The 53,603-nt window shown below is 71.0% G+C and carries 47 protein-coding genes and 1 tRNA gene; 17 read left to right on the top strand and 31 right to left on the bottom strand.

The window, feature by feature from the left end:
- The 8 genes from ACWD68_RS21685 to rsmI form a co-directional block, all read right to left on the bottom strand.
- On the bottom strand, positions 1 to 1,633 hold a 1,633-nt coding region (locus ACWD68_RS21685), incomplete at its 3' end, for an outer membrane protein assembly factor BamB family protein (RefSeq protein ID WP_451808055.1).
- Between the two features lie 414 nt (positions 1,634 to 2,047).
- Complete coding sequence (locus ACWD68_RS21680; RefSeq protein WP_451808054.1) at positions 2,048 to 3,853, bottom strand: ABC-F family ATP-binding cassette domain-containing protein; 1,806 nt, start codon at positions 3,851 to 3,853, stop codon at positions 2,048 to 2,050.
- A gap of 92 nt (positions 3,854 to 3,945) precedes the next feature.
- Positions 3,946 to 4,848 carry a 4-(cytidine 5'-diphospho)-2-C-methyl-D-erythritol kinase gene (locus tag ACWD68_RS21675; protein ID WP_451808053.1) on the bottom strand — a complete coding sequence of 301 codons (903 nt, stop codon included), beginning with the start codon at positions 4,846 to 4,848 and terminating at the stop codon, positions 3,946 to 3,948.
- Complete coding sequence (gene rsmA / locus ACWD68_RS21670; protein ID WP_451808052.1) at positions 4,845 to 5,792, bottom strand: 16S rRNA (adenine(1518)-N(6)/adenine(1519)-N(6))-dimethyltransferase RsmA; 948 nt, start codon at positions 5,790 to 5,792, stop codon at positions 4,845 to 4,847. Before rsmA ends, ACWD68_RS21675 begins: the two co-directional genes overlap by 4 nt.
- 26 nt (positions 5,793 to 5,818) lie before the next feature.
- Positions 5,819 to 7,486 carry a ubiquitin-like domain-containing protein gene (locus tag ACWD68_RS21665; protein WP_451808060.1) on the bottom strand — a complete coding sequence of 556 codons (1,668 nt, stop codon included), beginning with the start codon at positions 7,484 to 7,486 and terminating at the stop codon, positions 5,819 to 5,821.
- Positions 7,487 to 7,811: 325 nt separating this feature from the next.
- Positions 7,812 to 8,702 (bottom strand): TatD family hydrolase, encoded by an 891-nt coding sequence (locus ACWD68_RS21660; RefSeq protein WP_451808051.1) that lies wholly within the window; start codon positions 8,700 to 8,702, stop codon positions 7,812 to 7,814.
- 216 nt (positions 8,703 to 8,918) lie between these two features.
- A complete protein-coding gene (locus ACWD68_RS21655) occupies positions 8,919 to 9,392 on the bottom strand; it encodes a hypothetical protein (RefSeq protein WP_451808050.1) in 474 nt (157 codons plus the stop codon).
- Positions 9,393 to 9,621: 229 nt separating this feature from the next.
- On the bottom strand, positions 9,622 to 10,479 hold the full coding sequence (rsmI, locus tag ACWD68_RS21650) for a 16S rRNA (cytidine(1402)-2'-O)-methyltransferase (RefSeq protein ID WP_451808049.1): 858 nt from the start codon (positions 10,477 to 10,479) through the stop codon (positions 9,622 to 9,624).
- Between the two features lie 95 nt (positions 10,480 to 10,574).
- Between rsmI and ACWD68_RS21645 the strand changes: the two genes are divergently transcribed.
- Positions 10,575 to 12,317 (top strand): dolichyl-phosphate-mannose--protein mannosyltransferase, encoded by a 1,743-nt coding sequence (locus ACWD68_RS21645; RefSeq protein ID WP_451808048.1) that lies wholly within the window; start codon positions 10,575 to 10,577, stop codon positions 12,315 to 12,317.
- Positions 12,318 to 12,395: 78 nt separating this feature from the next.
- Here ACWD68_RS21645 and ACWD68_RS21640 read toward each other — a convergent pair whose 3' ends face one another.
- Complete coding sequence (locus tag ACWD68_RS21640) at positions 12,396 to 12,905, bottom strand: DUF1269 domain-containing protein (RefSeq protein ID WP_451808047.1); 510 nt, start codon at positions 12,903 to 12,905, stop codon at positions 12,396 to 12,398.
- A gap of 355 nt (positions 12,906 to 13,260) precedes the next feature.
- Between ACWD68_RS21640 and ACWD68_RS21635 the strand changes: the two genes are divergently transcribed.
- The 4 genes from ACWD68_RS21635 to ACWD68_RS21620 all read left to right on the top strand — a co-directional run bounded on the left by ACWD68_RS21635 (position 13,261) and on the right by ACWD68_RS21620 (position 18,114).
- Positions 13,261 to 14,892, top strand: coding sequence for a penicillin-binding transpeptidase domain-containing protein (locus tag ACWD68_RS21635; RefSeq protein ID WP_451808046.1), 1,632 nt, complete (start codon positions 13,261 to 13,263; stop codon positions 14,890 to 14,892).
- Positions 14,893 to 14,998: 106 nt separating this feature from the next.
- Positions 14,999 to 16,669 carry a penicillin-binding transpeptidase domain-containing protein gene (locus ACWD68_RS21630; protein ID WP_451808045.1) on the top strand — a complete coding sequence of 557 codons (1,671 nt, stop codon included), beginning with the start codon at positions 14,999 to 15,001 and terminating at the stop codon, positions 16,667 to 16,669.
- A gap of 72 nt (positions 16,670 to 16,741) precedes the next feature.
- Complete coding sequence (locus ACWD68_RS21625; RefSeq protein ID WP_451808044.1) at positions 16,742 to 17,272, top strand: YbaK/EbsC family protein; 531 nt, start codon at positions 16,742 to 16,744, stop codon at positions 17,270 to 17,272.
- Positions 17,269 to 18,114: an EamA family transporter gene (locus ACWD68_RS21620; protein ID WP_451808043.1), complete on the top strand. Its 846-nt coding sequence runs from the start codon at positions 17,269 to 17,271 to the stop codon at positions 18,112 to 18,114. The genes ACWD68_RS21625 and ACWD68_RS21620 overlap by 4 nt, the downstream gene beginning before the upstream one ends.
- Positions 18,115 to 18,326: 212 nt before the next feature.
- Here ACWD68_RS21620 and ACWD68_RS21615 read toward each other — a convergent pair whose 3' ends face one another.
- The 6 genes from ACWD68_RS21615 to ACWD68_RS21590 form a co-directional block, all read right to left on the bottom strand.
- Entirely contained in the window at positions 18,327 to 19,487 is a 1,161-nt protein-coding gene (locus ACWD68_RS21615) for a serine hydrolase domain-containing protein (RefSeq protein ID WP_451808042.1), read from the bottom strand.
- Positions 19,488 to 19,554: 67 nt separating this feature from the next.
- On the bottom strand, positions 19,555 to 19,959 hold the full coding sequence (locus tag ACWD68_RS21610; RefSeq protein WP_451808059.1) for an organic hydroperoxide resistance protein: 405 nt from the start codon (positions 19,957 to 19,959) through the stop codon (positions 19,555 to 19,557).
- 189 nt (positions 19,960 to 20,148) lie between these two features.
- Complete coding sequence (locus ACWD68_RS21605) at positions 20,149 to 20,622, bottom strand: MarR family winged helix-turn-helix transcriptional regulator (RefSeq protein ID WP_451808041.1); 474 nt, start codon at positions 20,620 to 20,622, stop codon at positions 20,149 to 20,151.
- Complete coding sequence (locus tag ACWD68_RS21600; RefSeq protein WP_451808058.1) at positions 20,619 to 21,377, bottom strand: energy-coupling factor ABC transporter ATP-binding protein; 759 nt, start codon at positions 21,375 to 21,377, stop codon at positions 20,619 to 20,621. Before ACWD68_RS21600 ends, ACWD68_RS21605 begins: the two co-directional genes overlap by 4 nt.
- Before the next feature lie 95 nt (positions 21,378 to 21,472).
- Positions 21,473 to 22,234, bottom strand: a complete 762-nt coding sequence (gene cbiQ, locus ACWD68_RS21595) for a cobalt ECF transporter T component CbiQ (protein WP_451808040.1) — start codon at positions 22,232 to 22,234, stop codon at positions 21,473 to 21,475.
- A 1-nt stretch (position 22,235) separates the two neighbouring features.
- The gene (locus ACWD68_RS21590; protein WP_451808039.1) at positions 22,236 to 23,285 is read right to left on the bottom strand and encodes an energy-coupling factor ABC transporter permease; all 1,050 of its coding nucleotides are present in this window, start codon (positions 23,283 to 23,285) and stop codon (positions 22,236 to 22,238) included.
- 320 nt (positions 23,286 to 23,605) lie between these two features.
- Here ACWD68_RS21590 and ACWD68_RS21585 point away from each other — a divergent pair, with 320 nt between their 5' ends.
- Positions 23,606 to 23,962: an SsgA family sporulation/cell division regulator gene (locus ACWD68_RS21585; RefSeq protein WP_451808038.1), complete on the top strand. Its 357-nt coding sequence runs from the start codon at positions 23,606 to 23,608 to the stop codon at positions 23,960 to 23,962.
- A gap of 79 nt (positions 23,963 to 24,041) precedes the next feature.
- Here ACWD68_RS21585 and ACWD68_RS21580 read toward each other — a convergent pair whose 3' ends face one another.
- A complete protein-coding gene (locus ACWD68_RS21580; protein ID WP_451808037.1) occupies positions 24,042 to 26,258 on the bottom strand; it encodes an MMPL family transporter in 2,217 nt (738 codons plus the stop codon).
- Positions 26,259 to 26,405: 147 nt separating this feature from the next.
- Positions 26,406 to 26,996 (bottom strand): TetR/AcrR family transcriptional regulator, encoded by a 591-nt coding sequence (locus ACWD68_RS21575; RefSeq protein WP_451808036.1) that lies wholly within the window; start codon positions 26,994 to 26,996, stop codon positions 26,406 to 26,408.
- A 344-nt stretch (positions 26,997 to 27,340) separates the two neighbouring features.
- On the opposite strand from ACWD68_RS21575, the gene ACWD68_RS21570 reads away from it, so the two are divergent.
- On the top strand, positions 27,341 to 30,784 hold the full coding sequence (locus ACWD68_RS21570) for a S41 family peptidase (protein ID WP_451808035.1): 3,444 nt from the start codon (positions 27,341 to 27,343) through the stop codon (positions 30,782 to 30,784).
- 184 nt (positions 30,785 to 30,968) lie between these two features.
- Here ACWD68_RS21570 and ACWD68_RS21565 read toward each other — a convergent pair whose 3' ends face one another.
- From ACWD68_RS21565 to ACWD68_RS21550, 4 genes are all read right to left on the bottom strand, one after another.
- The gene (locus tag ACWD68_RS21565) at positions 30,969 to 31,160 is read right to left on the bottom strand and encodes a hypothetical protein (protein WP_351547695.1); all 192 of its coding nucleotides are present in this window, start codon (positions 31,158 to 31,160) and stop codon (positions 30,969 to 30,971) included.
- A 153-nt stretch (positions 31,161 to 31,313) separates the two neighbouring features.
- The gene (locus tag ACWD68_RS21560; protein WP_451808034.1) at positions 31,314 to 32,198 is read right to left on the bottom strand and encodes an SDR family oxidoreductase; all 885 of its coding nucleotides are present in this window, start codon (positions 32,196 to 32,198) and stop codon (positions 31,314 to 31,316) included.
- Complete coding sequence (locus ACWD68_RS21555) at positions 32,195 to 33,157, bottom strand: alpha/beta fold hydrolase (RefSeq protein WP_451808033.1); 963 nt, start codon at positions 33,155 to 33,157, stop codon at positions 32,195 to 32,197. Before ACWD68_RS21555 ends, ACWD68_RS21560 begins: the two co-directional genes overlap by 4 nt.
- Complete coding sequence (locus ACWD68_RS21550; RefSeq protein ID WP_451808032.1) at positions 33,154 to 34,698, bottom strand: flavin-containing monooxygenase; 1,545 nt, start codon at positions 34,696 to 34,698, stop codon at positions 33,154 to 33,156. The genes ACWD68_RS21555 and ACWD68_RS21550 overlap by 4 nt, the downstream gene beginning before the upstream one ends.
- A gap of 318 nt (positions 34,699 to 35,016) precedes the next feature.
- Between ACWD68_RS21550 and ACWD68_RS21545 the strand changes: the two genes are divergently transcribed.
- Positions 35,017 to 35,697 carry a MerR family transcriptional regulator gene (locus ACWD68_RS21545; RefSeq protein ID WP_451808057.1) on the top strand — a complete coding sequence of 227 codons (681 nt, stop codon included), beginning with the start codon at positions 35,017 to 35,019 and terminating at the stop codon, positions 35,695 to 35,697.
- 92 nt (positions 35,698 to 35,789) lie between these two features.
- On the opposite strand, the gene ACWD68_RS21540 is transcribed toward ACWD68_RS21545, so the two are convergent.
- Positions 35,790 to 36,593, bottom strand: a complete 804-nt coding sequence (locus ACWD68_RS21540) for an exodeoxyribonuclease III (protein ID WP_451808031.1) — start codon at positions 36,591 to 36,593, stop codon at positions 35,790 to 35,792.
- A gap of 91 nt (positions 36,594 to 36,684) precedes the next feature.
- Between ACWD68_RS21540 and ACWD68_RS21535 the strand changes: the two genes are divergently transcribed.
- Positions 36,685 to 37,161: a GNAT family N-acetyltransferase gene (locus tag ACWD68_RS21535; RefSeq protein WP_451808030.1), complete on the top strand. Its 477-nt coding sequence runs from the start codon at positions 36,685 to 36,687 to the stop codon at positions 37,159 to 37,161.
- 449 nt (positions 37,162 to 37,610) lie between these two features.
- On the opposite strand, the gene ACWD68_RS21530 is transcribed toward ACWD68_RS21535, so the two are convergent.
- From ACWD68_RS21530 to galU, 7 genes are all read right to left on the bottom strand, one after another.
- Positions 37,611 to 37,684 (bottom strand) — tRNA-Ala (locus tag ACWD68_RS21530).
- A gap of 97 nt (positions 37,685 to 37,781) precedes the next feature.
- Positions 37,782 to 39,065 (bottom strand): divisome protein SepX/GlpR, encoded by a 1,284-nt coding sequence (sepX, locus tag ACWD68_RS21525; RefSeq protein WP_451808029.1) that lies wholly within the window; start codon positions 39,063 to 39,065, stop codon positions 37,782 to 37,784.
- Between the two features lie 173 nt (positions 39,066 to 39,238).
- Positions 39,239 to 39,901 carry a GNAT family N-acetyltransferase gene (locus tag ACWD68_RS21520; RefSeq protein ID WP_451808056.1) on the bottom strand — a complete coding sequence of 221 codons (663 nt, stop codon included), beginning with the start codon at positions 39,899 to 39,901 and terminating at the stop codon, positions 39,239 to 39,241.
- Between the two features lie 23 nt (positions 39,902 to 39,924).
- Positions 39,925 to 40,458 (bottom strand): MogA/MoaB family molybdenum cofactor biosynthesis protein, encoded by a 534-nt coding sequence (locus ACWD68_RS21515; RefSeq protein ID WP_451808028.1) that lies wholly within the window; start codon positions 40,456 to 40,458, stop codon positions 39,925 to 39,927.
- Entirely contained in the window at positions 40,455 to 40,967 is a 513-nt protein-coding gene (gene moaC, locus ACWD68_RS21510; protein WP_451808027.1) for a cyclic pyranopterin monophosphate synthase MoaC, read from the bottom strand. Before moaC ends, ACWD68_RS21515 begins: the two co-directional genes overlap by 4 nt.
- A gap of 163 nt (positions 40,968 to 41,130) precedes the next feature.
- The gene (gene glp, locus ACWD68_RS21505) at positions 41,131 to 42,453 is read right to left on the bottom strand and encodes a molybdotransferase-like divisome protein Glp (RefSeq protein WP_451808026.1); all 1,323 of its coding nucleotides are present in this window, start codon (positions 42,451 to 42,453) and stop codon (positions 41,131 to 41,133) included.
- Positions 42,454 to 42,458: 5 nt separating this feature from the next.
- Positions 42,459 to 43,361 carry a UTP--glucose-1-phosphate uridylyltransferase GalU gene (gene galU, locus ACWD68_RS21500; protein ID WP_451808025.1) on the bottom strand — a complete coding sequence of 301 codons (903 nt, stop codon included), beginning with the start codon at positions 43,359 to 43,361 and terminating at the stop codon, positions 42,459 to 42,461.
- A gap of 133 nt (positions 43,362 to 43,494) precedes the next feature.
- Between galU and ACWD68_RS21495 the strand changes: the two genes are divergently transcribed.
- Positions 43,495 to 44,070 (top strand): 5-formyltetrahydrofolate cyclo-ligase, encoded by a 576-nt coding sequence (locus ACWD68_RS21495; protein ID WP_451808024.1) that lies wholly within the window; start codon positions 43,495 to 43,497, stop codon positions 44,068 to 44,070.
- A 97-nt stretch (positions 44,071 to 44,167) separates the two neighbouring features.
- Here ACWD68_RS21495 and ACWD68_RS21490 read toward each other — a convergent pair whose 3' ends face one another.
- A complete protein-coding gene (locus ACWD68_RS21490) occupies positions 44,168 to 46,927 on the bottom strand; it encodes a penicillin acylase family protein (RefSeq protein WP_451808023.1) in 2,760 nt (919 codons plus the stop codon).
- A 290-nt stretch (positions 46,928 to 47,217) separates the two neighbouring features.
- Between ACWD68_RS21490 and ACWD68_RS21485 the strand changes: the two genes are divergently transcribed.
- From ACWD68_RS21485 to mscL, 7 genes are all read left to right on the top strand, one after another.
- Positions 47,218 to 48,717: a potassium/proton antiporter gene (locus ACWD68_RS21485; RefSeq protein ID WP_451808022.1), complete on the top strand. Its 1,500-nt coding sequence runs from the start codon at positions 47,218 to 47,220 to the stop codon at positions 48,715 to 48,717.
- 250 nt (positions 48,718 to 48,967) lie between these two features.
- The gene (locus ACWD68_RS21480; protein WP_451808021.1) at positions 48,968 to 50,230 is read left to right on the top strand and encodes an MFS transporter; all 1,263 of its coding nucleotides are present in this window, start codon (positions 48,968 to 48,970) and stop codon (positions 50,228 to 50,230) included.
- Positions 50,231 to 50,298: 68 nt separating this feature from the next.
- A complete protein-coding gene (locus tag ACWD68_RS21475; protein WP_451808020.1) occupies positions 50,299 to 50,634 on the top strand; it encodes an FmdB family zinc ribbon protein in 336 nt (111 codons plus the stop codon).
- Between the two features lie 129 nt (positions 50,635 to 50,763).
- Complete coding sequence (locus ACWD68_RS21470; protein WP_451808019.1) at positions 50,764 to 51,642, top strand: S-methyl-5'-thioadenosine phosphorylase; 879 nt, start codon at positions 50,764 to 50,766, stop codon at positions 51,640 to 51,642.
- A complete protein-coding gene (locus tag ACWD68_RS21465; protein WP_451808018.1) occupies positions 51,639 to 51,827 on the top strand; it encodes a hypothetical protein in 189 nt (62 codons plus the stop codon). Before ACWD68_RS21470 ends, ACWD68_RS21465 begins: the two co-directional genes overlap by 4 nt.
- 106 nt (positions 51,828 to 51,933) lie before the next feature.
- Positions 51,934 to 52,479, top strand: coding sequence for a hypothetical protein (locus ACWD68_RS21460; RefSeq protein WP_451808017.1), 546 nt, complete (start codon positions 51,934 to 51,936; stop codon positions 52,477 to 52,479).
- Positions 52,480 to 52,593: 114 nt separating this feature from the next.
- Positions 52,594 to 53,064, top strand: coding sequence for a large conductance mechanosensitive channel protein MscL (gene mscL, locus ACWD68_RS21455; protein WP_451808016.1), 471 nt, complete (start codon positions 52,594 to 52,596; stop codon positions 53,062 to 53,064).
- A gap of 82 nt (positions 53,065 to 53,146) precedes the next feature.
- Here mscL and ACWD68_RS21450 read toward each other — a convergent pair whose 3' ends face one another.
- Positions 53,147 to 53,329 (bottom strand): hypothetical protein, encoded by a 183-nt coding sequence (locus tag ACWD68_RS21450; RefSeq protein WP_451808015.1) that lies wholly within the window; start codon positions 53,327 to 53,329, stop codon positions 53,147 to 53,149.
- Positions 53,330 to 53,603: the final 274 nt, after the last annotated feature.

The raw sequence follows: 53,603 nt of genomic DNA, 5'->3' as shown, positions 1-53,603 counted from the left end.
TCTTCAGCGGCATCATCGCGGCGTCCACGGGGGACTTGACGCGCCACTTCTCCTTGCCCGTCGCCAGGTCGAACGCGACGATCTCGTTGGCTCCGGTCTTCTCGTCGGTCGGCAGGTAGAGCGTGTCGGTGTCGGCCACCGCGCCGAAGCAGCCGGTCAGGTCGCGGCTGAGGATCGCGAAGCCGCACTCGGGCGCGAAGCCGTCGTCGCTCTTGAGCTGCGAGCGCAGGTCGCCGTTGTCCTTCAGCGTGGTGACGTTGACCGTCTTCTTCTTCTCGTTGGTCATGTAGATCACGACCGGGTCCACGGAGTAGGCGCGCTCGACGCGCCACCCCTTGGGGATCTTCGTCGTCCACTTGGCCTTGCCGGTGGCCGGGTCCAGTTCCTGCACCTCGTCGTGCTCGGTGTCGCCGCCGACTCCGCAGGACGAGACGGCCACCAGCTTGGAGCCGCCCGCGAATCCCGCCGGGTAGCAACTGGCGCCGTACTTCTCCTTGTCCCACAGCTTCTTGCCGCTGGAGACGTCGTACCCCGTTCCCGACATCGAGCGGCCGACAGTCAACGTGTCACCACTGATGGACAGGTCGATCGAGATCGCGCTGTCGAACAGGGCGCCGTCCTCGACCTTCGCGGTCCAGCCCTTGGCGCCGGTGTTCAGGTCGATCTGCTGGAGCTGGTTGCATTTGGCGCTGCTGCTGGAGCCGCTCATGTACGCGATGACGACCTTGTCGTCGGCCGTCTTCTGCGGGGTGACCGCGCAGATCTTCTGCGGGAACGTCAGCGCGTCCCACGCGGGCTTGCCGTCCCCGACGTCGAAGGCGAAGAGCTGCTTGTACGCCGCCTTCACCGCTGCCTTGTCGGTGACCCACAGGCCGGGGGCGTCGGCGCCGGAACCGGGCGCGTCGGGCGCCGACTTGTACCAGAGCACCTTCGCCTCGCCCGCCTTGCGGCCCGCGTTCAGGTTCTCCTCGTCCTCACCGCCGTCACCGCTGCCGTCACCGGGGTTGACCGGATCGTCCGACGCGGACGCCTTCGGGCTCTCGCTCGGGCTCTCCTTCGCGACGGGCTTCTTCCCGTCGTCACCCCCGCTGGTGACGGCCCATACGGTGCCGCCGACGACGATCAGTCCGGCCACCGCCGCGGCGATGACGAGCGCGGGCCGGCCCTTGAACGGGTTCTTCGAGCCCCCGCCCGGACCGCCGGGCGGCGGGGTGCCGGGCGCGCCCGGGTACGGCGCCTGGGACGGATACCCGTACCCCGGCTGCTGCTGCCCGTATCCGTACGGCCCTGGCTGGCCGTAGGGGCCCGGCTGCTGCGGCTGACCGTACGGACCCGGCTGGGCGTAGGGGCCGGGCTGCTGGGGGTATCCGTAGCCGGGCTGCGGGGCCCCGGCGGGCGGAGTGGGCTGGGGCGGGCCCGCGGGCGGAGGGGGCGTGCCCTGCGGCGCGGGAGGCGTGTTGGGGGGCGTGCCCTGGGAACGCGGGTCCTGTGACGCGCCCTGCGGTGCGCCTTGAGGCGCGCCGAAACCACCCTGCGACCGCGGGTCCTGCGGCTCGTTCGCACCGCCCGTCGGCGGCTGGTCCTGCGGTGCTCCGAAACCGCCCTGCGGCGGCTGATTCGGCGGCTGACTCATCAGCGCTTCCCCCTCTTCACTGATGTGGCGCCCCACCGGGGGCGCTGGATGCGCGCCGCTCCGGGTGGTTCTCAGACTGTTCTCAGACGGCTCTTTCTATCACTTGAGGGGGCGCGGGCAGGGGGCCGGTGCGCGCCCTGTTCCCAAGGGAGGACCGGGCTGTGATGCCGTCGTTACGCGCCTTCACGCGCCCTTCACGCCGGGCGCGCACGGTGCTTTCATCGCCGCGACGGGTGCCGTGACGAGGGGCGCGTCCTGAAACACCGGAGCGTCGAGCGGGGAGCGCACGCCCTCCTGACGGGCCGTGCGCACCCCCTGGGCGCGCCCGGTGAGCGCCCTCACGAACTCCCGCTCGGGGTAACCGCGTTCCGGCGAGGACACCCCGCCGGGGAGGGGTGTGTGCGCCCCTCCCCGTCAGGCGTCCTCCGCCAGCTCCAGCCAGCTCATTTCCAGTTCCTCGCGCTCCCCGGCCAACTCGCGCAACTCGGAGTCGAGTTGGGCGACCTTTCCGAAGTCGGTCGCGTTGTCGGCGATCTGCGCGTGCAGCTTGGTCTCCTTCTCGGAGATCTTGTCCAGCCGGCGCTCGATCTTCTGGAGTTCCTTCTTGGCGGCGCGGGCGTCGGCGGAGGAAGCGGCCTTGACCGGGGCGGGGGCGGCGGCGAGCACGGCGGCCGCGGCCACCTCCTCCATCTTCCGGCGCCGCTCCAGGTACTCGTCGATCCCGCGCGGGAGCATCCGCAGGGTGCCGTCGCCGAGGAGTGCGAACACGTTGTCCGTGGTGCGCTCGATGAAGAACCGGTCGTGGGAGATCACGATCATGGAGCCGGGCCAGCCGTCGAGGAGGTCCTCGAGCTGGGTGAGGGTCTCGATGTCGAGGTCGTTGGTGGGCTCGTCGAGGAAGAGGACGTTGGGCTCGTCCATCAGCAGGCGCAGCAGCTGGAGCCGCCGGCGCTCACCACCGCTGAGGTCCCCGACCGGCGTCCACTGCTTCTCCTTGTTGAAGCCGAACGTCTCGCACAGCTGCCCCGCGGTCAACTCGCGCCCCTTGCCGAGGTCGACGCGGTCGCGGACCGCCTGGACGGCCTGCAGGACCCGCCAGGTGGGGTCGAGTTCGGCGACCTCCTGGGAGAGGTAGGCGAGCTTGACGGTCTTGCCGGTGACGATCCGGCCGGCGACGGGCTGCTGTTCACCCTCGCTGCGGGCGGCCTCGGCCATGGCCTTCAGCAGGGAGGTCTTGCCCGCGCCGTTCACACCGACGAGACCGACGCGGTCGCCGGGGCCGAGCTGCCAGGTCAGGTGCTTGAGCAGCACCTTGGGCCCGGCCTGCACGGTCACGTCCTCCAGTTCGAAGACGGTCCTGCCGAGCCGCGTACCGGCGAACTTCATGAGCTCGCTCTTGTCGCGGGGCGGCGGCACGTCGGCGATCAGCTCGTTGGCGGCCTCGACGCGGAAGCGCGGCTTGGAGGTCCGGGCGGGTGCTCCGCGCCGCAGCCACGCCAGCTCCTTGCGGACCAGGTTCTGCCGCTTGACCTCTTCGGTCGCGGCGATGCGCTCGCGCTCGGCCCGGGCGAACACGTAGTCGGAGTAGCCGCCCTCGTACTCGTACACCGCGCCCTTCTGCACGTCCCACATCTGGGTGCAGACCTGGTCGAGGAACCACCGGTCGTGCGTCACGCAGACCAGCGCGGAGCGGCGCTCGCGCAGGTGCTTGGCGAGCCAGGCGATGCCTTCGACGTCCAGATGGTTGGTGGGCTCGTCGAGGATGATCAGGTCCTGCTCCTCGATGAGGAGCTTCGCGAGGGCGATACGGCGCCGCTCGCCACCGGAGAGCGGGCCGATCACGGTGTCGAGTCCCTGCGGGAACCCGGGCAGGTCGAGACCGCCGAAGAGACCCGTCAGTACGTCCCTGATCTTGGCGTTGCCCGCCCACTCGTGGTCGGCCATGTCACGGATGACCTCGTGGCGGACGGTGGCCGTGGGGTCGAGCGAGTCGTGCTGGGTCAGCACGCCGACATGCAGGCCGCCGGAGTGCGTGACGCGGCCGGTGTCCGGCTCTTCCAGCTTGGCGAGCATGCGGATCAGGGTGGTCTTGCCGTCGCCGTTCCGGCCGACCACGCCGATCCGGTCCCCCTCGCTGACGCCGAGGGAGACTCCGTCGAGCAGTGCACGGGTGCCGTACACCTTGCTGACGGACTCGACATTGACCAGGTTGACGGCCATTTCTCTCCTGAACAAGGGGGACGATCGACCCTCAAGGGTAGTCCGCGCGGTGGGTGTCCCCGGCCGCGAGTTCTTCGCCCCTCCGCTCCGGGTCAGGCGAGCACGGTCGCGCCCGGCGCCGGGGACTCCGTGACGCGGACCGCCCGGCACGTACCCGAAGCCAGCAGCCCCTCCGCGATCGTCGCCGCGGACCCCGCGTCCGCGGCGAGGAACGCCGTGGTCGGGCCCGAGCCGGAGACGAGCGCGGCGAGGGCGCCGGCCGCGCGGCCCGCCGCGAGGGCGCCGGCGAGGGCCGGGAAGAGGGAGAGGGCCGCGGGCTGGAGGTCGTTGGAGACGGTGCGCGCGAGGGCCCCCGCGTCCCCCTTCGCCAGCGCGTCCAGCAGGTCCTGCGAGGCGACCGGCTCCGGGACGCGTACGCCCTCGTTCATCCGGTCGAACTCCCGGAAGACCGCCGGGGTCGACAGCCCGCGCTCGGCCATCGCGAAGACCCAGTGGAAGGTCCCGCCGACCTCCAGGGCACGCAACCGCTCACCGCGCCCGGTGCCGAGCGCCGACCCGCCCACCAGGGAGAACGGCACATCGCTGCCCAATTCGGCGCAGATCTCGAGGAGCTCGTCGCGCGAGGCGTTCGTGCCCCACAGCGCGTCGCAGGCGAGCAGCGCGCCCGCGCCGTCCGCGCTGCCGCCGGCCATGCCGCCGGCGACGGGGATGTCCTTGGCGATGTGGAGGTGGACGGCGGGGTCGATGCCGTACCGGCGGGCCAGTTCGAGGGCCGCGCGGGCCGCGAGGTTCGTCCGGTCGAGAGGCACCTGGCCGGCGTCCGGGCCCGCGCAGCTGACGCGCAGCTCGTCGGCCGCGGTGACCGTGACCTCGTCGTACAGGCCGACCGCGAGGAACACGTTGGCCAGGTCGTGGAAGCCGTCGGGGCGTGCGCCACCGACGGCGAGCTGGACGTTGACCTTGGCAGGGACGCGTACCGTCACCGTCTCCGTCACGGCTGGGTCGACTCCTCGTGCTCGGCGTTCTCGGCGTGCTCGGGGCGGTACCGGCGGGCGTTCCTGGTGTCCGCGCCCCTCGCCTCGCCGCGGTTCTCCGCGATCCGGGCGAACTCCTCGACCGTCAGGGACTCGCCGCGTGCCTGCGGGGAGACACCGGCGGCGACGAGCGCGGCCTCGGCGGCGGGAGCCGAACCGGCCCATCCGGCGAGGGCGGCGCGCAGGGTCTTGCGGCGCTGTGCGAAGGCCGCGTCCACCGCCGCGAACACGTCGTTCTTCGCCGCGGTCGTGGAGATCGGCTCGGCACGCCGGGTGAGCGCCACGAGCCCGCTGTCGACGTTGGGGGCCGGCCAGAAGACGTTGCGTCCGATGGATCCGGCCCGCTTCACCTCGGCGTACCAGTTCGCCTTCACGGACGGCACGCCGTACACCTTCGAACCGGGCGCCGCGGCGAGCCGGTCGGCGACCTCCGCCTGGACCATCACGAGGGTGCGCTCGATGGTCGGGAAGGTGTCGAGCATGTGCAGCAGGACGGGCACGGCGACGTTGTACGGGAGATTCGCGACCAGCGCGGTCGGGGGCGGGCCCGGCAGCTCCTGGACGTGCATCGCGTCCGAGTGCACGAGCGCGAACCGGTCGGCCCGGTCCGGCATGCGCGCCGCCACCGTCGCGGGGAGCGCGCTCGCGAGGACGTCGTCGATCTCGACGGCGACGACCCGGTCCGCCGTCTCCAGCAGGGCCAGGGTCAGCGAGCCGAGGCCGGGCCCCACCTCCACGACCACGTCGTCGGGCCGCACCTGGGCGGTCCGCACGATGCGGCGCACCGTGTTCGCGTCGATCACAAAGTTCTGGCCGCGCTGCTTGGTGGGCCGTACGCCGAGGGCTGCCGCGAGTTCGCGGATGTCGGCGGGGCCCAGGAGGGCGTCGGGGGTGGGGCTGGTCACGAGGCAAGGGTACGGGGGGACGCGGGTCAGCCGTGCAGCCGTGGTCCGCAGTGCGGCCAGGGACTCGCTCCGCGCCGCATATACAGCTTCTTCGCCCGGAGGGTCTGTTCCGCGGCCGGGGCGTCCTGGGGGCGCCCGCTGCCGCCCAGGGCGTGCCAGGTGTGGGTGTCGAACTGGTAGAGGCCGCCGTACGTGCCGGACGGGTCCACCGCGCCGGGACGGCCGCCCGACTCGCACGCGGCGAGGCCGGACCAGTCCAGGTGGTCGGCGCCGTCGACGGACACGGGACGGGGCTTCGTACCGACCCTGACCAGCTGGGCCTGCGGCTGCCGCGCCACCTCGGCCCGGACGCGGCGCGGCCTCTGCTTGACGCCGTTGACGGTCCGCAGGGTGTACGTGACGCGCAACGCTCCGAAGCGACCGGGGCGTTCGACGACCTCGATGCCCTTGAACAGCGAGGAGTCGTCAGTCCGCCGCACCTCGAACGGGATCGGCTCCTCGCGGACCTCTCTGGTCCCGGTGACGCGCAGGACGGTGACCGTCTGCCCGTCGCGCGGGAAGCTCCCGGCCGGCACGGAGGTCGTGTCCTGCCCGTGCAGGGTGATCCCGGCCTCCTCGATGGCCTCCCCGACGCTCGCGGCGTTCGTGCGGAGCGTCCGCGCCCGGCCGTCGGCCATGATCGTGACCGTGCGCTCGGTCCGCACGTCGAGCGCCAGGCCCTGGCGTCCGATCGGCTGGGAGCGCGAGGTGGACACGTAGGCGCCCTCGGCGCGCACCCCCAGCTGTCCGAGCGCTCCCTCGACGGTGTGCGCGGTCGTCCACACCCTGCGCCGGTCTCCGTCGAGCGTGAGGTGAACCGGGCGCCCGTAGCGCACCGCGACCTCGTCCCCGCTGGCGAGGGGCGTGCCGGGGGTGGGCGCGACGACGTCGTGCGGCCCCACCTTCACGCCTTCGTCGGCGAGCAGTTCCGTCACGTCGTCCGCGAAGGTGTGCAGCGTGCGCGGCCTGCCGTCGACGCTGAGCTCGATCGCCTTGTCATTGGCGACGAAGGCGGAGGTGCCACCGGCCAGGAAGGCCACGACCAGAGCCTGCGGGAGCAGCCGGCGCAGGACGTCCGGGCGCTCGGTGGTGCGTTTGCGGCGGGCCGCGCGACGCGCCTCGGCCCGTCCGCCGGTCGCGCGCACACCGTCACGCCCGTCCGTGCCGACGGTGCTCCCGGCATCCCCGTACGCCGCACGCGCCCCTGGCACACCTCCCGCACCGCCCCCGCCGCCCGGGCCACCAGGACCTCGTACGCCGCCCACACCGCCCGCGGAAGCCGTGACGACCACGCTGTCTGCCAACTGGCGCGGGAGGCGGGGCTCGGTCGGCGCATCGGGCGAGCCGGGCACACGGCGCACTCCGTACGCACCGCGCGCACCGAGTGCTCCAGGTACACCGGGTACTCCTGGCGCGGGGGGCGCGTCAGGCACGGCGGGCTCGGGCGGGCGCTCCTCGTACGCCGGGCGGTAGGGGTCCGGGTGGTCCTGGCCGTACGGCTCGTAGCGCGCGTGGTCCGCGTGTCCGGAGTACGCCCGGTAGCCGGAGTACGCCTCGTAGCCGGAGTACGCCTGGTAGCCCGAGTGCTCCTCGTAGCCGGAACGCTCCTCGTACGCCGCCGCCGTCAGACCTGCCGCACCGGTCGCACCCGGCATACGGACCACGCCGTGCCCATCGAGCCCGTCGAGCCCGTCGGGCACAGCCGGCGCGTCCGGTGCGGCGGGCGCACCGGACACGGGGGCGACGCCGGTGAGACCGACGACGACCGTGGTGGCTTCGGAGCCACCGGTCGGTCCATACGTCTCGTACTGCTCGTACCGCGAGCTGCTCACGACGACACGCTCCAGGGGTCCGGATCGGGCGACCAGAACCTAGCGGAGCGGTCGTCACTCTCCCAAGCAACGCGGCTACGCTGTGTCGCGACACTCCCCTGCGAGAGACGCTCGTTCGACCAGGGAGAACCCCGGGGACCGCTATGGGTCAGTAATCGAAGGCACGCGCGGTGTTGGCGGACAGCGAGGTCGCCAGCGTGTCTTCGTCGATGCCGCGCACCGCGGCCATGGCGCGCACCGTGACCGGAATGAGATACGGCGCGTTGGGCCGTCCGCGGTACGGCGCGGGGGTCAGGAAGGGCGCGTCGGTCTCGACGAGGACGAGTTCGAGCGGGGCCACGGCCAGCGCGTCGCGCAGGGGCTGGGCGTTCTTGAAGGTCATGTTGCCGGCGAAGGACATGAAGTAGCCGGCGCGGGCGCAGATCTCGGCCATGTCGGCGTCGCCGGAGTAGCAGTGGAAGACGGTCCGCTCGGGGGCGCCCTCCTCCTTGAGCACGCGCAGGACGTCGGTGTGGGCGTCGCGGTCGTGGATGACCAGGGCCTTGCCGTGCCGCTTGGCGATCTCGATGTGGGCGCGGAACGAGCGCTCCTGCGCCTCCTTGCCCTCGGGGCCGGTGCGGAAGTAGTCCAGACCGGTCTCGCCGACGCCCTTGACCTGCGGGAGGGCGGCGAGACGGTCGATCTCCGCGAGTGCCTCGTCCAGCGCGGCGTCACCACCCGGCTGCCGGGCCCCCTGCCGGGACCAGCCGTCGGGGTCGCCGTGGACGATACGGGGCGCTTCGTTGGGGTGCAGGGCGACGGTGGCGTGGACTGCGTCGTACGCGGCCGCCGTCTCGGCCGCCCAGCGGGAGCCGTTCACGTCGCAGCCGACCTGGACGACCGTCGTCACACCGACCGACGCGGCCTTGGCGAGGCCCTCCTCGACCGTGCCGGACTGCATGTCGAGGTGGGTGTGCGAGTCGGCGACGGGAACACGCAGGGGCTCGGGGAGCGGGGGCGCGGCGTTCTTGTCGGGGGCGGCGGAAGCGGAGGAAGGCATGCCCCGATCCTACGAAGGGGGCATGCCCGGCCTCACCTCGCGGGGAACCGGGAGGCCGTCCCGCCGACCGACGGACGATCGCGTCACGCCGGTCCACCGGTCCCGCGAGGCGAACCGGCCCGCCTCACGAACCGGCCGGCTTCACGAACCGGCCGGCTTCACGAACCGGCCGGCTTCACGAACCGGCCGGCTTCACGAACCGGCCCGCCTTGCGGATCAGCCCGCCTTGCGGTGCTGGAACGGGTGCAGGAGGTCCGAGAGATGCCAGTGGTGCGGCTCCTCGGGGGTGTCGGAGGACTCGGCCGGGGCGGCCTCCCCGGGGAGGGCGCCGGGCTGCCGAGGCGCTACCGGGCGAGGTCGCCGGTGCGTCATGGAGTGCATGGAGTCGAGAACGGAGGACACCTGACCGGCACGCATGATGCGCACCACGTGGCTGTCGCAGTTCAGGCAGGTGGGCCGGCTGAGCGGCGACGGCACGACATGCCCGTTCGCCACGTACATCACGAACTCGCCACCTTCCGCGTCACGGTGGTGCTCGATGTCGTACGACTGTTCCCAGCCGTGCCCGCAGCGCATGCAGGCGAAGGAATACGATTCGTGAACTACGGCCGTCGCCGCGCTGCGATGCCCGGTCCGTTCGGTGACCTGACCAGCGGCGATACCGCCGGTCTGTCCTGTGATCTCACTCATGCCAGCTCCTCTTGTCCGCTGGACAAGCGCCCTCGTCGACGGAACTCCCCCCTGAATTCCATCGATTCGCCGAAGGCGAGGGACGGGTGCGTCCCTTCCTCCAGTGGACGCTTCTCCCGGCGCGAACGCATCAGGCCTGTCGAGTGTTGGAGCCGTCTTGGCCTTTCCTTGTCGGAAGGACCCTCCTACCCGGCCTGAGCTTTGCTTTTCACGATAGTCCTTTGCCCTTCTATGGGGCGCTTCGTGCGGCGTTCTTTGCCGCGACGACCGCATCGAAGACGTCCCGCTTGGGAATTCCGGCCTCCGCGGCGACGGCGGCGATCGCCTCCTTGCGCCGCTCCCCCGCCTCCTCGCGCACCCGCACCCTGCGCACCAGCTCGTCGGCGTCCAGTTCCTCGGCGCCCTTGTCGGGGGCGCCCTCGACGACGACGGTGATCTCACCGCGGACACCCTCGGCGGCCCAGGCGGCCAGCTCGCCCAGCGGGCCGCGCTTGACCTCCTCGTACGTCTTGGTCAGCTCGCGGCAGACGGCGGCGCGGCGCTGGGTGCCGAAGACCTCGGCCATGGCGGCGAGGGTGTCGTCGAGCCGGTGGGGCGCTTCGAAATAGACCAGCGTCCGGCGCTCCTCGGCGACCTCCCGCAGCCGGGACAGCCGCTCGCCCGCCTTCCGGGGCAGGAAGCCCTCGAAGCAGAAGCGGTCGACGGGCAGGCCGGACAGCGCGAGCGCGGTGAGCACGGCGGACGGGCCCGGTACGGCGGTGACCTTGATGTCCTTCTCGACCGCGGCCGCGACCAGCCGGTAGCCGGGGTCCGACACGGACGGCATCCCGGCGTCGGTGACCAGCAGCACCCGCGCCCCGCCGGCCAGCGCCTCGACGAGTTCGGGGGTCCGGGCGGCCTCGTTCCCCTCGAAGTACGACACGACGCGTCCCGTCGGCTGGACACCCAGGGACTGGGTGAGCCTGCGGAGCCTGCGGGTGTCCTCGGCGGCGATCACATCGGCCCCGGTCAGTTCCGCGGCGAGCCGTGGCGGAGCGTCGGAGACGTCGCCGATGGGGGTGCCTGCCAACACAAGGATTCCTGTCACGGTTCCATCCTCGCAGGGGCGCGGCCCGGCAAGCTCATCCGACCGGAAGGGCCCAGGCACGGGACTCCCACAGACCTGTTCCCTACGATGGCGCGGTGACCAGTACCGCGTCCTCCACGGACACCCGGCAGGGCCAGGCCGCCGATGAGCAGCGGCCGTCGTGGCAGCAGCGGCTGCGCCGATTCGGCTACACGGCGCCGCCCAGAAGTGATGTGCGCGACCGGCTCGTACCGCCGTACCCCGAACCCGGCCCCCGGATCTGGGCCGCTCTCGGGCTGCGCCGGGAGGTCGCCGACCGGTTCAACCGCTGGTCGGGCTGGGGCGGCCCGCTCCTGGTGACCCTGCTCGCCGGGCTGATGCGGTTCTGGAACCTGGGCAGCCCGAAGGCGGTGATATTCGACGAGACGTACTACGCGAAGGACGCCTGGGCGCTCATCCACCGCGGATACGAGGTGAACTGGGCGAAGGACGCCAACGACCTGATCCTCCATGGCAACGGCAATGTGCGGATCCCGACCGACGCCGCCTATGTCGTGCATCCGCCGGTCGGCAAGTACGTCATCGGGCTCGGCGAATGGATGTTCGGGTTCAACCCCTTCGGCTGGCGGTTCATGACGGCGCTGCTCGGCACGCTGTCGGTGCTGCTGCTGTGCCGGATCGGACGGCGGTTGTTCCGTTCGACGTTCCTCGGCTGTCTCGCGGGCACGCTGATGGCGGTGGACGGTCTGCACTTCGTGATGAGCCGCACCTCGCTGCTCGACGGTGTGCTCATGTTCTTCGTGCTGGCGGCCTTCGGCGCCCTGGTCGTCGACCGCGACAAGGCGCGGGCCAGGCTGGCGGCGGCGCTGCCCGCCGACGCGGACGGCGTCGTCCATCCCGATCCGCAGGTCGCCGAGACCACCCGCCTGGGATGGCGGCCCTGGCGCTGGGTGGCGGGCCTCATGCTGGGCCTGGCCATCGGCACCAAATGGAACGGGCTGTACATCCTCGCGGCGTTCTGTGTGATGACGGTCCTGTGGGACGTGGCCTCGCGCCGGGTGGCGGGCGCGCGACGGCCGCACCTGGCGGTGCTCAAGCACGACCTCGGCTGGGCGTTCCTGTCGACGGTCCCGGTAGCCGTGTACGTGTACCTGGTCTCCTGGACCGGCTGGATCCTTTCGCCCACCGACGGTTCCGGCGGCTACTTCCGCAACTGGGCCGCGACGGACGGCAAGGGCGGCACCTGGTCCTGGCTGTTCCCCGACTGGTGGCGCAGCCTGTGGCACTACGAGCACGAGGTCTACCAGTTCCACGTCGGGCTGTCGTCGCCGCACACCTACCAGTCCAACCCGTGGAGCTGGCTCGTCCTCGGCCGCCCGGTCTCGTACTTCTACGAGTCCCCGCTGCCCGGCAAGGACGGCTGCCCCGCCGACGCGGGCGACAAGTGCGCCCGTGAGGTGCTGGCGCTCGGCACGCCGCTGCTGTGGTGGGCCGCCTGCTTCGCGATCCTCTACGTGCTGTGGCGCTGGGCCTTCCGCCGCGACTGGCGGGCGGGCGCGATCGCCTGCGCCATCGTGGCCGGCTACCTGCCCTGGTTCATGTACCAGGAGCGCACGATCTTCTTCTTCTACGCCGTCGTCTTCGTGCCGTTCCTCTGTCTCGCCGTCACGATGATGATCGGCGCGATCCTCGGCCCACCCGGCTCCGGAGAACGCCGCCGGGTCGTCGGCGCCGCGGGAGCGGGCGTCCTGGTCCTGCTGATCGCCTGGAACTTCATCTACTTCTGGCCCATCTACACCGGCACCGCGATCCCCATCGACCAATGGAGATCCCGGATGTGGCTGGACACCTGGGTCTAGCCGGACGGGACACACCGAGGGGGGGCGCGGCAGTCTGCCGCGCCCCCCTCGGCCGTAGTCGGCTGTCGGCGGCCGTCGTCAGGCGACCTCGCCGGCCGCCTGCTGAACGGCCTTGTCGATGTCGCTCGCGCTCACGTCGAGCTCCTTGGCGATCTGCTTCTCGGCCTTCAGCTCGGCCTTCTCCAGGGCTTGCGAGAGCGTGCTCGCACCGACGATGACGAGGGCGGCTTCTCCCTCGTCGATGATCTCGCCGAACTCCTTGACGTCCGCCCGCGACATGCCCCGCCACAGGTGGCCGCCCACACCTCCCACGGCCGCGCCGACGAGGGCGGTGCCGATGAGCGCCGGCGGGAACAGCAGGCCGACGACCGCCCCGGCGGCGGCTCCGCCCCACGCCCCGTGCCGCGTGGCCGTCTCGTCCTTGTTCACGTGGACCTTGCCGGCCTCGTCCTTGGTGACCACGGAGGCGTCGTAGGTGCCGACCGCACCGGCCGAGTGGAGGTCCTTGACGATGTCGTAGCCGGCTCGCGCCGCGGCTTCGCTCGGATAGGTGCCGATGTAGATGAAGACTGCGTCGGGCTTGGCCATGACGTTTCTCCCCTCTGCGCTCGCCGTGCTCGGCAGGCCACGGCGCATGGGTGCGGCCGTCCGCACCGACCGTGACAGACGGACGGCCACCGACTCGCTCGTGCCTTCATGCTGGGTGCTCCCCGCGAGGGCTGCATCCGGTCACGCGATCACGACCCGGGGCGGGGCGGAGGGCCACGAAGGGTCGCGATCCCCATCGGTGAACGATGTTCATACACATGACTCGATGCATAGGGCTAACGATTCGGCGAAGGTCTGCACCATGAGCCCCACCCGCGCCTACAGTGCGAGGTGGACCAGCTTTTCTGAACGCGTTCAGAAGTTCGGGGAAGGGTTCACGGGGAGGGATCGCGCGATGCGCAAGGGGGCAAAAGCTGCCGTCATCGGCAGTGTGTTCGCCGTGATGGTGGGCGGCGCCGGGTACGGCGCCTACAACGTGGTGACCTCGATCAGCGGGGACGGCGGGGGTGGCCGCGCCGACGGGCCCGCTCCGGTGGAGACCGGGCCGCCGAGCCGCACCGAGATCAAGGAGACCAGCCGCGCGTTCTTCGCGGCCTGGGAGAAGGGCGACGCCGCCAAGGCCGCCGCCTACACGAACTACGCGTCGAACGCCGAGGGACTGCTCGCCGGCTATCACGACGACGCGCACCTCACCGACGTGAGGATCACGCCGGGCGCGCCGTCCGGGGCGACCGTGCCGTTCTCGGTCAAGGCGAAGGTGTCCTACGACGGGAAGAGCAAGCCCTTCTCGTACGACTCCGAACTGACCGTCGTCCGGGGAGAGACCACCGGGAAGGCGCTGGTCGCCTGGAAGCCGTCCGTCGTGCACCCGGAGCTGCAGGACGGGGACACCCTGGTCACGGGCGAGTCGGCGAGCCCGGCGATCGAGGCCGTGGACCGGAACAACGTTGTCCTGACGAAGAAGAAGTACCCGTCCCTGGGGCCCATCCTGGACGCGCTCCGCGAGAAGTACGGCGACACGGCGGGCGGCTCGCCCGGCATCGAGCTGGCGATCCGGCACGGGGGCGAGCAGGGCGGCGACACCACCCTGGTAACCCTCGCCAAGGGGCGGGCCGGCAAGGTCCGTACGACACTCGGCGCGAGTGCGCAGGCCGCCGCCGAGAAGGCGGTCGCGGGGTACGCCGAGTCCTCCGTGGTGGCGGTGAAGCCGAGCACCGGCGAGGTGCTGGCCGTCGCCAACCACCGCCGGGACGGCTTCAACGCGGCCTTCCTCGGCAAGCTCGCGCCCGGCTCCACGATGAAGATCATCAGCGCGGCGACCCTCATCGACAACGGCATCACGACGGCGAACGGTCCCGCGCCCTGCACGGACACCGGTGTCTGGCAGAGCCAGACCTTCCACAACCTCACCGGCATGAAGCCGCAGGAGAACGCCACGCTCTCCGACAGCTTCGCGCGTTCGTGCAACACCGCGTTCGTGAACTACGCGGACGAGGTGAAGGTCGACTCGCTGACCAACGAGGCCCAGCAGCGCTTCGGGCTCGGGCAGGACAACTGGAAGACCGGCATCGCGTCCTTCGACGGTTCGGTGCCCGCCTCCGGCGGCCCGGACACGGCGGCCAACATGATCGGCCAGGGGCAGGTGCAGATGAGTCCGCTCAACATGGCGTCGGTGACGGCGACCGCGATGACGGGCGTCTTCCGGCAGCCGGTCATCGTGCCGCGCTCCGTCGACGACCGTGAACTGGCCACCGCGAAGGGTCTGTCCAGCGGTACGGTCGCGCAGCTGCGCGCGATGATGAACCGCACGGCCGTCAGCGGCACCGCGGCCCCGGTGATGGCCAAGCTCGGCGGCTCCATCGGCGCCAAGACCGGCTCCGCCGAGGTCGACGGCCAGGCCGTGTCCAACAGCTGGTTCACGGGATACCGGAACGACATCGCGGCCGCCGCCATGACCCAGGAGGGCGGCCACGGCGGGGACGCGGCCGGTCCGATCGTCGCAGCTGTGCTACGAACGGGCGGCTGAGGTCGCCCCGCACAGAACGGGACCCTAGGGTGGTGCCTCTCGTTGAGGAGCGAGAGGCACGGGGGTGTGTCACGAGGCATCAGGGGTCGGCGGAGGGCTGAAAGCTGTGGGCAAGAGAAGGCGCGTGGCCGAGCGGCGGAAGACGAAGCAGCCCGCCGTACTCGGCGGGGTGATCGCCGTTGCCGTCGTCGGCGGGGCGTTCGGTGCCTACAGCCTGTACGGCAGTGGCGCGGCGGCCGACGAGGGGACCACGGCCACCACCCGCAAGGCCGTCAAGACGGGCCCGCTGTCGGCGGCCGAGATCCGCATGGCGTCCTCCGCCTTCCTCACCGCCTGGCAGAGCGGCGACGTCACCGCGGCCGCCGCCGCCACCGACGACTCGACGGCCGCCGCGACCACGCTGACCGGCTACGGCAAGGACGCCCACATCACCGGCGTGACCCTGACCCGGGGCAAGCCGTCGGGCGCCGACATCCCCTTCGGCGTCAAAGCCACCGTCACCTACAAGGGCAGGACCGAGCCGCTGACGTACACGTCGAAGATGACGGTCGTGCGCCGGGCGAAGGACGGCGTGGCGCTGGTCGCCTGGAAGCCGTCCGTCGTCCACCCGGACCTCCAGGACGGCGACCGGCTGGTGACCGGAGCGTCGGGGACGCCGCCGGTCACCGCGCTCGACAGCAAGGGCGGTGAGCTGACCGCCGCCAGGTACCCCTCCCTGGGGACGGTCCTCGACGGACTGCGCGAGAAGTACGGCAAGACGGCCGGCGGCAAGGCGGGCATCGAGCTGCGCGTGATCCGCAAGGCCGCGAAGAAGGGCACCCAGAAGACCCCCGACAAGACCCTGGTGACGCTCAGCAAGGGCACCCCGGGCACCGTGAAGACGACGCTCAGCGCGACCCTCCAGGCGGAGGCGGAGCGCCAGGTGGCCGCCAAGGAGAAGGCGTCCGTGGTCCTGATGCGCCCCTCGACGGGCGAGATCCTCGCCGTCGCGAACAGCGGCCACGGCTTCAACACCGCCTTCCAGGGCTCCCTCGCGCCCGGCTCCACGATGAAGGTCATCACCGCGTCGCTGCTCTTCGACAAGGGTCTGGCCTCGGCCGACAAGGAGCACCCCTGCCCCAAGACGGCGACGTACGGCGGGTGGAAGTTCCACAACGACGACGACTTCGAGATCAAGAACGGCACGTTCAAGGCGAGCTTCGCGCGGTCCTGCAACACGGCCTTCATCACGCAGGCGAAGAAGCTGGAGAACGACGACCTGACCAAGCAGGCCCAGCAGGTCTTCGGCCTGAGCCGGAACAACTGGGCCGTCGGCGTGCCGTCGTTCGACGGCGCGGTGCCGGTGCAGAGTGCCGCGCAGATGGCGGCGTCGCTGATGGGCCAGGGCGGGGTCCGCATGAGCCCGCTGAACATGGCGTCCGTCGCCTCCACCGTCAAGTCCGGCACCTTCCACCAGCCGTACCTGGTGGCCCCCTCGGTCGACCACCGCACCCTGGCCACGGCGTCCCGCACCCTGTCCGCGTCCACGCTCTCCCAGCTGCGCGAGGTCATGCAGTACACGGCCGCCGCCGGCACCGCCGCCGAGGCCATGTCCGGTCTCGGCCCCGACTACGGCGCCAAGACCGGCTCCGCCGAGGTCGACAACCAGAAGAAGCCGAACGGCTGGTTCACGGCGTGGAAGGGCGACCTGGCGGCGGCGGGTGTCGTCCAGCAGGGCGGCCACGGAGGCAGCACGGCGGGACCGATCGTGGCGGCACTGCTGAAGGCGGGCGGCTAGGGCCTGTCCGGCCCCGGGGACCTGGCGGAACCCGGTCGCGTGGCGCGTACACCGGCCGCTAGCGTGCCTCTCATGACCGCCACCGATGAGACCACCGGCGAGGAGCAGTCCCCCGCCGTGAACGCCGCGCACCCCCGTTTCGCCGAGGCCCTGAGGGAGTTGGGGCTCGAGGAGGTTACCGGGCGCGTCCGTCGCTTCCCCGACACGACCCGTACCGTCGCCGAGGCCGCCGCGGCGATCGGCTGCGAGCCGAGCCAGATCTGCAAGTCGCTGTTCTTCGCGGCGGACGGGGTTCCGGTGCTGGTGCTGCTGGACGGCTCGGCACAGGTCGCCATGGAGCTCGTGCGGCGGGAGCTGGGCGCCGAGAAGATCACCCGGGCCGGGGCACAGCTCGTGCGGGAGTCGACCGGGTACGGGACCGGCGCCGTACCGCCCTTCGGACACCGTACGAAGACCCGTGTCCTGGTCGACCGTTCGCTGCTCGACCACGACACGGTGTGGACCTCGGCGGGCACCCCGCACACCGTCTTCCCGATGGACCCGAAGAGCCTGATCGCCCACGCGGACGGCGCGCTGGTGGACGTGCGCGAGCGCCTCGCGTGACCCCGCTCGTCACCGCGGCGGTGCTGCTCGCCGCGGTCACCCACGCCAGCTGGAACGCGATCGCGCACCGCATCACCGACAAGCTCGTCGGCTTCACACTGATCGCCGGCGGCGGCATGCTGATCGGCCTGGTCATGGTGCCGTTCGTGGCATTCCCCGCGTCCGGGGCGTGGCCGTACCTCATCGCCTCGGCCCTCATCCACATCGCGTACTACGTGCTGCTGATGCGTTCCTTCCGGCTCGGCGACTTCGGGCAGGCCTATCCGATCGCGCGGGGCACCGCCCCGCTGGTCGTCACCGTGCTGGCGGCGGTCTTCGCGCACGAGGTGCCCGACGGGTGGGCGGCCTCCGGCGTCGCGCTGTCCTGCGCGGGGCTGACGGGTGTCGCGCTGTGGGGGCTGCGGGGCCGTCGGCCCAACTGGGCGGCGATCGGCGCCGCCCTCGCGACGGGCGTGTCGATCGCCGCGTACACCGTGGTCGACGGCCTGGGTGTGCGCGCGTCCGGCACCTCCCTCGGGTACATCGCCTGGCTGATGGCGATCGAGGGCGTGGTGATCCCGGCGTACGCGCTGCACCGCTGGCGCGGTGAGACGGTCTCGGCGCTGAGGCCGTTCGCCGCCGTCGGCTTCCTCGGCGCGGCACTCTCCGTCCTGGCCTACGGGCTGGTGCTGTGGGCCCAGACACGGGCCGAACTGGCTCCGATCGCGGCCCTGCGGGAGTCCTCGATCATCGTGGGCGCCGCCATCGGGGCGGTGTTCTTCAAGGAACGGTTCGGAGCGCCCAGGATCGCGGCGGCGGGACTCCTGGTCGTGGGGATCGGGCTGATGCTGCACGCCGGGTAGTGGCGCGGCGGCGAGCAGATCCGCTGCGGACCCGTTCTCACCGGCCCCCACCACTGTGCGGAACCGGGGCCGGACGGAGATGCCCCGGTGCGGGGCCCGCGGCACAAGGAGGCGGGTACCGGTGGCGCTCCGGAAGCCGTCCCGGGTGCGCACCGGGAGGAGCCGCACCCCATCCCCTCCTCCTCCGGAGGGCGACGTCCGCGGTCGGGCGGCTACGCGTCGACGACCGTGCGTACCGCCCGTACCAGCGCCTGCGCCCGCGCGTCGGCCGTCACGCTCGTACGGAAGCCGTTGGTGACGTATCCGAAGGCGATGCCCGACTCGGGGTCGGCGAAGCCGAGGGCTCCGCCGCGGCCGGGGTGGCCGAAGGAGCCCGGGGAGAGCAGGGGCGACGCCCCGCCATGGAGCATGTAGCCGAGGCCGAACCGGGTGTTGACGACCAGGACCCGGTCGGGCCCCGCGGACTGTTCCGCCCGCGCGGCCGACACCGTCTCCGGCGCGAAGAGCCGTACGCCGTCCACCTCTCCGATCAGCGCGGCGTAGAAGCGGGCGAGGCCGTCGGCCGTGGCGATGCCGTTCGAGGCGGGCAGGACGGCCGCGCGGTAGGCGGGGTCGTTCTCGTCGGGCATCGGGGTGATCGCGGCGAAGGCGCGGCGGGTGAGGCTGTCCGGGTCGGCGTACGCCTCGGAGACCGCCCGCTTCGGACGGGTCTTCAGACCGCCGGGTGTCGGCAGCGCCTCGACCCGTGCGACCCGCCCCACCCGGCCGGCCGCCGCCTCCGGAAGCCCGACCCACAGGTCCAGGTCCAGCGGCCGGGCGATCTCGTCCGCGATCCACCGGCCGATCGTGCGCCCGGTCACCCGCCGGACCAGCTCGCCGGTCAGCCAGCTGTACGTCTGCGCGTGGTACCCGTGCTCGGTCCCCGGCTCCCACACCGGCGTCTGCGCGGCCACCGCGGCGGCCGCGAGATCGAGGTCGGCGGCCTCGGCGGGGGTGAGCGGACGGTCGAGGACGGGTACTCCGGCCCGGTGCGCGAGCAGGTGCCGCACGCGCGTGTGCTCCTTGCCGCGTGCCTTGTACTCGGGCCAGTAGGCACCGACCGGCGCGTCCAGGTCGAGGTGGCCGCGCTGCGCGAGCAGCAGGAGTACGGCGGCGGCGACGCCCTTCGTCGCGGAGCGCACGATCTGCGCGGTGCCGCGCTGCCAGGGCTCGGTGCCGTCGACGTCGCGGGTGCCGCCCCACAGGTCGACGACCTTGTGCCCGTCGCGGTACACGGTGACGGCGGCACCCCGGTCTCCCAGCGCCGCGAAGTTGCCCGCGAACGCCTCCCTGACCGGCTCGAAGCCCTCGGCCACTGTGCCGTTCACGTCCACGCCCGCGCTCCCTGTCGCCTCACCACTGCCAACAGTGAGTGCAACACGCATCCGCGGCCTTCGATTCCTAGCCCAGCACGATCGTGACCTCGATGTTGCCGCGGGTGGCGTTCGAGTACGGGCACACCTCGTGCGCCGCGTCCACGAGCTTCTTCGCCACCTCCTCGTCGACGATGGGGAGCGAGACGCTCAGGGCGACCGCCAGTCCGTAGCCGCGCTGCTTGTTGGGGCCGATCCCTACCTTCGCCGCGACCGTGGAGCCGGAGAGGTCGTACCCGGCGCGGCGGCCCACCAGCACCAGCGCGTTGTGGAAGCAGGCGCTGTACCCGGCCGCGAACAACTGCTCAGGGTTCGTGCCGTTCCCGTCGCCGCCGAGCGCCGGCGGCATCGCGACCTTCAGTTCGAGCTGCCCGTCCTGGCTGGTCACATAGCCGTCCCGGCCGCCGTGCGCGGTGGCCTCGGCGACATACATGATCTTCGTCGGACGGGTGTCGACAACGGCGCCGTCGATCACGGCAGGACCTCCCCCTGAGTGGACAACACAGAAGTGCACAAGTACATCGTGCACAAGGTACTGGTCGGTATGGAGCCCGGGACGCCCAGGGGGGCGGTAACCGCGGACAGCACGGGAGGGCAGGGCACCGAAGCCCGCGGCAGGGGGTCAGCGGCTCCGGGCCGCCGCACCCTCCGCGCGCTCCGTCAGCAGCCGGAGTTCATCGCGCAGGCGCGTGACGTCGGCCCCGCTCATGCCGGTCGCCGTCAGCAGTGCCTGCGGCACCTCCTCCGCGCGCTCCCTCAGCAGTTCACCGCGCCCGGTGAGGGCGACGCGCACGGAGCGTTCGTCGTGCGCCGAGCGCTCACGGCGCACCAGCCCCGCCGACTCCAGCCGCTTGAGCAGCGGAGACATCGTGCCGTAGTCGAGGTGGAGGGCACCGGCCAGTTCCTTGACCGTGGTCTCGCCCCGCTCCCAGAGGACCAGCAGGACGAGGTACTGCGGGTAGGTGAGGCCGAGTTCCTCCAGCAGCGGGCGGTACGCGGCGGTCACGGCACGCTGGGCGGCGTACAGCGCGAAGCACAGCTGGTCGTCGAGCAGCAGCGAACCGTCCGGCGGCCCGACGTCCTCTTGTTTGGTCACGCCCCCATTGTCACGGAGCGCGGGTCGAACCCGAAGGGCAGCTCCAGACGGTGGGTGCGCATGAGCTCGTCGTCGGACAGGAGGTCGCCGGTTCGGCCGTCGGCCACGATCACGCCGTCGCTCAGGACGAGGGAGCGGTGGCAGAGTTCGAGGGCGTAGGGCAGGTCGTGGGTGACCATGAGGACGGTGACGTCCAACGAGCGCAGGATGTCGGCGAGTTCGCGCCGGGAGGCGGGGTCGAGGTTGGAGGAGGGTTCGTCGAGGACGAGGATCTCCGGCTCCATCGCCAGCACCGTCGCGACGGCGACGCGGCGCCGCTGCCCGAAGGACAGGTGGTGCGGCGGGCGGTCGGCGAAGGCCTCCATGCCGACGCGCTCCAGAGCCGTTCGGACGCGTTCCTCCAGTTCGGCGCCCTTGAGCCCCGCGGCGGCCGGCCCGAAGGCGACGTCCTCCCGCACGGACGGCATGAACAGCTGGTCGTCCGGGTCCTGGAACACGATGCCGACCTTGCGCCGGATCTCGGCCATGTGCCGCTTGCCGACCGGGAGTCCGGCGACCGTCACCGTTCCGGCGCCGCCGGCCAGGATGCCGTTGAGGTGCAGGACGAGGGTGGTCTTGCCCGCGCCGTTCGGGCCGAGCAGTGCGACGCGCTCGCCGTGCCCGATGGTGAAGTCGACGCCGAACAGGGCCTGGTGCCCGTCGGGGTAGGCGAAGGCGAGGCCGGAGACCTCCAGCGAAGCCGGCACGGCGCGCATCCCTCCGGGCGTCCCTCCGGACATGTCCTCGGCCATCCGCTCGGCCATCCCCTCAGCGCTCTCCACAACCGTCTCCCCCGGTGTACCGGCAGACATCACAGCGTCCATCCCAACAGACATACGACAAGGGCGGCGAACGGAAGGGCGAGGGCGTACGACCACTGCGCCCGGGACGCGGTCACCTCGTCGATGACGGGCATGGAACCGGCATACCCCCGGCTCACCATGGCGAGATGCACGCGTTCCCCGCGCTCGTAGGAGCGGATGAACAGCGCGCCCGCCGACTTGGCGAGCACCCCCCAGTGCCGCACGCCGCTCGCCTCGAAGCCGCGCGACTCCCGCGCGATCCGCATGCGCCGCATCTCGCCGGTGATGACATCGCCGTACCGGATCATGAAGGAGGCGATCTGCACGAGAAGCGGCGGGAGCTTCAGCCGCTGCAGGCCGAGCAGCAGTTCTCGCAGTTCGGTCGTGGAGGCGAGGAGGACGGAGGCGGCGACGCCGAGGGTGCCCTTGGCGAGGACGTTCCAGGCGCCCCACAGGCCGTTGACGCTCAGGGACATGCCCAGCACGTCCACCCGCTCGCCCTCCGCCACGAACGGCATCAGCACCGCGAACGCCACGAACGGGATCTCGATCAGCAGCCGCTTCAGGAGGAAGCCCGCCGGCACGCGCGCCCGGCGGGCTACCACCGCGAGCAGCGCGGCGTACAGCGCGAACGCCCACATCGCCTCGCGCGGGGTGGAGACGACCACGATCACGAAGCCGAAGGCGGCGGCGAGTTTGGTGTGCGGCGGGAGGGCGTGCACCGGCGAGTGCCCGTGCCGGTAGAGCTTGTGCGCGTGGCCCGCCCCCACGTCAGACGCCTTCCGGCACGGACGTGGGCGAGCTGTCGGACGTACGGCGCCTGCGGACCGCCCAGAAGACACCCGTGCCGGCGACGACGGTGACGCCGACGCCGATCACTCCCGCGAGACCGCCGGAGACGCGGGCGTCGGAGATGTCCTTGACGCCGTATCCGGCGAGCGGCGAGTCCTCCGTGGCGTGCTTCTCGGCGCTCGCGTCGATGCCCTTGTCCTTGGCGACCTTCTCCAGGCCGTCGGGGTTGGCGGAGGCGTAGAAGCTGACGAATCCGGCGAGGACGAGGGAGGTGACCAGGCCGGTGATCCACACCTTGCGGTGCGAGGAGCGGGCGGCGACGGGGGCGACGGCCTCGGGGGTGTCGACCAGCTCGCCGTTCACCCGCAGCTTGAGCCGCTGCTGGAGGCCACGGGCGCCGTACACGAGATCGGGCCGTACGGCGATGACGGCACCGACCGTGAGCGCGGTGATCGCGGCCTCGCCGATGCCGATGAGGACATGGACGCCGATCATGGCCGTGGCGACCTTGGAGACCGCGACGTCGGTGGTGCCGCCGATCGCGTAGATGAAGGTGAAGGCGAGGGCGGCGGCCGGAACGGACAGCAGCGCGGCGACGAAGGACGCGACGGTGACCGAACGCCGCTTGCGGGGCAGCACCTTCACCAGGCCGCGGAAGAGGGCGTACGAGACGACGGTGGTGACGATCGCCATGTCGGTGATGTTCACGCCGAGCGCGGTGAGGCCGCCGTCCGCGAAGAGGATGCCCTGCATGAGCAGGACGACGGAGACGCAGAGGACGCCCGTGAAGGGACCGACGAGAATCGCGGCCAGGGCGCCGCCGAGCAGATGTCCGCTGGTCCCGGCGGCGACCGGGAAGTTCAGCATCTGCACGGCGAAGATGAAGGCGGCGACCAGGCCGGCGAGCGGCGCGGTCCGTTCGTCGAGTTCGCGGCGGGCACCCCGCAGGCTCACGGCGATGGCGCCGGCGGCGACCACTCCCGTGACGGCGGAGACCGGGGCATTGATGAATCCGTCAGGCACATGCACCGTTCGATGATAGTGCCTTGTTGCGAATGACTTGCAAGAGCGATGGGCCCACGAATAACCCCCGCCGGACCCACGACAAGCGTGACCCCGCGGGCAGTTCACCCCGGGAGCGGCAGACGCGACCGGCGGGCGGGGCCCGCAGGAGCGGCCCGGGACGGATGTGACCGCCGGCGCACACATACGCGCGCCGTGACCGGGCAGGCGTTCTTGCAGGGATTGGTCACGGTCGGCCGGAGAGCGGTTTCCGTGAGATGTGCGACATTGGAAGAGTGACGGATTCACAGCTTCCGCATAGGTAACGCAGCGTAAGGAGTCGGTTCATGCATGCTGTCGAACAGTACGCACGCGCCCATATAGTCACCGACACCGCCGACTCCGCCGATGACGAACACCGGGCCGTCCCGGTGGCCCTCCGGTACGACCCGGAGACCGACCCCCGCCAGGTGCACATCACGCTGCCCGGCCCCCACGAGTGGGTCTTCGACCGCGAACTCCTCGAACAGGGCCTGCGCCTCCCCGTCAGCAGCGGCGACATCCGCATCTGGCCGTGCGGCCGCGTCCAGGCCGTCCTCGAGTTCCACTCGGGGCAAGGGGTGGCGGTCGTGCAGCTCGACACGAAAGCACTCAGGCGCTTTCTCCGCCGTACGTACACGGCCGCCACCCCGGTGGCTCACTGACTGCCCGTCGGCACCTCGCCGGGTGATCGGCGAGGCCTCACCGATGCGTCACCGGTGAGACCTCGCGGCGTCCGGGGACTCAGACCCGGACCAGTTCCCGGTCGTCGTCGCCGTCGCGCCGCTTCTCGTCGAGCGCCCGCAGGCCCTCGCCCTCGACATCCACGTTCGGAAGCGCGCGGTCCAGCCACCTAGGCAGCCACCATGCCTTCTTGCCCAGCAGCGCGAGCACCGCCGGGACGAGCGCCATCCGCACGACGAACGCGTCGAAGAAGACGGCGATCGCGAGGCCGAAGCCGATCATCTTGATCATCGACTCGCTGGAGCCGATGAACCCGGAGAAGACGGCGATCATGATGACCGCGGCCGCCGTGACGACCCGTGCGCCATACTTGAACCCGGTGACGATCGCCTGGCCGGGCTTCTCCCCGTGGACGTAGGCCTCGCGCATGCGCGTCACGAGGAACACCTCGTAGTCCATGGCCAGACCGAAGACGACGCCCACCATGAAGATCGGCATCATCGACATGATCGGGCCGGTCTCCTCGACGCCCATCAGGCCGGACAGCCAGCCCCACTGGAAGACCGCGACGACCGCGCCGAGGGCCGCCATCACGCTGAGCAGGAAGCCGAGGGCCGCCTTCAGCGGGACGAGGATCGAGCGGAACACCACGATCAGCAGCAGGAACGCGAGGCCGACCACGAGCGCGAGATACGGGATCAGCGCGTCGTTGAGCTTCTGCGAGAAGTCGATGTTCATGGCCGTGGAACCGGTGACCAGAACCGTCGAGTCCGTGTCGGCCCTGATCTCGCCGCCCGCGTCGCGGATGGAGTGGACCAGGTCCTCGGTCGTGACGGAGGACGGCTTCGAGTCGGGGATGACCGTGATCATCGCGGTGTCGCCGGCCTTGTTGTACGTCGCCGGGCTCACCGAGACGACGCTCTTGAGGTCCTTCACCTCGTCGGTCACCTGGGTGACCGCGCCCTTCGGGTCGTCGCTCGCCTTGGCGTCGACCACGACCATCAGCGGGCCGTTGAAGCCGGGCCCGAAGCCGTCGGAGAGCAGGTCGTAGGCGCGGCGCTGCGTGGTGGACGCCGGCTGTGAACCGTCGTCGGGCAGGCCCAGTTCGAGCGAGGCCGCCGGGATCGCCGCCGCGCCGAGGCCGACCACGCCGAGCAGCAGCACCGCGAGCGGGCGGCGGACGACGAAGCTCGCCCAACGGGTGCCCATGTTGGGCTTGCCCTCCTTCTTGGCGGCACGGCCGCCGCCGAGGAGCCTGCTCTTCTTGCCGGCCGGCTGGACCCTGCGGCCCGCGTATCCGAGCAGCGCGGGGATCATCGTCAGCGCGATGAGGACGGCGATGGCGACCGTGCCCGCCGCCGCGACACCCATCTTCGTCAGCATCGGGATGTTGACGACCGAGAGACCGACCAGCGCGATCACTACGGTCAGTCCGGCGAAGACCACCGCCGAGCCCGCCGTGCCGACGGCCCGTCCGGCCGCCTCCTCGCGTTCGCGGCCCTCGGCCAGCTCGGCCCGGTACCGGGAGACGATGAACAGGGCGTAGTCGATGCCGACCGCGAGGCCGATCATCATCGCGAGGGTGGAGGTGGTGGAGCCGAGGTCGAGCGCGCTGGCGAGCGCGGTGATCGTCGAGACACCGATGCCGACGCCGATCAGCGCGGTCAGCAGCGGCAGCCCGGCCGCGATCAGGGAACCGAAGGTGATGACGAGGACGACCGCGGCGATCGCGATGCCGATGACCTCGGTGGAACCGGTCTCGGGCGTCGCCTGGAGCGCGTCACCGCCCACCTCGACGGTCAGCCCGGCGTCCCGCGCGTCCTGCGCGGCGGCGTTCAGGGCTTCCTTCGAGGCGTCCTTCAGCTCCATGCCGGAAACCTCGTACTTCACCGAGGCGTAGGCGATCGACCCGTCCTTGCTCACGGCGTGGGTCTTGAACGGGTCGGCGACGGAGGTGACCTCGGACCCGGTCCCGAGGACCTTGACGGCCTTCTCGACCGTCGCCTTGTTGTCCTTGTCCGCCATCTTCTCGCCGGCGGGCGCCTTGAAGACGACCCGCGCGGTCGCTCCGTCGGCGCTCATACCGGGGAAGCGGCTCTCCAGCAGGTCGAAGGCCTTCTGGGCCTCGGTGCCGGGTATCGAGAAGGAGGACGATCCGGCGACGGGCGCGGAAGCGGCTCCGACGCCTGCGAGTGTCAGCAGCGCCACCCATATCAGGGCGGCGAAGTGCCGTCGCCGGAAGGCGAGTCGGCCGAGTTTGTAGAGGAACGTGGCCACGAGGGCGTACTCCCGGTCAGGTCGTGGGATGGCAGGGGCTGGTGTGATCACCCGAGTGGGGGCAGGGGGGATCAGCCCGACGACGTGAGCGGCGCGTCAGGTGCGACTACAGCGACTTGCAGAGGTGAAAGGTGAAGGGGGTGGGATTCAGGCGCCGAGAGCGGGGAGGACCACGGCGTCGATGTACGAATGCAGGAAGGCCTGCGTCGGCGGGAGTTCGTCGATCATCGTGCGAGCCGCGAAGGCGCCGATGAGCATGTGCATCACGTACTGCATCGCCGGATTGTCCGCGCGGATCTCACCGCGTTCGACACCGCGCTGGAGCACCCGGCGCAGCTCTTCCAGTTCCGGCTCGATCAGCCACTCCCGGAACGCCTTCAGCAGATCCGGATTCCCGTGCGCCGCCATGGCCAGACCCCGCATCAGCGCGGAGTCCTGCTCCATCTGGCAGTCGTCCTGCCGGAGGGCGAGTGCCAGGAAGTCGCCCCGCAGGCTCCCGGTGTCCACGTCGGAGAACTTCAGCGGCTTCTGATGCCGCAGCGCTTTCACGACGAGCTCGGCCTTGCCGCCCCACTGGCGGTAGAGGGTGGCCTTGCTGGAACGGGTACGGGCGGCGACGGCGTCCATCGTGAGGGCGTCGTAGCCGACTTCTCGAAGCAGGTCGAGCACGGCCGTGTACAGCTCGGCCTGACGCTCGGGTGTGATCCGACTGCGACGCACCGTTGCGGCTTCAGTCATCCCACTCACCTTTCCTGCTTCGAACGACACGGATTCGTATGTCTCTGAAGATACCCCTCACGTCAACGAAACGAAACCGTTTCGTACGTGTGCTGGGTCACGCAGGCCGGGGACGGTCGGGTGCGGGGTGCCGGGGGCTGCCTGCCGGGGGCGGGATGCAGGGTGCCTGGTGCCAGGCGCAGGGACGGAGTGCGGGGTGCCGGGGCGGGGCGAGGGCGAGGCGGGGCGCATCCGCTCGTGAACGCGCCCCGCGCGCACCTCCCGCACCACCGCTCGCACCCACAACCCGCGACGCCCCGGTTCCACGAGTTGCCGGGGCCCGTCCAGCGGAAAAGCATGGGGAGGTGAGCGACGAGTACGAGAAAGCGACCACGGACGAGAACTCCCCCGGCTATCTGCGTTTCCCGCACCTGAGCCGCGACCGGTTGTGCTTCGTCACCGAGGACGACCTGTGGCTGGCCCCGCTCGACGGCCGGGGGCGCGCCTGGCGGCTCACCGTCGACCGCACCAAGGTCGGCCACCCCCGCTTCTCCCCCGACGGCCGGCACATCGCGTACACGAGCTGGCGCAGCTTCGTCCCCGAGATCCATCTGACGCCGGTGGACGGCGGATCGGGCCGACGGCTCACCTACTGGGGCAGCGCGGACACCCAGGTGTGCGGCTGGTCCCCCGACGGCGAGATCCTCGCCGTCGCCTCGCACGGCCAGCCCTTCTCGTACTTCACCTGGGCCTACAGCGTCCCCACCGACGGCGACCCCGGCCGCAAGCTCCCCTGGGGCCCGGTCTCGGACATCGGCGTCGCCGACATCGACGGCGAGCGCAGGACCCTGCTGCTCACCGGCACCCCACCGCACGAACCGGCCGCCTGGAAGCGGTACCGGGGCGGGGCCATGGGCCGTCTCTGGCTGCACGGCCGGCAACTGGTCGCCGACCTCGAAGGCCACCTCGCCTGTCCGATGTTCGTCGGCGGCCGGATCGCGTTCCTCTCCGACCACGAGGGCATCGGGAACCTCTACTCCTGCGCGTACGACGGCTCCGACCTGCGCCGTCACACCGACCACGACGCCTTCTACGCCCGGCACGCCGCGTCGGACGGCACCCGGGTCGTCTACCAGTGCGCGGGCGACCTGTGGATCGTCGACAACCTGGCCCCCGAGTCGGTTCCGCGCCGCCTCGACGTCCGCCTGGGCGGTCCGCGCGCCGGACGGCGTACGTACCAGGTGCCGGCCACCCAGCACGTGGACAGCATCTCCGTGGACGAGACGGGCCGGGCCAGCGCCGTCGTCGTACGCGGCAGCCTGTACTGGCTCACCCACCGCGACGGCCCCGCGCGCACCATCGCGGACACCCCGGGCGTACGGGTCCGGCTCCCGGAGATGCTCGGCTCGGGCGGCCAGGTCGCCTATGTCACCGACGCGGACGGCGAGGACGCCGTCGAGATCGCCTACCTGCCGCGCGCGACCGGCGACCGCGCGCCGCGCCGCCTCGCCTCCGGCGCACTGGGCCGCGTACAGGAACTGGTGGCGGACCCACGGGGTGAGCGTCTCGCCATCGCCTCGAACGACGGGCGGCTGCTCCTCCTCGACGCGACGGAGGAATCCGCCGACATCTCCGGCACGGCATCCGGCGACGACTCGGGCACCGAATCCGGGGACATCTCCGAGACGGGGTCCGACGACACCTCCGACGCGAGGCCCGGGGGCGCCGCCGGCACGGAGTCCGTCGGTTCTTCCGGCACCGAGCCCGGGGACACCTCCGGCACGGAGTCCGCGACAGGCGGGGTCACCGAGCTCATCCGCTCCATCAACGGCCCGGTGACGGACCTCGCCTTCTCCCCGGACGGCGCCTGGCTGACGTGGTCGCATCCCGGGATCGGACGTTCCCTGCGGCAGATCAAGATGGCGCGCATAAAGGACCGCCTCGTCGTCGACGTCACCAACGGCCGCTTCGAGGACGAGAATCCGGTGTTCACGCGGGACGGCCGCTATCTGGCCTTCCTGTCCTGGCGCGGCTTCGACCCGGTGTACGACGTGCACACCGGGGATCTGTCCTTCCCGCTCGGCTGCCGCCCGTACCTCGTCCCGCTGTCCTCGGCCACACCTTCCCCCTTCGCGCTGAGCCCGGACGGGCGGCCGGCCGCCGGGGGCCTCGACCCGGTCGAGGAGGAACCCGGCGACGGCAGCACGACGAGCGTCGAGCTCGAAGGCCTGGAGAGCCGGGTGACGCCCTTCCCGGTCACCGCCTCCAAGTATTCGGCTCTGCGACCGGTCTCGGGCGGCGGCCTGGTCTGGCTGCGCTGGCCGATCTCCGGCGCGCTGGGCGAGACGTTCGCCAACCCGGACGACACGACCGGCCGTCCGACCCTGGAGTTCTTCAACATCACCAAGGCGAAGAAGTCCGAACTCGTCGACCACCTGGACTGGTTCGCGGTGAGCGGCGACGGCTCCCGGCTGGTCGTCGTCGACGAGGGCGACCTGCGCGCCGTCCCCTCCACCGAGTCCGGCGACAGCGACTCGACCGTCTGGATCGACCTGCGCCGCATCCTGCACGAGGTGGACCCGCGTGCCGAATGGCGCCAGGCGTACGACGAGGCCGGCCGCATCATCCGCGCCTACTACTGGGACCCGAACATGTGCGGCATCGACTGGGACGCGATCCTGGAGCAGTACCGCCCCCTGGTCGAACGGGTCGCCTCCCCGGACGAGTTCGCGGACCTGCTGCGCGAGGTCCTCGGCGAACTGGGCACCTCGCACGCGTACGTCAGCGCCGCGCGCCGCAACGAGGGCCCGCCCCACTACCAGCGCTGGCAGGGCCTGCTGGGCGCCAACTTCGTACGGCGTGACGGTAGTTGGATGCTCAAGCGGATTCTTCCCGGCGACTCGTCCGACTCCAAGGCGCGCTCACCGCTGGCTGGCACCGGCATCCGCGAGGGCGCGGTCCTCACCCGTGTCGACGGGCGCCCGGTATCCCCGGTCACCGGCCCCTATCCGCTGCTCGCGGGCGCGGGCGGCACGACGGTGGAACTGACCTTCGTCCCGGCGGAGGGCGAAGGCCACTCGCGCCGGGTGGCGGTGGTCCCGCTGATCGACGAACGCCCCCTGCGCTACCAGGACTGGGTGGCCAAACGGCGCCAGGTCGTACGGGAGTTGAGCGGCGGCCACTGCGGCTATCTGCACATCCCGGACCTGGGCGGCTCGGGCTGGGCCCAGTTCAACCGCGACCTGCGGATGGAGGTCTCCCGCCCGGCCCTCATCATCGACGTACGGGGCAACGCGGGCGGCCACGTCAGCGAACTGGTCGTCGAGAAACTGACCCGGACGATTCTCGGCTGGGACCTCACCCGCGACGCCCAGCCGGTGTCGTACGCCTCCAACGCCCCGCGCGGCCCGGTGGTGGCGCTGGCCGACGAGGCGACCTCGTCGGACGGCGACATGATCACCGCCGCCTTCAAACTGCTGAAGCTCGGCCCCGTGGTGGGACAGCGCACCTGGGGCGGCGTCGTCGGTATGACCGGCCGCCACCGTCTCGGCGACGGCACGGTCATCACGGTGCCCATGAACGCCGCCTGGTTCGACGCCTACGGCTGGTCCGTCGAGAACCACGGCGTCGCCCCCGACCTGGAGATCCTGCGCACGCCGCTCGACTGGGCGGAGGGCCGTCACGCCCAGCTGGACGACGCCATCCAGCTGTCCCTGGACCTGCTCCGCACCCACCCCCCGGCGTCCCCGCCGGACTACTCGAACGTGCCGGACAGAGCGAGACCGAAACTCCCGCCGCGGTCCGGCTGATTCGGGCCGATCAAGGCCGATTCGGGCTGACGACCCCGAGAGCGAGCGCCCGGGAGCACGGGCCGGGCCGCCTCCGGGGAACGATGCCCCGGCCCCGACCCGGAGAGGACGCCGGACGCCAAACACAAGAGTGGGGTGCCCTCTTGGAAGAGGGCACCCCACTCAGGCCGAGCCGGCGAACCGATCAGGCGTCGTAGTCCTGGTCGAAGCGGTCCTGGGCCTCGTGCTGAGCACGGTCCGCTTCAGGCATCGTGCGGTCACGCCCCATCGGGGAACGCTCGCTCGCCCTGTCTCGCGGTTCGCCCGTCTTCTTCTGCTTCTTGGCCTGCTGCTTCAGCTGCTCGGCCTTGTCCTTGAACTGGTCCTGCATGCTCATGCGATTCACTCCCGTAGTGGGTGAGGGATTCGGGCCCCGACCCCCTTGTGAGTAAGGGGGTTTCGGGCCTCGACCAGACTTACACGCAGGGACGGAGCACGCATTTCGATCAGTCACTCACCGTGATAGCCGCTGATGGGACGCCCGTGCGGCTCACGGAGCCGTCGACTTCCGCTCCTGTTCGTCGGCCGCTCCGCCGGCCCCGACCAGCCCGGTCCGCACACTGGCGAGGCGCGGTTCGAACCGCCGCATCTCGCGCTGCCCGACCGCCCCGATGATCCCGGGCAGGTACCCGCGGATGCCCTGCATCCCGCGCAGCCACCACTGCGCGTACACATGGCTGGAGCGGCGCTCGATCCCGGCCACGATCCGGTCGACGGCCGGCCCCAGCGGATACGTCTTGTTGGACGGCCACGGCAGCCGCTGCCGCAGTTCCCGCATCACCTCGTCCTGGTCGGCGCCCCGCACCATGTCGGTGTCGGTCCACGACAGATACCCGACGCCCACGCGTACGCCCTTGTAGCCGACCTCCGCGCGCAGGCTGTGCGCGTACGCCTCCACACCGGACTTGGAGGCGCAGTAGGCCGTCATCATGGGAGCGGGGGTGATCGCGGCCAGCGACGCGATCTGCAGCAGGTATCCACGGCTCTCCATCAGCACCGGCAGGAACGCCCGCGCGGTCACCGCCGATCCGATCAGGTTCACCTCGATCACCCGCCGCCAGGCGACGGGGTCGGAGTCCACGAAGGGCCCCCCGCTCGCGACACCGGCGTTCGCGACGACGATGTCCACCTTGCCGAACCGCTCCTTGACCTCCTGGGCGACCCGCGCCATCGCCTCGTGGTCGGTGACGTCGGCGTACCAGTGGTCGCTCTCGCTGTGCAGCCGCTCGGAGACCTGCTTCAGCGCGTCCGCCTCGAGTCCGACCAGCGCGACCTTCGCCCCGCGTGCGGAGAGCTTGCGCGCGAGGAGCTCACCGACACCGCGCGCCGCCCCCGTGACGACCGCGACCTGTCCTTCCAGGCTCACCTTGCTCATGCGCCCTCCTTGATCTCTGCGCCCGTCAGACCCTCTACGGCCGTCGGCGCCTCGGCGGTCTGTGTGTAGGCGGAGACGAGTTCGCGAATCCGCGCGCTCACCAGCTCCGGTGCCTCCACCGGAGTCATGTGCCCGAGCCCGGGCAGTTCGGTGCTGCCGACGCAGTTCGGCAGACCCGCCACCAGAGCACGCGCGTGCACGACCGGTGTCAAGCGGTCCACCGTGCCCGCGATCACCGCCGTCGGCACCCTCAACTCCCTGACACCGTGCTCCAGATCGAGCGTGGCGAGCACGGCCGACCAGGCGTGGCGCACGGCGCGCGGACAGGCGTGCACGATCCGCGCACAGGCCTCCACCATCACCGGAGACGAACCGGGGCCCATGGTCGCGTACTTGAGGATCCGCTTGGCGACCGGTGTGACGGGCCCGAGCGGCGCGCGCGAGCCGAGGACGGCCTTGGTGACACGCGTCCGAAGCGGCCCGGCACGCAACGGCAGCACGCGCGCCTCCGCGACCAGCCCCGTGCTGCCCGTGCTGCACAACAGCGCCGCCACCGCGTGCTCCCTGAACCGCGGCCGGGCCGAGGCCGCCATCAACGTCATCCCGCCCATGGAGTGCCCGACGAGCACGGCCTTCTCGCCCGGCGCGAGCGTGGCCGCGAGCACCGCCTCCAGGTCGTCGGCGAGCGCTTCCGTGCTGCAGGCGTCACTGGCGGGACTGCGCCCGTGCCCGCGCTGGTCGTACGCGATGACCCGGTGATCGGCGGCGAGGTCCCGGATCTGGGCCGCCCAGAAGGCGGTCGAGCAGGTCCAGCCGTGCGCGAGGACGACGGCGGGCGCGTCCTCGGGGCCGTGCACCTCGACGTGCAGCCGGGCGCCGTCGGCGGAGTGCGCGATCAGTTCCAGCGCCGGTACGGGAGGCGCGTACGCCCCTTGCGCCTCGTGCGTCAGTCGGCTCACGCTCCGGCCTCCACCTTGTTCATGCGGGCGCGCTTCGCTGGCGGCTCGGGCGCGGCTCCGGGTGCGGGTTCCGTCGCGCGCAGCACGTCGTACTCCGCCAGGTCGACACGGCGCGTGGCGCTGCGGAACTCGGCGGTCGTACCGGGCCACACGGTCGTGTTGACGCCGTTGGCGTCGAGGTACCAGCTGGTGCAGCCGCCGGTGTTCCACACCGTGCGCTTCATGCGCTCCTGGACCCGGTGGTTCCAGGCGTCCACGGCGCCGGGGCGCGCGTCGAGCGCGGCACGTCCACCGAGGACGTCCAACTGCCGTACGAAGTCGGCCATGTAGTTGAGCTGGGACTCGATCATCAGGATCATCGACGAGTTCCCGAGCCCGGTGTTGGGCCCGATGATCGTCATCCAGTTGGGGAAGCCCGCCGCGGTGGCGCCGCGCAGCGACTTCATGCCGGACTCCCACGCCTGCGCGAGCGTCCTGCCCTCCGCTCCGACGACCCGCTCGGCGATCGGCATGTCGGTGACATGGAAGCCGGTCCCGAAGACGATCGCGTCGACCTCGGCCCTGGTGCCGTCGGCGGCGACCACCGTGGAGCCGTCGATCTCGGCGAGTCCGGAGGCCACGACGTCCACATTCGGCCGGGTGAGCGCCGGGTAGTAGGCGTTCGAGAGCAGGATCCGCTTGCATCCGATCCGGTAGTCGGGTGTCAGCTTCTTCCGCAGCGCCGGGTCCTTGACCGCGCGGGCGATGTTCCGCTTGGCGAGCCGCTCGATCAGGCCGAGTTCGTTGGGCCGCTTGGTGAACGCCTGCACCTGGAGTTCCCTGATGCCCCAGAGCAGTCCACGCCTGGCCTGGGTCGTGAACGGCAGCTGCCGGTGCAGCCATCGCTCGACACCGCTGATGGCCCGGTCGACCCGCGGCATCACCCACGGCGGGGTGCGCTGGAACAGGGTCAGCCGGGCGACGTCCGGCTGGATCGCCGGCACGATCTGAATGGCCGAGGCCCCGGTGCCGACCATGGCGACCCGCTTGCCCCGCAGGTCGTAGTCGTGGTCCCAGCGGGCCGAGTGGAACACCTTGCCGGTGAAGGTGTCGATCCCCGGGATCTGCGGCATCTTGGGATCGGAGAGGGGCCCCGTCGCGGACACCACGACATCCGCGGTCAGGAATCCGCTGCTCGTCTCGATCCCCCAGCGCAGCTTCTCCGCGTCCCAGGTCATCATCTTGACCTCGGAGTCGAACCGCAGATGGGACCGCAGCCGGAAGACGTCCGCCACGTGCTCCAGGTACGCGCGAATGTGCTCCTGCCCGGAGAAGGTGCGCGGCCACTCGGGGTTGGGCGCGAACGAGAACGAGTAGAGGTGCGACGGGACGTCACAGGCGCACCCGGGGTAGCTGTTGTCGCGCCAGGTGCCGCCCACGCTGCCGGCCCGTTCCAGGACGACGAAGTCGGTGATCCCTTCGCGGCGCAGCCGCACTGCGGCCCCCAGCCCGCCGAACCCGGACCCGATCACCGCCACCCGTACATGCTCGTGCTCGGTCATCCCGACGCCTCCCTGGTCCAACACGACTCCGCCAGTGAACACTGGCACAATCGGGAGAGTAGAGCAGCCCCGTACTGATGGGTAGGGGTCGCGACCGGGAAAGTTACCGGGGGTACGACGTAGGGTGCGCAGGTGGCCGAGGGATCAGGACAGCGGGGCGCGGAGACGCGAGCACGGAGCGCGGAGACGCGAGAGTCCGGCACGCGCCCGACGGACGCACGGACGCGCGGAGCCCAGGAGCCCGACCTCGGCCCCGGCCCCGGCCCGCTCACGAGCGCCGCCCGGTCCACGCCGGAACCCGGCAGGCGCGAGTACCGCATGGAGGAACTGGCCGAGGAGGCCGGCATCACCGTGCGCACCCTGCGCTTCTACCGGGAGCGCAAGCTCATACCGCCACCCCGGCGCGAGGGCCGTATCGCCTGGTACGACGACACACACCTGGCGCGCCTGCGCACCATCTCGGCGCTACTGGAACGCGGCCACACCCTCAACGGCATCGCCGAACTGGCCGAGGCCTTCGACCACGGCCGTGACGTGGGCGAACTGCTCGGACTGGGCGAGCCCAGCGAGGAGACCCCGGTCCGCCTCTCCCCCGAGGAACTCGCCGACGTCTTCGCGGGCCAGGCCACCCCGGAGAACCTCGCCGCGGCGCTCGACCTCGGCTATCTCGGCACGGACGGCGGCGAGATCGTGCACATCAGCCGCCGCCTGCTCGACGTCTCGGCCGCCCTGGTCCGCGAGGGCATACCGCTGGCGGACGTCCTGACGGCCGCGCGCCGCGTCCGGGAACACACAGACGCACTGGCCGAACTCTTCACCACCCTGGTCCTCACCGAGGACCGCCCACCCGAGGACCTCCAACGCCTGCGCCCCCTCGCGAAGAGCGTGGTGGAAGCAGAACTGTCGATGGCCCTGGACCGGCGGCTCCGGGATCACAGAGATCATGGGGACCACAGGGGTCACGGAGGTCACAGGGATCGCAAGGACCAGCGGCCCTAGGGTCGCCACAGCCGATCCGCCCGGAGATCGCGGATCATCGCGACCGGGTCACTCAGCTCCCGGCCGGGCAGCTCGGGCCACGGCCGGGCAGCTCAGAGGTCGTAGACGACCGTGACCGGCGCGTGGTCGGACCAGCGATCCTCGTGTGTAGCCGCGCGCTCCACGAAACCCTTGACCGCCTTGCCCGCCAGCCCCGGGGTGACGACCTGGAGGTCGATCCTCCATCCCGAATCATTGTCGAAAGCCCGCCCCCGGTACGACCACCACGAGTACGGCCCCTCGGCATCCGGGTGCAGCGCGCGCACGACATCGACGTATCCGCCGTCGCCCGCGTCCAGGACCCGGCCCAGCCACTCCCGCTCCTCGGGCAGGAAGCCGGAGTTCTTCCTGTTGGCGCGCCAGTTCTTGAGGTCGGCCTCCTGATGGGCGATGTTCCAGTCGCCGCAGACGACGACCTCGCGCCCGTCGGCGGCGGCCCGCTCCCTGAGCCCTTTCAGGTACACGAGGAACTCCCCCATGAACCGGACCTTCTCGTCCTGCCGCTCGGTCCCGACCTCGCCCGAGGGCAGGTAGAGGCTCGCGACGGTGACACCGGGCAGGTCCGCCTCGACGTACCGCCCGGTGGAGTCGAACTCCTCGGACCCGAAACCGATCCGGACGCGGTCGGGCTCGCGGCGTGTGTAAAGGGACACACCCGCGCGACCCTTGGTGGCGGCGGGGGCGTGCACGACGTGCCACCCCTCGGGGGCACGTACCTCTTCGGAGAGCTGCGCAGGCTCGGCCCGCACCTCCTGGAGGCACAACACGTCCGCGGAGGTCTCCGCGAGCCACTCCACGAAGCCCTTCTTCGCGGCGGCCCGGAGCCCGTTCACATTCACAGAGGTCACAGTCAGCACTCGGGCACGGTACTCAATCAGTACCGCCGACCCGAACTCGATCATCCGAGCGGGACGATCCCACCCCACGCATAGATGTACGGTAATTCGCATGCATATCCGTCCGGTCCCCTTCGACCACCCCGACGCCGTGAAGCTCAACGACCAGGTTCAGGCCGAATACGCCGAGCGCTACGAGGACGAAGGCGACGCCACGCACCTGGACGCGAGGATGTTCGCCCCGCCGTTCGGCCTCTACCTGATCGCGTACGACGAGCGGGACCGCCCGGTGGCCACGGGCGGCTGGCGCACCCAGGACGAGAACGACGAGGGCTACACGGACGGCGACGCGGAGCTCAAGCGCATGTACGTGGTCCCCGAGGCCCGCGGCCTCGGCCTCGCCCGGCGCATCCTGGCCGCCCTGGAGGACGACGCCCGGGCGGCCGGCCGCGTCCGCATGGTCCTGGAGACCGGCACCAAGCAGCCCGAGGCGGTCACCCTCTACACGTCGAGCGGTTACGAGCCTTGCGCCAAATTCGGCTACTACCGCTTCCACGAACTGAGTCTCTGCTACGCCAAAGCCCTCTAGCCAGTCGTCCGGGCGGTGTCATCCGGCGGCGCTCACGAGCCCGACACCCGGAAGCCCGCCCGATGACCGCGACCCGGCCGTTCCGCAACGTCCGGGGAACCGGGAGTTCGAACTGCCCGGCGGAATCGTTCCCGGGGTTCTGTCCGTCGCCGTGCACCACCGGAGCACGGGAACGCTGAACGTCTCGGCGGAACCGGCCGGGTTGAGCTTCCCGCTCGTGCCGTCGCGAGGGTCAGCGGCACCCTCGGCGAACGGGACGTCCGGCGCGGCCACGACCAAGCCACGGTGACCGTGACGGCCCCGTCCGGCATCCGCCGGGCCCTCGCCGTCGGACGCCGACCGAAGCGAGGCACCAGGCCCCGGGCCACCGACGGGAGTTGCCGCCGCCGGCTTCCAGGACATGGCAAAAGGCCCGCTCCCACTGCTGGGAACGGGCCTCTTGGCTGCGGTGGACCTGTGGGGATTTGAACCCCAGACCCCCTCGATGCGAACGAGGTGCGCTACCAGACTGCGCCACAGGCCCTTGCAACGAGTGAAACTCTAGCATCCCGATCGAGGTGCTTGGAAATCCGTTCCGGGCTGGTCAGCCGGGCCCTCGCGAGCACCCGCCGTCGCACCGGTCACTCGTTCGCGGCGCGCGGCCGTTCGCCGTCCTCGTACTGGTCGAACAGCGGCGTCCGCCCGCGTTCGCGAGCGCGTCGCGCGGACGCGGCCCGCCGTGCGTCGCTGCGGCTGCCGTCCGCGGCCTCCTCGCCGTCGCAGGCGTCGGAGGGGTCCTCGGCCGCCTGTTCCGCCTCGGGCGCGCTCGGTTCGACCGCGCTGGACCGCGCGGAGCTCCACGCGTCCGGCGCCCCCAGGTCGACGCTGGACGTCGCCCGGGGCGCGACCGGCGCGGTCACATAGGTCGGCAGGGGAACCGGCACCGGGTCCCAGCTGTCCCCCTGGCCGGGGCCGCGCTGACGCTCGCGCTGCTGGTCGACCCACTCGGCGTGGTCGGTCTGCTCGACCAGGGCGCGACGGTCGGCCGCGAGCGCCGAGAGGCCGGTGTCGGGCGCTGGGCCCTCCTCCGCTTCGTCCGCCCCGGGGTCGACGGGGGCCCGCCTGCGGGGCTGCCGCTCCCGAAGGCGCTGCGCCGCGGCCTCGGCCCGGCGCCGGTCCATGGTGTAGGTGAAGCGCCGTCGCTCCTGGGCGCGCAGGTGCACGATGTACGAGCTCAGCATCACGGCCGGTACGCCGGGCGCCCAGAGGAGCGCGAGGCCGCCGACCGCCGCCACGATCGTGCCGAGGGTGAAGGCGAGGAAGATCAGGACCGTCGTACGCCGACGGCGCGCGAGGACCTTCGTACGCCGGGCACGCGCTGCAGCCTCCGCCGAGGGTGCCCGGCGTGCGCCCGGGGTGCGCCCCACCATGGACGGCGCGGCCTGCTGGGGCGCGGACTTGGCCGAGGGTCTCGGCGCGGACGGGCCCGGCTGCTGCGGTACGGACCGGGCGGGGCCGGAGGTCTCGTACGTGCCGCTCTCCCTGACGGACGCCCGCGCTCCCGGTTTCTGCTCCGCCTGGACCGGCTCCGGCATCCGCTCCTGCACCCGCTCCTGTACGTGCGGACGGTGCTGGGCGGTCGCCTGGGGCCGGGTCGGGGGCACGGCGAAGGCCCGGACGTCCACCGAATCGGTGACGTCGTCCGGGTCGGCGCTGGGCTCCCCCTCCTCGGTGGAGCGCGCGCGCAGGTCCTTGGCGTATCGACGCTCCATGCCCGCCCGTCCGGAAAGCAGCCGGATGGCGGTGCTGAAGCGTTCCGTCGGACGGGCTTCGTTCAGCTCGTCCTGCCTACGGAGCCACATCGGCACCAAGTAGGCGGCCCAGGCCCCGACGATGACTGCGTAGATGAGGCCGCTGCTGCTCACGCCTCACACGGTAGAGGGGTTTGCGTGAGGCCATCTGCCAATTGAGCCGGTGTGTCGCACGATCCGGCTGATATTTCGAGCTTTTTTTGTGACCGATGCGATCAGCAGGCCGCCGGGAGCGCGAATTTAATGCCCCCAGGCGATCATCTGCCGATCATTTTCGAACACCTATTTCATTTTCCGGCGTTGCCCGGCTTGCTCGGGTTCTGCGGGCCGGCCTGCTCCGATCCCACCTGCTCCGAACGGGTCTGTGCCGAGCGCGCCCGGCGCCAGCGCGCGAGCAGCCCTTCGGGTACTTCCTCCGCGGTGAGCGCGAAGACGAGATGGTCCCGCCAGGCACCGTCGATGTGGAGATAGCGCGGGCGAAGCCCTTCCTCGCGGAATCCGAGTTTCTCCACGACCCTGCGACTGGGCCCGTTCTCGGGGCGAATACAGACTTCGATGCGGTGCAGTCCGACGGTACGGAAGCAGTGGTCGCTCACCAGCGCCACGGCCGTCGGCATCACTCCGCGGCCCGCCACCGACTGGTCGACCCAGTAGCCGACGTGCCCGGAGCACATCGAGCCCCAGGTGATCCCGGCCACGGTCAACTGGCCGACCAGCCGCCCCTGGTACTCGATCACGAAGGGCAGCATCCGGCCCGCGTTGGCCTCGGCACGCAGGTGCCGGACCATCTGCCGGTACGTCGGCCGGTGTGCGATCGGGCCGCTCGGCGTGGGTGGCGGGATGGTCGCCTCCCAGGGGCGCAGCCAGTCGCGGTTGCGCCGGTTCACCTCACGCCAGGTCCGCTGGTCGCGCAGCCTTATCGGCCGGAGGACGACGTCGCCGTCCACCAGCTCGACCGGCCAGGATGGGCTGTTCAGCTCGCACCCCCACTGCCGCCGGGTCTGGGGTGGTCGCCGCCGCGGATCTGGTCGACGGCGTGGATCAGGAGGGGTTCCAGGACGGCCAGGCCGTCCTTCACCCCGCCGGTGGAGCCCGGCAGGTTGACGATCAGCGTCCGTCCGGCGACTCCGGCGAGCCCGCGCGAGAGCGCCGCCGTGGGCACCTTGTCCCTGCCGAACGCCCTGATGGCCTCCGGAATGCCCGGGACCTCGTGGTCGAGCACCCGCAGGGTCGCTTCGGGGGTGCGGTCGGTGGGCGAGATCCCCGTGCCGCCGGTGGTCACGATGACGTCGTACCCCGCTTCGACACCGGCGCGCAGCGCCGCCTCCACGGGATCTCCGTCGGACACGACCCACGGCCCGTCGACCGCGAAGCCGAACGCCGCGAGGCCCTTGGTGATCAGGGGGCCGCCCTTGTCCTCGTAGACGCCGGCGGCGGCACGGTTGGAGGCCGTGACCACCAGGGCGCTGTAGGGCGCCTCGAGGGCGCCGCCCGTGTCGTCGCTCATGTCCGGCTCCAGTCGCCCGACTTTCCGCCCGTCTTCTCTTCCACCCGTACGTCCGTGATGACCGCCCCCTTGTCGACGGCCTTGACCATGTCGATCACGGTGAGGGCCGCCACGCTGACCGCGGTGAGGGCTTCCATCTCGACGCCCGTGCGGTCGGTCGTCCTCACGGTGGCGAGGATCTCGACGGCGTCGTCCGCGACCGACAGGTCAATCGTGACACCCGACACCGACAACGGGTGGCACAGCGGGATCAGGTCCGGCGTGCGCTTGGCCCCCATGATCCCCGCGATGCGCGCGGTGGCGAGGGCGTCGCCCTTGGGGACTCCCTCGCCGCGCAGCAGCTCGACGACGCGCGGCGAGACCAGGACACGTCCGCTCGCGCGCGCGGTGCGGGCGGTCACGTCCTTCCCGGACACGTCGACCATGCGGGCGGCACCCGCCTCGTCGATGTGGGTCAGTCGGTCCTGCACAGAGGGTCCGGAGGTCTCCCCCCGGGACGGAACAGTCATGTGCGTGGGCGCTCCCGGTCAGGGCCCGTCGCGGTGCGGCGCATGGGCCTGGTGTGCGCGACACGTTACCGCCCGCCCGTCCACCGCTCCGCCCCCACAAGGAGCTGTGCGCCCCTCCCGCGCCCCGGGCCCGCGGCGGTGGGCGCCCTGCCCGCCCGGCCGCTCAGCCGAGCAGAACCACCTCGACCTCGGCGCCGGGCTCGACCGAGGTGGCGTCCTCGGGGACGACGATCAGCGCGTCGGCGTGCGCGAGGGCCGCGACCAGGTGGGATCCGGCGCCGCCGACAGGCGTCACGGCACCGTCCGCGTACGTCCCCCGCAGGAACTGCCGACGCCCTCCGGGCGAGGTCAGCGCCTTGTCCGTGGAGAGCGTGGCCCTGATCGTGGGCCGGTGAACGTCCTTCAGTCCCATCAGGGTGCGGATCGCGGGGCGGACGAAGAGCTCGAAGGAGACGTACGACGACACGGGGTTGCCGGGGAGCGCGAGCAGCGGCGTGTGGTCGGGGCCGATGGAGCCGAAGCCCTGGGGCTTGCCGGGCTGCATGGCGAGCTTGCGGAAGTCGATGCCACTGCCCGCCTCGTCCTCGTCGGCGACCGACGACAGGGCCTCCTTGACGACGTCGTAGGCGCCGACGCTCACTCCGCCGGTGGTGACCATCAGGTCCGCCCGGACGAGCTGGTCCTCGATGGTCGAGCGCAGCGTCTCGGCGTCGTCGGCGACCGCGCCCACCCGGTAGGCAATGGCTCCCGCGTCGCGGGCGGCCGCGCACAGGGCGAAGCTGTTCGAGTCGTAGATCTGTCCGGATCCCAACGCTTCGTCGGGCTGGACGAGTTCGCTGCCGGTGGAGAGGACGACCACGCGCGGGCGCGGGTGCACCCGCACCGTGCCGCGGCCGATCGCGGCGAGCAGGCCGATCTGCGGCGGGCCGAGTACGGTGCCCGCTTCGAGGGCACGGTCGCCGGCCTTCACATCGCTGCCCGTGGCGCGGACGTGCGCGCGTGCCTCGGCCGGGCGGTGGACGTGCACCTGCCCGAAGGCCCCCTCGGGGGACGCGCTGTGCGCGCGCATCCCGGAGACCGGGCCCTCGCCGAGGCCTCCGTCCGTCCACTCGACGGGGACGACGGCTTCGGCGCCGGGCGGCAGCGGGGCGCCGGTCATGATGCGGGCGGCCTGGCCGGGGCCCACGTAGGGCTGGTCGGCCTGGCCGGCCGCGACATCACCGACGACCGTCAGGACCGCCGGATATTCCTCGCTCGCGCCCGCCACATCCGCGACCCGGACCGCGTACCCGTCCATCGAGCTGTTGTCGAACGGCGGCAGGGAGACCGGCACCGTGACGTCCTCGACCAGGACGCAGCCCTGGGCGTCGAGGAGTTGCAGCTCGATGGGTTCGAGGGGGCGGACGGTCGTGAGGATGTCCTCCAGGTGGTCGTCCACCGACCAGAGGTGATCCTGGCCGGTGGTGCGGGTCGCGGCGCTGCTCAAAGTCCCTACATCTCCTCGGCTACGTAACTGCGGAGCCAGGTCCGGAAGTCCGGGCCCAGGTCTTCACGTTCGCATGCGAGTCTGACAATGGCACGCAGGTAGTCGCCACGGTCCCCGGTGTCATAGCGGCGGCCCTTGAAGACGACGCCGTGCACCGGGCCGCCGACCTTCTCGTCCGAGGCGAGCTGCTGGAGCGCGTCGGTCAGCTGGATCTCTCCGCCACGACCCGGCTCGGTCTTGCGCAGTATGTCGAAGATGTGCGGGTCGAGGACGTAGCGCCCGATGACGGCGTAGTTGCTGGGAGCGTCCGCCGCGTCCGGCTTCTCGACCAGACCGGTCACCTTGACCAGGTCGCCCTCGCCGGTGGCCTCCACGGCGGCACAGCCGTACAGGTGGATCTGCTCGGGCGCGACCTCCATGAGCGCGATGACGCTGCCGCCGTGCCGCTCCTGGACCTCGACCATGCGGGCCAGCAGGGGGTCGCGGGGGTCGATCAGGTCGTCACCGAGAAGGACGGCGAAGGGTTCGCGACCGACGTGCGGGGCCGCGCACAGGACGGCGTGCCCGAGGCCCTTGGGGTCACCCTGGCGCACGTAGTGCATGGTCGCGAGGTCGCTGGACTCCTGGACCTTGGCCAGCCGGCCGGCGTCGCCCTTCTTCTGGAGCGCCGATTCGAGCTCGTAGTTGCGGTCGAAGTGGTCCTCGAGGGGGCGCTTGTTGCGCCCCGTGATCATCAGGACGTCGTCAAGACCCGCCGACACGGCCTCTTCGACCACGTACTGGATCGCCGGCTTGTCGACGACCGGCAGCATCTCCTTGGGAGTGGCCTTGGTGGCCGGCAGGAACCGGGTGCCGAGGCCTGCCGCGGGAATGACAGCCTTACTGATCCTGGGGTGTGACTCAGTCATGCCCGCAACCATAACCGGTGGCTATGTGCTGAATCTGTGGCTCCGGTTAATTCGCTCTCATATGAGCCGATTAAGAGAACTGCAGGAGTCACCTGTGAACCATGTCGGACGTCAACCAGAGCCTGACAAGCGAATGTTGCGGCGAGGATTCCTGTCGGTGAGAAACGGGTTGACGGCCGATGACGTGCGGGAGAACGCCGCCGCCCTCGCCTCCCGCGCCCTGGAGCTGCCCGAACTGGCGCACGCCGGCACGGTGGCGGCGTACGTCTCCGTGGGGAGCGAGCCAGGCACCCTCGCGCTCCTGGACACGCTCCACGCGCGCGGGGTGCGCGTGCTCCTGCCGGCCCTGATGGCGGACAACGATCTCGACTGGGGGGCGTACACCGGAGCGGACTCCCTCGCACGCGTCCAACACGGCGGGAGGATGGCCCTCTTGGAGCCCGCGGGCGAGCGGCTGGGGCCGGAGGCCGTCCAGGACGCCGACGCCGTTCTGCTGCCCGGTCTCGCCGTCGACGCGCGCGGCATGCGGCTGGGGCGCGGCGGAGGCTCGTACGACCGCGTACTGGCCCGCCTGGAGCGCTCGGACGCCCACCCCGCGCTGGTGGTGCTCCTGTACGACACCGAAGTCGTCGGGCGGGTACCGGCGGAGGCGCACGACCGTCCCGTCCACGCGGTGGTGACGCCCTCCGGAGTGCGCCGCTTCCGCTGAGGGCGGCGGACGCGAAGTGGCCCTCCACGCGTGCGTGGAGGGCCACTTCGTCAGGCACCGACTTCGGGGCGTCAGGGGCTCGACGCCCGTCGGAGCGTCACGGCTTCAGGACCAGAGTGTCGCTCGTCTTCTTGTCGACGGCCTTGTCCGAGAAGGCCCAGGGCAGGAGTTCGCCCTTGGCCCACAAGTCCGTCTGGTCGGTGTAGTGGGCGCTGTAGGCGTGCCCGGAGGCACCCGAGAGGTTGATCCACTTGGACTTGTCGAGGTCACCGAGGTTGACGACCATCCGCATCGACGGGACCCAGACGACGCCGTAGCCGCCCGCCGCGTTCCAGCCGGTCGCGTTGACCGTCGCCTCGCCGCCGCTGAGCTTCCAGGGGCCGCGGTTGAGCATGTACTGGATGAAGCGGGGGCCTTCGGTACCGAGGGTCTGGTTCTTCAGGAACAGGCGGTGCAGCCGACCCCAGCTCCAGGTGTCGATGTCCTTGCCGAGCTTGGCGGTCAGCTCCCAGCGGGCGTCCTGCATGGCCCGGCCGAACAGCTCGTCCCGGGTGTCGGTCGCCTTGTCGGTGCGCGTCTTGGGCGACTTCCACCAGTCGTTCTTCTCGTTGTCGATGATCTTGCGGATGACCTCGAACCAGCGGTCGCCGCCGTCCGGCTGCGCCTGGTCCGCGTCGCGCTGGCCGCATTCGCGTACCGACTGGTCCTCGTCCGCGGGACCGGTGGTGTCGATCCGGTCGACCGACAGGCACTGGCCCTTGACCCGCAGCTCCTTGGGCAGCTTGTTGCCGAAGGCGAGCTTGAGGATGTTGCGCCAGGTGGCATTGAAGTAGGCGGCGGCCGCCGAGTCGGCGTCCTGGGTGTAGTCCCAGCCCTCCAGGAGCTTCTGCGCCTCGCGGACGTCCTTGTCGGCCACGTCGATCTTGAGCAGCTTGGGCACGATCAGCTTGGCGATCTCGCTGCTGTTGTCGAGCTGCATCTGCCGCATGTCGTCGGTCGAGATCTTGCCGACGCCGTTGATCTTCGACTCGATCAGGTCGTTGATGCGCTGGCTGCGGGTGCCGTAACCCCAGTCCGTGGTGAGGGTGTAGGGGTACTTGTCCGGGTCGACGACCGCCTGGTTGGCGGTCACGATGTACCCGCGCTTGGGGTTGTACTCGTAAGGCAGGGCGGACTGCTTGATGTAGCCCGTCCAGCGGTACTTGGAGTCCCAGCCGGGCGAGGGGAGCGAGCCGTCGTTGCCCTTGGCGCGTGTGGGGATCTTGCCGGGCAGCTGGTAGCCGATGTTGCCGTCGGCGCCGGCGCCGTCGGCGTAGACCAGGTTCTGGGACGGCACCTCGAAGGACGTGGCCGCCTTGCGGAACTCGGTCCAGTTCGACGCCCTGTCCATCTCGAAGACGGCGTCCATGGACCTGCCCGGGTCCAGCGCGGTCCAGCGCAGCGCTATCGCGTAGCCGTCGCCGCGGTCGGGCGCCCCGGCGTCGACTTCGGCCTTCTTGCCGACCTTGACCAGTTCGTCGTCACGGTCGGAGAGCAGCGGCATCCCGTCTTCGGTCTCCCGGACGACGATGCTCTTGGCGGTGCCCCCCGCGACCTTGATCGTCTCCTTGCGGACCGTGAAGGGGAGCACCTTGCCGTCGTACTCGTAGCCCTGGCCGGTGATCTTCTCCAGGTAGAGGTCGGTGACGTCGACCCCGGAGTTGGTCATGCCCCAGGCGATGTCCTGGTTGTGGCCGATGACCACACCGGGCATGCCCGCGAAGGTGTAGCCGGAGACGTCGTACCGGCACTTCGCGGAGACGCTGGTGCAGTGCAGGCCCATCTGGTACCAGACCGAGGGCAGGGACGCCGACAGGTGCGGGTCGTTGGCCAGCAGCGGTTTGCCGGTGATGGTGTGGCTTCCCGCGACGACCCAGGAGTTGGAGCCGATGCCGTTGCCGTTCACGCCGACGGCGGTGGGCAGGTCGTCGAGGACGTCGTAGAGCCCCGAGAGCTGGCTCTGGAACCCGGCTGGCGCCTCGGTGCCGCCCGTGAGGCCCGTACCCGCCGTGGACGTCGAGGTACTGTCCGCCTGCGTGTACGTCCCGGTGACGCTGTCGTACGAGCCCGTCTGGACGATCGTCTTGTTCCGGCTGTACGGGTACTCCGGGTACAGGTCGGCGATCTGCTTCGGGCCGAGCCTGCTCGTCATCAGCGAGCGGTCGATCTCCTCCTGCATGTTGCCGCGCAGGTCCCAGGCCATCGCCTTGAGCCAGGCCACCGAGTCGACCGGGGTCCACTCCGTGGGCTTGTAGTCGTTGGTGAAGCCCAGAGCCGCGTACTCCAGGGAGATGTCCTCGCCGTCCTTGCCCTTCAGGTAGGCGTTGACTCCCTCGGCGTACGCCTGGAGGTACTTCTTCGTGGAGGCCGACAGCTTGGTGTCGTACTCCTTCTTCGCGATCCGGTCCCAGCCCAGCGTGCGCAGGAACTCGTCGTTCTCGACCTGGCCCTGGCCGAACATCTCGGACAGCCGGCCCGAGGTCATGTGACGGCGCACGTCCATCTCGTAGAACCGGTCCTGCGCCTGGACGAAGCCCTGGGCCATGAACAGGTCCTCGTCGGACGAGGCATAGATCTGCGGGATCCCGTTGCCGTCGCGCTTCACGTTCACGGGCCCGGACAGTCCGTCGAGCTGGATGGAGCCCTTGGTCTGCGGGAAGGAGGCGCGCACAGTACTGATGCTCCAGTACGCGCCGAAGGCGATGCCTCCGATGATGGCGAGAACCAGGACAATCAAGAACAGTCGGGCTTTGCGCCCCTTCTTCCTGCCGGACTTGCCGGGCTGTTGGCCGGAAGAGGCGGTGGTGTTGGGGGGCATCGCTGTCCTTGCTGTCCTAACGCGAGCGGCAGGCGGTCCTGGAGTGCTGGGGCAACCATAGGCGCAGGGCCAACCGCGCCTTGACGCGGAGTAGGAAACCGGGAAGCACGACTGTTCGATCTTGCCTCCGGGAACGTCAAGAAAGCGTCAAGAGTTAGGTAAGGTAACGAAGTACTTGCACTGAAGTGCCCGGCTTCCGGTGCACAGAGCCGGCTGCCGCCACTGGCGCAACCGGATCGGCGAGAAAGGAACAGCCCCTGACTGTCCACCACCTCAACCAGCTCCTGCTCGTGTGCTCGCTCGTCCTGCTCTTCGCGGTGGCGGCGGTCCGGATCTCCTCACGCAGCGGGCTTCCCACGCTGCTCGTCTACCTGGGGATCGGCGTCGCGATGGGCCAGGACGGAGTCGGCGACGTCCACTTCAACAACGCCGAGCTGACCCAGGTCATCGGGTACGCGGCCCTGGTCGTGATCCTGGCCGAGGGCGGTCTCGGCACGAAGTGGAAGGAGATCAAGCCGGCCCTGCCGGCAGCGACCTCGCTGGCACTGGTGGGCATCGCGGTGAGCGTCGGCGTCACGGCCTCGGCAGCGCACTACCTGATCGGCCTCGAGTGGCGGCAGGCGCTCATCATCGGGGCGGTGGTGTCCTCGACGGACGCCGCGGCGGTCTTCTCGGTCCTGCGGAAAATCCCCCTCCCCGCGCGCGTGACGGGCATCCTGGAGGCCGAGTCCGGCTTCAACGACGCCCCCGTGGTCATCCTCGTCGTCGCGTTCTCCACCGCAGGACCGGTGGAGCACTGGTACGCGCTGCTCGGCGAGATAGCGCTGGAACTGGCCATCGGCGCCGCCATCGGGATCGCGGTCGGCTGGCTGGGCGCGTACGGACTGCGGCACGTGGCACTGCCGGCCTCCGGCCTCTACCCGATCGCCGTGATGGCGATCGCCGTCGTGGCCTACGCCGCCGGCGCGCTCGCCCACGGCAGCGGCTTCCTCGCCGTCTACCTCGCCTCCATGCTGCTCGGCAACGCCAAGCTGCCGCACTGGCCCGCCACGCGCGGCTTCGCCGAGGGGCTCGGCTGGATCGCCCAGATCGGCATGTTCGTGCTGCTCGGCCTGCTGGTCACGCCGCACGAGATGGCCGACGACATCTGGCCCGCACTCGTCATAGGCCTGGTGCTGACCATGGTGGCCCGTCCGCTCAGCGTGGTCGTCAGCCTGCTGCCGTTCCGGATCCCGTGGCAGGAGCAGGCGCTGCTGTCCTGGGCGGGGCTGCGCGGCGCCGTCCCCATCATCCTGGCGACGATCCCGATGGTGAGCGGCATCGCGGAGAGCGAGCGGATCTTCAACATCGTCTTCGTCCTGGTCGTCGTCTACACCCTCATCCAGGGCCCGACACTGCCCTGGCTGGCCCGCAAACTCCGCCTCGGGGAGTCCCCCGGGGCCGCCGACCTGGGCATCGAATCGGCGCCCCTGGAGCGACTGCGCGGCCATCTGCTGTCCTTCGCGATCCCCAAGGGCTCGCGGATGCACGGCGTCGAGGTGGGCGAGCTGCGGCTGCCCGCGGGCGCGGCGGTCACCCTCGTCGTCCGCGACGCGAAGTCCTTCGTACCGATGCCCACGACGGTGCTGCGGCTCGGCGACGAACTGCTGGTGGTGGCCACCGACCCGGTCCGGGACGCGGCCGAGAAGCGGCTGCGCGCGGTGGGCCAGGGCGGCAAGCTCGCAGGCTGGCTGGGCGCCGAGGACGGCGGAACGGAACACCATCGAACGAGGCACCAAACGGGACATTGAGTCGCGGCGGGCATTCACAGGCGAACGCACCCGTGGTGCTCGGTTTCACAGGCGTGGCCTCGTTCGTCCCTGTACGATGAAGGCACACCTTGATCGAACCAACTCTGCCTGACGCAGAGCTGGCGCGACCGTATGGCGGCCGTGACGTCCTCCGCAGGAGACGCCGGTATCTACCGCAGATCCGCGCAAGAGGACAGCTCTCGGCGCCCCCCGCACGGGCGCGCTACCAGGCGGCAGAAAGGCACGGGCCGTGGCATCCACGGTCACCTCCCGTCCTGGATACGGACAGCTGCTGCGCACCCGCGGCGCCTGGACGTTCCTGCTCCCCGGCTTCGCCGCACGCCAGCCGTTCGCCATGCTGACGATCTCCATCGTGCTGCTCGTGCAGCACACCACCGGCTCGTACGGCGCGGCCGGCGCGGTCGCCGCCGCCACCGGTGTCTCCATGGCGCTGTTCGCACCCTTCACCGGACGGCTGGCCGACCGGCACGGACAGCGGGCCGTCCTGCTGCCCGGCGTCCTCGTGCACGCCGTGTCCGGCTTCTCCTTGACCGCGCTCGCGCTGGCGGACGCTCCTTTGTGGGCACTTTTCGTCGCCGCCGTGCCGACCGGCGCCTCGGTGCCGCAGATCGGCCCCATGGTGCGCGCCCGCTGGGGCGTGAAGCTTCAGGGATCACCCCTGATGACGACCGCGGCGGCCTTCGAGTCCGTCACGGACGAGCTGACCTTCGTGTTCGGCCCGCTGCTCGCCACCGCGCTGTGCACGGCCGTCGACCCCGCCGCGGGCCTGCTGACCGAGGCCTCGCTGACTCTGGTCGGCGGTCTGCTGTTCGCCGCGCAGAAGGGCACGCAGCCCTCGGTCGCCGTCGACCGGCACGCGCGCGTGGAGCACGGTTCCGCTCTGCGTATCCCCGGGGTGCGCGTTCTGATCGTGACCTTCCTGGGCATCGGCTCCGTCTTCGGCGGCATGCAGGTCTCCCTGGCCGCGTACAGCGAGTCGATCGGCGAGCCCGGCCTGAACGGTGTCCTGTACGGCGTCTTCGCCGCGGGCAACATGATCTCCGGCATCGTCTGCGGCGCCGTCGCCTGGAAGGTGGCCCCGCAGCGACGGCTCGTCCTCGGGTACGCCGCCCTCGCGCTGGCCGCCTCCGGGCTGTGGGCCGCCGACTCGGTGATCCTGCTCGCCGGCATCGGCCTTCTCGTCGGCGCGTGCATCGCTCCGACCCTGATCACCGGCTACACCCTGGTCGAGAGCCTGGTTCCGCAGGGCGCCCGCACCGAGGCCTTCACCTGGCTCACCGGCGCCGTCGCCCTCGGCCAGGCGGCGGCCGTCACCGTCGCCGGACAGATGGAGGACCGGCTCTGGGAAGGCGCCGGTTTCCTGGTGCCGCTGGCCGGTACGGCACTGGCTCTGGCGACCCTGGTGGCACTGCGGTCACGCCTCACCACACAGGCCCCGAGCAGGACGGTCGCACGTGGCGTCGGTCACCGAGTGCCGGTGACAGTGGACTGATCTCGCGGAATACGTCAGTATGGACCGTCGTTAGCACTCATTGAGTGAGAGTGCCAGGAGGAAGACAAGTGCCGACCTATCAGTACCAGTGCACCGAGTGCGGCGAGGGCCTCGAGGCGGTGCAGAAGTTCACCGATGACGCCCTGACCGAGTGCCCCGACTGCAACGGCCGCCTGAAGAAGGTGTTCTCGGCCGTCGGCATTGTCTTCAAGGGCTCCGGCTTCTACCGCAACGACAGCCGCGGCTCCTCGTCGAGCAGCTCGCCGTCGGCGTCGAAGCCGTCCACGGCCACGTCCTCGTCGGACTCGAAGTCCTCGTCGTCGACGTCCTCGTCGTCGTCCTCGGACTCGAAGTCGAAGTCGAAGTCGTCGGGCACCGGCTCGGCCGGCAGCTCCGCCGCATAAGGCCTCCCCGGTCCGCCGAGGCTCCCGCCCCGGCGCCGCGAGGCCTCACAAGGCTCGTTCGCACGGGACCCCGTCGTCGCACGACGACGGGGTCTTCGGCGTTCTCCCGTCCCGGCTAGGGTGCCGTCCATGGCGAACACGGAGAACCCACAGACCCCGGCCGGGGAGCAGCCGACGGCCCTGGCCGAGATCGGTGTCATCGGCGGCTCGGGCTTCTACTCCTTCCTCGACGACGTGACCGAGCTACAGGTGGACACCCCTTACGGACCGCCCAGCGACTCGCTGTTCCTCGGCGAGATCGCCGGCCGACGGGTCGCCTTCCTCCCCCGCCACGGCCGCGGCCACCATCTGCCGCCGCACCGCATCAACTACCGGGCCAACCTGTGGGCGCTGCGCTCCGTGGGCGCCCGCCAGATCCTCGGCCCCTGCGCCGTCGGCGGTCTGCGTCCGGAGTACGGACCCGGAACGCTGCTCGTGCCGGACCAGTTCGTGGACCGTACGAAGTCGCGGCCCCAGTCCTACTTCGACGGGCTGCCGCTGCCCGACGGCACGGTGCCGAACGTGGTGCACGTGTCGCTGGCCGACCCGTACTGCCCCGTCGGGCGCGGGGCCGCCCTGGAAGCGGCGCGCGGACGGGACTGGGAGCCCGTGGACGGCGGCACGCTCGTGGTCATAGAGGGTCCACGGTTCTCCACCCGGGCCGAATCGCTCTGGCACCAGGCACAGGGCTGGTCGGTGGTCGGCATGACCGGGCACCCCGAGGCCGCGCTCGCCCGTGAACTGGAGCTCTGCTACACGTCGTTGACGCTGGTCACCGATCTCGACGCGGGCGTCGAGACCGGCGAGGGCGTCTCGCACGACGACGTGCTGAAGGTGTTCGCGGCGAATGTGGACCGACTGCGGAGCGTGCTCTTCGACACGGTCGCGGGGCTGCCGGCGAACGGAACGCGGGACTGCCTGTGCACGACGGCGCTGGGCGGGATGGACCCGGGGTTCGACCTGCCGTGACGGCGTCCGGGGTGGCCTTCGCCGTCGCCGCGGCCCTCACGGTCCCGACGGCTCTCGCGGTCACGTCGGACCTCACGGCCGCGTCGGACCTCACGGCCGCGTCGGACCTCACGGCCGCGTCGGACCTCACGGCCGCGGCGGGGTTTCCCGTGCCGGAACGCGGGCGGAACCTCCCGTTCGGGTGAGGGAGTTGTCCACAAACCGTCGGTGATCCACGGGCTCCGACGGGCTTCGCCGCGACACCTCATCGTGGGATCGCAAGCAGATCCCTCGTCGCAGGTGGTGGTCCCCATGTCACAGCTCTCTCCCCTCATCCGCCCACCCGGCGCGGACGCGCCTCCGACCTGCGAGGTGCCGCACTTCGCTCCCGTCCATGTGCGCGGCGGGCGGTATCGGCTGCGGCGCCTCGCGCGGCACAGGAGGCGGGCGGTCGCCGCCGGTCTGGCGATGACGGCGGCCGCCCTCGTGGCGGCCGGCCCGGGTGATGCCGGACGGGCCCGAGGACATCCGGCGTCCACGCCCCCTGCCGGGTCCACCGCCGCCACCGCTTCCGCGCCGGTACGCGGGCCGCGGGCAGTCGAGACGGTGACGGCGCCGGTCCGGATCGCCGACGGCGCCACAGTGGGTCTGCTGCGTCCCGGCGACCGGGTCGATGTGGTGGCCGCGGACAGCGGCGGCGAGGCGCGGGTGGTCGCGACCGGGGCGCGGGTCACCGAGATCCCGGACGTCGGCGCCACCGGCACCGGAGCACTGGTCGTCCTCTCCGTCCCGCGCACGACGGCCGCACGGCTGGCCGGCGCCGGCGCCACGTCACGGCTGGCGGTGACGCTGCGATGAACGACGAAAACGTGTCAAGTCCCTCGTTCGAGCTACCCAACTGGACAGGCCCGGCACACCCTGCCGTAGGTTGCGGAGCTGTTTGTTCCACGACTTGTGCAGAGGGGCCTCCTGGTGAGCGACAAGAAGCAGCCCGGCGTCTGGGAGGGCTTCAAGGCCTTTCTGATGCGCGGCAACGTCATCGACCTGGCCGTCGCCGTGGTCATCGGCGCGGCCTTCACCAACATCGTCAACTCCGTGGTGAAGGGCATCATCGGCCCGCTGGTCGGCGCTGTCGGGACGAAGAACCTCGACAGCTACAGCTCCTGTCTGAAGAGCCCGTGCACGGGCACCGGGGAAACCGCCACCGGCATCCGTCTCATGTGGGGTTCGGTGCTGGGCGCCACGCTCAGCTTCGTGATCACCGCGGCCGTCGTGTACTTCCTGATGGTTCTGCCGATGGCCAAGTTCCTGGCCCGGCAGGCGGCTCGCCAGAAGGCGAAGGAGAGCACGCAGGAAGTCCTCGAGGTGTCGGAGCTGGAGGTGCTGAAGGAGATCCGCGACGCGCTGGTCGCGCAGCGCGGTCCGGGACCCCGCGAGCACTGACGGCGGATCCGTGGACCCGTTCCCGGAAGCCCGCACGGCGCGGGGGCCCGGAGCGCGGGGGCATGGAGATCAGGAGCCGGGCTCAGAGGTGGTGGGGCGGCTTCTCGTCGAGGAAGCGCTTCAGGTCGGCGGCACTGTCACCCGTGCTGTCGGCCCGCTCGCCCCACCCACGGTCCGTATCGTCCGAGGACTGCTGGCTCAACGGATCATCGAAGACCAGTGCCGGCTTCGGATCACGCGGTTCGGGGGCGGGGGCGGGACTCATGCCCCAAGGGTACGCCGCGGGGGTGGAGGCCGACCCCGGCCGGGCCGGGCGTCCCGACGCGGCGGCGGGCGGGCGACCACCACGATCGGGTGAGGGGCACGGGTCCCCGAGTTCGCGGGGGAGGGGTCGGTGCTGGGGGCCGGCCTCCGGCAGTTCGACGGCTTCTTCTCCAAGGGCGTCGGCTCGTCCCTGGATCAAGAACCGTAGGTCCTCCGGCCCGGCCGATCCGGTTCCCCGTGACACGCCTGACCTGGCATCGGGCCGGGGCTTCGGC

Source organism: Streptomyces sp. NPDC005141 (genome assembly GCF_053599975.1).
Note: the sequence above shows the minus strand (reverse complement) of the source record. Positions and strands in the feature narration are given on the sequence as shown.

What these genes read in the sequence shown, in the direction of transcription:
- ACWD68_RS21680 (WP_451808054.1), bottom strand. Translation starts at nt 3,853, where the DNA reads ATGGCCGTCAACCTGGTCAATGTCGAGTCCGTCAGCAAGGTGTACGGC.
- ACWD68_RS21665 (WP_451808060.1), bottom strand. Translation starts at nt 7,486, where the DNA reads ATGCCGGGTGCGACCGGTGCGGCAGGTCTGACGGCGGCGGCGTACGAG.
- ACWD68_RS21660 (WP_451808051.1), bottom strand. Translation starts at nt 8,702, where the DNA reads ATGCCTTCCTCCGCTTCCGCCGCCCCCGACAAGAACGCCGCGCCCCCG.
- ACWD68_RS21655 (WP_451808050.1), bottom strand. Translation starts at nt 9,392, where the DNA reads ATGAGTGAGATCACAGGACAGACCGGCGGTATCGCCGCTGGTCAGGTC.
- ACWD68_RS21640 (WP_451808047.1), bottom strand. Translation starts at nt 12,905, where the DNA reads ATGGCCAAGCCCGACGCAGTCTTCATCTACATCGGCACCTATCCGAGC.
- ACWD68_RS21635 (WP_451808046.1), top strand. Translation starts at nt 13,261, where the DNA reads ATGCGCAAGGGGGCAAAAGCTGCCGTCATCGGCAGTGTGTTCGCCGTG.
- ACWD68_RS21625 (WP_451808044.1), top strand. Translation starts at nt 16,742, where the DNA reads ATGACCGCCACCGATGAGACCACCGGCGAGGAGCAGTCCCCCGCCGTG.
- ACWD68_RS21610 (WP_451808059.1), bottom strand. Translation starts at nt 19,959, where the DNA reads ATGTATGTCGCCGAGGCCACCGCGCACGGCGGCCGGGACGGCTATGTG.
- ACWD68_RS21600 (WP_451808058.1), bottom strand. Translation starts at nt 21,377, where the DNA reads ATGCGCGCCGTGCCGGCTTCGCTGGAGGTCTCCGGCCTCGCCTTCGCC.
- ACWD68_RS21585 (WP_451808038.1), top strand. Translation starts at nt 23,606, where the DNA reads ATGCATGCTGTCGAACAGTACGCACGCGCCCATATAGTCACCGACACC.
- ACWD68_RS21575 (WP_451808036.1), bottom strand. Translation starts at nt 26,996, where the DNA reads ATGACTGAAGCCGCAACGGTGCGTCGCAGTCGGATCACACCCGAGCGT.
- ACWD68_RS21565 (WP_351547695.1), bottom strand. Translation starts at nt 31,160, where the DNA reads ATGAGCATGCAGGACCAGTTCAAGGACAAGGCCGAGCAGCTGAAGCAG.
- ACWD68_RS21560 (WP_451808034.1), bottom strand. Translation starts at nt 32,198, where the DNA reads ATGAGCAAGGTGAGCCTGGAAGGACAGGTCGCGGTCGTCACGGGGGCG.
- ACWD68_RS21550 (WP_451808032.1), bottom strand. Translation starts at nt 34,698, where the DNA reads ATGACCGAGCACGAGCATGTACGGGTGGCGGTGATCGGGTCCGGGTTC.
- ACWD68_RS21545 (WP_451808057.1), top strand. Translation starts at nt 35,017, where the DNA reads ATGGAGGAACTGGCCGAGGAGGCCGGCATCACCGTGCGCACCCTGCGC.
- ACWD68_RS21535 (WP_451808030.1), top strand. Translation starts at nt 36,685, where the DNA reads ATGCATATCCGTCCGGTCCCCTTCGACCACCCCGACGCCGTGAAGCTC.
- ACWD68_RS21515 (WP_451808028.1), bottom strand. Translation starts at nt 40,458, where the DNA reads ATGAGCGACGACACGGGCGGCGCCCTCGAGGCGCCCTACAGCGCCCTG.
- moaC (WP_451808027.1), bottom strand. Translation starts at nt 40,967, where the DNA reads ATGACTGTTCCGTCCCGGGGGGAGACCTCCGGACCCTCTGTGCAGGAC.
- galU (WP_451808025.1), bottom strand. Translation starts at nt 43,361, where the DNA reads ATGACTGAGTCACACCCCAGGATCAGTAAGGCTGTCATTCCCGCGGCA.
- ACWD68_RS21495 (WP_451808024.1), top strand. Translation starts at nt 43,495, where the DNA reads ATGTTGCGGCGAGGATTCCTGTCGGTGAGAAACGGGTTGACGGCCGAT.
- ACWD68_RS21490 (WP_451808023.1), bottom strand. Translation starts at nt 46,927, where the DNA reads ATGCCCCCCAACACCACCGCCTCTTCCGGCCAACAGCCCGGCAAGTCC.
- ACWD68_RS21470 (WP_451808019.1), top strand. Translation starts at nt 50,764, where the DNA reads ATGGCGAACACGGAGAACCCACAGACCCCGGCCGGGGAGCAGCCGACG.
- ACWD68_RS21460 (WP_451808017.1), top strand. Translation starts at nt 51,934, where the DNA reads ATGTCACAGCTCTCTCCCCTCATCCGCCCACCCGGCGCGGACGCGCCT.
- ACWD68_RS21450 (WP_451808015.1), bottom strand. Translation starts at nt 53,329, where the DNA reads ATGAGTCCCGCCCCCGCCCCCGAACCGCGTGATCCGAAGCCGGCACTG.